Origin of the sequence: Chryseobacterium lathyri, assembly GCF_019970085.1 — a bacterium.
Classification (GTDB): domain Bacteria; phylum Bacteroidota; class Bacteroidia; order Flavobacteriales; family Weeksellaceae; genus Chryseobacterium; species Chryseobacterium lathyri.
This window is the reverse complement of sequence record NZ_JAHXYG010000005.1, coordinates 1-57671: the sequence shown is the minus strand read 5'-3', so window position 1 is coordinate 57671 and position 57671 is coordinate 1. Positions and strand designations below refer to the sequence as shown.

Genomic DNA, 57671 nt, shown 5'->3' with positions numbered 1-57671 from the left:
AGTAAGTTCTCTCTGACGGCCGATCTCCCTCATCACAGAAGGAATTTCCTCGTAAGTCGTGAAATAGATCTCGTAATTTCCGTTACTGAACAGCATTTTTTCTGTCCCTTTCAGGCGGTTGATATCTTTCAGGATATCTTCCTTAGGAGTTTCATCAATGATATTCTGGACAATATTCTCTTCCCTTAACAGCGGGAATTTTAACGTTAGGTTTTTAAGATTGATGCTTTGGGCCAATGATTTTCTCTTTTCGTAGTAAGATTTCATCATATATACCTTACGCTTCAGGAATTCACCCAGCTCTTCAATGGTTTCCATTTCATCCATTGCCTTTACAGTGATGGGCTTTCCTATCCTGATTCTGATCGGTTTTTCCCTGTCGTTCATCATCTCCGCAGGAAGCATCAGCGTCTGTAAACTTGGATGAAGCTTTGCAACCTGATAAAAAAGGCGGCTGTTTTTAGCGTGGAAATACAAGGGAACTACCGGTACTTTAGCCATTCTGATCAGCTTAAGGGCAGGCTTTTCCCAGTCTCTGTCAAGAATTTCTCCATAAGGATTGTTCTTATTAGATACTTCTCCTGCCGGAAAGATCCCCACGCAGCCTCCATTCTGAAGATGTTTCAAGGTTTCACGCATTCCCGAAGTGCTGCTGTAAGCTTCCTTTCTGTTTTCAAAAGGATTTACAGAAATCACATACGGTTCCATGGGTTTAATTTTTTCCAGAAGGAAATTCCCCATTACTTTGAAATCAGGACGCACTTCTGAAAGGATTTTACACATTAAAATTCCGTCAATAGCACCCAGAGGATGGTTTGAGACCAGAATAAACGGTCCGGTTTTCGGAACTTTTGCCAGATCTTCTTCAAAAGCCACATAGCTTAAGTTCCTTTCTCTTACAAATGAGTCGAAAAAATCTTTGCCTTCCTTATCTTTTAATTTGTCGTATAATCTATTAACTTCATTTATTTTGGCAATACTCATCACGGCCGATGCGACCGGGTTTTTAAGGAACCCAATTTTGCTTAAGCCGGAAGCTGTGATAAGATCGTTTTTCGAAATTAAACTCATATGTGTTTAGTCGCAGTTAAAATTATTGTGTTACCATTTGAACCGTATTTTTGGAAATCTGCTCCAATAATACATTTTTTTCCTGGTAAAATTTGTCAATATGATCCATCTTCGCATTTCTTACTGTGAATAAAGATACATTTTTAACCGCTTTGGTTTTAAATATTTTTTGAAGTTCTTCATTAAGCTCATCCACCTGATTGAATTTGTCTTCCAGGCACAAAGCCAATGAAATAGCAGAATTCTGCATAAGGGATACCTTGATTTTATATTTAGAGAGATATCCGAAAATAAGACTCATATGGTCTTCCGCAATGAATGAGAAATCTCTTGTTGAGATCTTTAACAGAATCTGATTCTCTTTTAAGATATAAGATTCTTCATGTTGGTTTTTATCCGAAGCTCCAACTTTAGTTCCTCCTTTGGTAGGATCTACGAAAGATTTTACATAAAAAGGAATGTTTTTTTGCTGCAGAGGCTGCAGTGTTTTCGGGTGAATGACACTTGCTCCGTAATAAGCCATTTCAATGGCCTCCTCGTAAGAAATATTGGAAAGAAGAGAAACATCGCTGAATTTCCTTGGATCCCCTGTCATTACTCCCGGAACATCTTTCCAGATCGTCATGGCATCAGCATTCAGGCAATACGCAAAAATAGCAGCAGAGTAGTCAGAGCCCTCCCTTCCTAAAGTTACCGTAAAATTATTGTCGTCAGAACCAATGAATCCCTGCGTTACATAGCAGATATCCGTATTTAAAGTTGAAATAAATTCTTCGGTTTTTGCCCAGTCTACCATACCTTCCCTGTAGGAACTGTCTGTTTTAATATAATCTCTGGCATCCAGCCATTGATTCGTAAACTGAATTTCATTCAGGTATTCACTCAGAATTTTTGTAGAGATCATTTCCCCGCAGCTTACGACCTGGTCATAGACAAAGCTGTAATTAGGCGATTTGTTTCGTCTTAAGAAAGAATCAATATCATCAAAAAATATATTGATCTCAGCAAAAACTACATGGTTTTCAGGAAACAGACCTTCCGCAATCTCGATGTGTTTTTGTTTTATCTTTTCAATCTCAGTTTGATAGTTATCCTTCTTGAAATAAAGTTCTACAACCTTTTCCAATTCATTTGTCGTTTTGCCCATTGCTGAAATAACCAGCAGACATTTGGCAAATCCCTGACTTTGTAAAACCATGGATACATTTTTTACACTCTCGGCATCTTTTACAGATGCTCCACCAAACTTGAAAATTTTCATTAATTTGTTAAAAATAAAATTGTTAGATTAAAAATTACATGAGTTTTTTACGGAGGTCAAAATTATAAATTTACAACGAGATATGAAAGTTTCTGGCGGCTGGATAGAATTAAGATTTAATTAAAATTGAGACTTGATGAATATTATCAGAATTTTGTTGATTTATTGTCATCAAATGGGGATTAATTACGCAATGATAATTTTAGGTCTATACCATTGTTGGTTCTGTATGGTGTTGAAAAACAACTGTTAAGGTCTTTTCTAATAAAAGCTTTCTTTCTCCGATAAATTTTCCGAAATTTGGGGAAAACGTAAAAAGAAAAATATGTCAAATCAACCATTACAGACTTTAGGAGAATTTCTTATAGATAAACAGGACGATTTTCAATATTCTACAGGTGAATTTTCCCGTCTACTGAGCGCCATAAGATTGGCTTCAAAAGTGGTAAACAGAGAAGTAAACAAAGCCGGAATCGTAGATATAACAGGAGCTGCCGGTAACCAGAATATTCAGGGCGAAGAACAACAGAAACTTGATGTGATTGCCAATGAAATTTTTATTACGGCTTTGTCTCAGAGAGAGGTTGTTTGTGGTATTGCTTCGGAGGAAAATGATGATTTTATTGACATTAAGTGTGGTGAAAACGGCCACCTGAGTAAATATGTCGTGCTGATTGATCCTTTGGACGGATCATCCAATATTGATGTGAATGTTTCTGTCGGAACTATTTTCTCTATTTACAGAAGAGTAACAGAACCCGGAACTCCGGTCCAGCTGGAAGATTTTCTTCAGAAAGGAATCAACCAGATTGCAGCAGGATATGTAATCTACGGTTCTTCTACCATGATCGTTTATACGACCGGAAATGGTGTAAACGGATTTACTCTGGATCCTTCATTGGGAACCTATTATCTTTCTCATCCTAATATGACATTTCCTACCAATGGAAAGATTTATTCCATCAACGAAGGTAATTATATTAAATTCCCTCAAGGTGTGAAAAACTATCTTAAATATTGTCAGATGGAAGAAGGAGACCGTCCTTATACTTCAAGATATATCGGTTCTTTGGTAGCAGATTTCCACAGAAATATGCTAAAAGGAGGAATCTATATTTATCCTTCCTATTCCCAGGCTCCGAACGGAAAATTAAGATTGCTGTACGAATGTAATCCTATGGCATTCCTTGCTGAACAGGCTGGAGGAAAAGCTACTGACGGATTCAGAAGAATTCTGGAGGTAGAACCTACAGAGCTGCATCAGAGAATTCCGTTTTTCTGCGGAAGTATTCAGATGGTGGAAAAAGCAGAGGAATTCATGCGGATTGACAGTGTAAAATAATGAAAGCAAAATATTTCAGATATTTATTGGAATTTAAACGCCCGAGCGGAACGTCTCGCGGCGTTTTGTATGAAAAAGAGACCTTTATTCTCGAGGTTGGAGACAACGGAAGAAAAGGAACAGGGGAGTGTGCAATATTTCGGGGATTGAGTTTTGATGACAGACCGGATTATGAAGAAAAACTCCAATGGCTTTGTGAAAATATTGATCGTGGCTACCTATACTTAAAAGAAGAACTGAAAGAGTTTCCGTCTATATGGTTCGGATATGAGCAGGCAGTTTTGAATCTGAAATACGGAGAGAATCTGTATTTTCCAAGTGAATTTACCGAAGGGAAATCTGCTATCGTGATCAATGGATTGATCTGGATGGGAAACATTCTGTATATGGAGGAACAAATCCGGGAAAAGCTTGAAAAAGGATTTCATTGTATCAAATTGAAGATTGGTGTTGACTGGGAATCTGAGCACAAAATCCTTCAGAAGTTAAGAGAAAAATTCTCAAAAGGTGCGTTGGAGCTTCGGGTAGATGCTAATGGCGGATTTAGTAGGGAAGAAGCAAAGACTGTTTTACAGCAGCTTTCAGATCTTCATATTCATTCTATTGAGCAGCCAATCAAGGCTGGAAACTGGAGTGATATGGCCTCATTGTGTGCCGGAGCTCCTACGCCGATTGCTTTGGATGAAGAACTGATTGGAATTACTGACCCTGCCGAAAAGAAAAAGCTTTTAGAAAGCATTAAGCCTCAGTATATTATTTTAAAACCTGCTCTGGTCGGAGGTTTTTCAGGCTCAGATGAATGGATCTCTCTTGCAGAAGAGCAGAATATCGGCTGGTGGATCACGTCTGCTCTTGAAAGTAATATAGGACTGAATGCTATTGCCCAGTATACATTCACTAAAAAAAATCCGATGCCGCAAGGTTTGGGCACCGGATCTCTATTTGTAAATAATTTTGAATCTAGTTTAGAACTGAACAATGAACTATTGTGGTTTAAAACGCCAAGAAATTAAACTAAATTCATGCAAATGCAAATTTTCCGTAAATAGTACATATTACGGATAGGAAATACCTTCAAATATCACTAAAGAAGATACAGACGTGAAAATGAGGCAAAAGTAGTGTTAGGGTCGATAAACTTTATTTTATGATCAGTACTCTTATTAAATCACGTCTTTTACAAAAATTGCTTCCTTTATATATCTTACTATATAAGAAAACTTGTTTTTAATTCTTTTCATGATAAAATATTTTTATTTCTCTTTGTAATGAAATTTACAATCTTTATGCCAATGTCGGTATTGGAACGAAGTTTAACATATAGTTCATTTTATGGGATTTTTTTAATTAATCATTAAGGAATAATTGTGAAAATATTTTCGTTATTTTTTGATCGCCCTGTGATTAAATTTCTGTCAATTCCATATAAATTCTGAAAAATATCTTTTTGAACCATTGAACTGGAAAGATATCCCCAATGGTTTCCTATTTCATATTTAAAACTTTTCAGGATATCATCCTCTACAAAAGTACAGTCGATGATAGAAACGATATCTTTCAGTTTTTCAATATCGCTGGGGCCATTCTTGCCTAATCTGGGGGTCAGAATATTTTTAGTAAATTGTGAAATCCCCAATACCGTGTCTTTTCTGTTGAGATAAATAGAAATACGGTTGGCCAGCAGCGGAAGTTTGCTATATGAATCTTCAGAGTCTTCGAAGACTTTATAGGATACATCAGCATTTAAAAGCAAAACCTGATCGATAACGCGGAGGATATTTTCTTTTTTAAGGCTGTAAAGCATACTTTGAAGCACCCTGTTTCCAAGAGAATGGGCCATCAGGTGAATTCTTTGATTACACGGAGCCAGGTCACGGGTTGAAAAAATATCTTTTAAAAATTGGGTGTAAAAATAAAACAACCGCATCAGCGATGACCCTGAATTAATACTTGATGCCTTGTCATCAAAATAAGTCAGAGGAATAATACTGCTTGAAGCAGGCCAGCTCACAAAAAGGATATGCTCTACAGGGGATGCCGGATTATCGATAAACAGCTTTTTAAGATCGATAATTGCCTTTAATTCATCATCAAAATCGTATGCATACCCATGAATAAAAATCAGTACATCGCTTCTTTCTTTTGTAGAAGACATATTCTTATATAATTCATAGAACATTCTTTGGGTTCCGCCTAGATTATTGGCTGTCCGTGAGGAACTTTTAATGCCTTTTTCATTCCGTAAAACTTCCAGGACATCTTCATAGCCCTGCTTTTCGGGCTCAGAAAATAATTTGTAATTTAAGATGTTACGGTTGGTATAATCTTTCTTCTTTTTGGGTGCAGTAGGCTCTTTGTAGGTGTCAAAATCACATTTTGCGATCCTGAAATTGGGAATAGAATATTCATCATTGGAAAATGAATCTGCTTTTTCGCCTTTGTGACGGACGATCTTACGATTGCTTAGGATATAAACAGCCATAGTGGGTAAATTTTGTAATTGGTCTTATTTCTATCTAAGTTAGCTATAAATAATGAATTTATTAGTCTTTCAGCATTTAGATTATCATTTCCATAAGCCCTAAATTTTCCGTAACTTTGTCAAACTTTTTTTGCATACAATAAAAGCTAATTTAAATGGAAGAAGAAAAAAAATCACTCAATTTTATTGAGCAAATTATTGAAGATGATATGGCAAACGGTCTGAAAAAAGAACAGATCCGTTTCCGTTTTCCGCCTGAACCTAATGGATACCTGCATATTGGCCATACAAAAGCCATCTGCATCAACTTTGGACTGGGCGAAAAATACAATGCTCCCGTAAACCTTCGTTTCGACGATACGAACCCTGAGAAAGAAGAGCAGGAATTCGTGGATTCTATCAAAAAAGATGTGGAATGGTTAGGTTACAAATGGGATAAAGAACTGTATGCATCCGACTACTTCCAGCAGCTTTACGAATGGGCCGTACAGATGATTAAAGACGGAAAAGCTTATGTAGATGAGCAGCCTTCTGAAGTGATCACGGAGCAGAGAAAGAATCCTGCAGAGCCGGGAATAGAGTCGCCGTACAGAAACCGTCCGGTAGAAGAATCTCTTGACCTGTTCGAAAGAATGAAGAACGGAGAGTTTGAGGAAGGTTCTATGTCTCTTCGTGCGCAGATCGATATGGTGTCCCCAAACATGAATTTACGTGATCCTGTGATGTACAGAATCCTGAAAAGACCTCACCACAGAACAGGTACAGCATGGAAAATCTATCCGATGTACGACTGGGCACACGGAGAATCTGATTATCTGGAACAGGTTTCACACTCATTGTGTTCATTAGAATTTGAAAATCACAGACCGCTTTATAACTGGTATCTTGAGCAGGTATACGACGAATCTAAAATAGCACCTAAGCAAAGAGAATTCGCAAGAATGAATGTCTCTTATATGATCACTTCCAAAAGAAAGCTTCAAAGGCTGGTTGCTGAAAAAGCAGTGACAGGTTGGGATGATCCGAGAATGCCTACTATTTCCGGAATGAGAAGAAAAGGTTTCACGCCGGCATCAATCAAAAATTTCATTGAAAAAGTAGGGGTGGCCAAAAGAGAAAACCTGATCGAAATTCAGTTGCTTGATTTCTGTGTACGTGAAGACCTGAACAAGGTGGCAAAACGTGTGATGGCAGTTGTAGATCCGGTTAAGCTAGTTATTGAAAATTATCCTGAAGGTAAGGAAGAATGGCTTGAAACTGAAAATAATCCTGAACAGGAAAATGCAGGGACAAGAGAAGTTCCTTTCTCCAGAGAATTATATATCGAAAGAGAAGATTTTAAAGAAGAGGCTAATAATAAGTTTTTCAGACTAAAATTGGGCGGGGAAGTTCGTCTGAAATCAGCCTATATCATCAAAGCGGAAAGAGTAGAGAAGGATGAAAACGGAGAGATCACTACGATCTATGCAAGCTATGATGAAAAGAGCAAATCCGGAAGCGGTACCGAAGAAAGCTTGAGAAAAGTAAAAGGGACACTTCACTGGGTATCTGCTACTCATGCAATCCCGGTAGATGTAAGAATTTACGAAAAACTATTTACCGTAGAGCAACCTGATGCAGAGAAGGATGTAGATTTCCTGAACTTCATCAATCCTGAATCGGTAACAACCATTAAAGGATTTGCTGAGCCAAGTTTAAAGGATGTTGCTGTGGGAGAGCCACTTCAGTTCCAGAGAATCGGGTATTTTACAAAAGACCGTGATTCTACGGATTCTAATTTAGTATTTAACCGTACGGTAACATTGAAGGATTCATTCAAACCGGAATAATCTTACAATGATTAATATAAAAGCAGGACCTTCAACAAGTCCTGCTTTTTTGTTTTAAACATTCTCTGGAATTTCAGTCTTCCAGTTCTTTTATTTCTACTCCACCAACTTTAGAAATTAGCTTCGCTGCGTACCAAAAATCCTTTCGACGATTATTATATTTATCCATTTTTGATAGACAATCAAGGGAATAAGAGCCCTTTTTACTATTTTTAAAGACTGTAATAGATGTATTAAAACCATCTAAACAATTAGTTTGTATAGTATCTTTGCCATTATTGGAAATATTATATAAATTTTTCGGATTAATTTTCAAAACAGCATTATCTATAGCTGCATATTCTTTCTTTGAAAGTTTTTTAGTGAAGTAATTATTTTTACTTTCTACGATTATTCTCATTTTGTGTTTTCCAACCTTAGTAGGTTTAATGATAATTTTTATACCACTTCCAACTACCATAGCATTTGAATGGCTGAGTTCAATTTCTTCAAACCGATTTTGAGAGAAGCAATAAGTACTATAAATGAAACAGATGAAGAATGCAATTTTTCTATACATTTTATTGTTTTGTTAGAATAATATCTTTTGGAAGAGGTTCTGGGTGCTGGTCAGTAGGCTTATTATAATAAAAACACTTAGAATCTAAGTTTTGTGGATAATCCTTATACTTCAATTTTAATTCTGCTTTTGAAGGACCCGTAAAACCAATTGTTATAAGTCCAACTTTATTACACAAATCAGGATCTATATAGATAAGCTGATAATTTCCACTTGGAGTAATATAAAATCCTTTTACTTTTGAATTAACATCTTGGTTCGAAAGATTATCAAAAAGAATTTTGCCATTTACTTCTCTTACTTGAAATCTACCATACAATAGATCTGTATAATAAGGATTTTTTTGTGAAAGAGTATCATAATATTTTGCTTTCTTAAAAATAATTGTCAATGTTTTATTATTCCAATCACCCTTCCATATCCCTTCAAAACCACCCAGTTGATTATCTATATCCTTTATATAAGAATTTAGTGGAATGTCACTACTTTTAGTTGATAAAGGAAGTATTTGCTGAGATTTACAAAGAAACATTCCTCCTAATGATAATGCTATATATGCTTTTTTCATCATTTTGTAATTTAAAATAAAAGCCTCTCTTCAGAGGCCTTGCTTACTGTTTTGTTAAAACAATCTCTTTAGGAAGTATTTCAGGAATTCCCGTATTATAATACTGGCAATCTGTTGTAATCATATTGCTCCTAAAGTTAAGTTTCCAATTAAGCTGTGTTTTTGTATTATCTGTAAAACTAATAGATATATTACCCGAAGTATTACATAAATTAGTATCAATGTAATTTAGAATATATCTAGTATTTGGAATTGAAAGAAATCTAGCTCCTTTAATTTTAACGTTTTCATCAGCAAGATTGGAACTATCAAAAAGGATAGTTCCATTTGCATCTAGAATTTTATATTTACCTATTAAAATATCATTATAATAAGGTTTATTTTCTAAATGTGTAAAATATTTTTTTATCTTTTTTAAGTAAATAAAAACAGTTTTTCCATTCCAGGTTCCTTTCCAGGTTCCTTCATATGGAATCAATTCATTGTTTATATCCTGTATATATGCATTCGCTGGTACTTCAGTGTAGGTTCTTAAGGGATATGTTTGTGCATTGCAAGAAATTGACACACAAAAAAGTATAAATAAAAATAGATTTTTCATAATTCTTAAAAATTAAATTGTTATTAAGGGCAGGTTGTTGTTTGTACAGCCATATTAGTTGCATTATATTCTAATCTCTCTGTATTGCCTGTAGTTTTATCACTTTTATATAGCTCTAAGCCATCAATCTTAACTTTCTCAACCAAAAACCTAGTAAATAGCTTTTCTACCTTGTTTTGAGAAAAGGTTCCATCTTCATTCATTATTTTAACATACTCGTCTTCATACCAAGATTGCCAATTATCCTTTGTATTAGTACCAATTCCATAATTACCATCTCCGGAATATTTTAAAATATAATTTCCTTGTGATGTAATAACCATACCATAAGCATCTGCCATTGTTCCATTGGTCTCAGCATTTCGTACACATCCTGTAAGAAATGTAAAAACATCGGCAGGCGAGAATATTTTGATTACTCCTTCCTTACTATCAAGATGGGTATGAATATAGCCAAAATATTTATTTCCCGGAGGAAATTTCAGGTTATCATTTGCCGTATTTGCTAGTGGCTCAAAGGGATGGGTTCCGTATGCAGCAGCAAACCCGGTTTCTTCATCTTTATCAAATACGTCTTTTTTATCCATTTCTGCAACTTTATCTTTAAAAGCTTGATTAGAATTCTGCTCTTTCATTTTTTCACACGGATCCGTTTGGGTTTCTGTATAGGGATATCCACCACCTCCTGTACCACCACCTGTACAGTCTTCCTCTAAACAGTCACTAGGCGTTGTAGGCTCAGTCAAAACAGGATCGGTAGATGTACACCTGGTTTTAGTAAATACATAAGAATCTATTACCTCTCCTGTAGTTTCACTGGTCCATGTCCAGGTAACTGTTACGGTGTAGCAAGTCGTTTTTGAGGAAATACCATCTCCGTTTCCACTTATGATGTTTCCTTTAAGCTGGCTTCGGTCTTTAGAAACCAATACATCAAAAAAGTCATTAGAGCTTTTCTCATTTCTTATTTTGAAAAATACCCTGTCCCCTCTGCGTTCTGCAGTAAGGACGGAATTTATCTTTCCGTTTCTGGAAATAGGAACTTCAAGGAAGCTTTCATCAAATGTACCCATAGTGAGGGCATAGTCCCACAGCACATTCCCATATTTGCCGGAGAAATAATTTTTGTCGGCATACTGATCAAAAACTTTCCTGACATTGCGGATGTATTTTTCATCTTCTTTCCACAGAGATTTATTTGTATACTCTTTAGAAACGGGGTCAGCTGCTGAAGACATGTCATCATGAATACAGGAGTACAGCGAAATGCTGAGGGCTATTAATAGAAACAGCCGGAGAAATAAATTTTTTCTCATAGATTGGTTGTGTTTTTAAGTTATTAAATATATAATAATTTTCTTGTCACCGCGAAGTGATCTTTAGCAAAACTAAAATAAATTATCTCTCAACATTATAAGAATTTTTATATTTTTGATAAAAATTCTTATAATATGAGTATAGGTACTAAAGTTAGGCAGTATAGAGAAGCTAAAAACTGGTCTCAGGAGGATCTGGCAATACGCTTGGATACCACACAGACTACTATTTCTAATATAGAGTCTGACAAAAATATTCCTAATTCTCTATTATTAAGTAAGATGGCAAAAGAATTAGAAGTAGATATTAATGATCTTTTAAATGATTCTTCCAACAATATTATGTCAAATAACGAATTTAGTGATCATGCTGTTGCAGCTGTAAATCAATATAATCCTATATTTAATATACAATCCCCTGAAATTACTGAGAGTATACTAAAGAATCAGGAACAAATTACAAAACTGATAGAATTACAAAGCAAGCTAATAGAAAGCCTACTTAAAAAATAAAAGCATCTATACAGCAAAACAAGCTGAAGCAGGTTTCCGGAAAATCTGACCAAACGGGTGAAGACCTCCCGAATGAAGCAAAATAATACCACATATAAGGCCCAGAACCTAGGTTCCGGGCTTATTTGTACGCCTATATTTTACGTACTAGAATCTTCCTTTGGGGTTCCGGAGTTTCCGGAAGAGTCTGAAGCCTGTGCGTCGCTGTTATGCAACCGAAACCTAAGGATTTGGAACCTAGACAAACCATTAAAAACTTTGCAGTATCATTCTGTAATGATAGGAGTGGGATTCTCTAATCCTGCTTTTTTGTTTTTAATTGGTTAAATCAAACTGAACCTTAAAGATCATTTCTATTAATTCCTGTCAGTGTATTTTCTTGTCTCTATCAATATGATTGATAAAAAAAGTGCCTTTTAAAAGGCTTTCTTGGCCAATTTGCCTATTTTTGCATCTCACTCGAATTTCTCCCTATAAATAATAATATTGTGAAATTAATTAGCATATATACGGGTTCTTTTAAAGGACTCTCAGAAGAAAGCTGGATGCTGGCGCTGGTCATGCTCATCAATCGTGCAGGTTCTATGGTGCTTCCGTTTTTGGGAGTGTATATGACGGGGCATCTTCATTTCAGCATTGAAAATTCAGGGATTATTTTGAGCTTCTTCGGATTGGGTTCCGTATTGGGCTCATGGCTGGGAGGATTAATTACCGATAAAATCGGAGAATACCGTGTCCAGAGTCTGAGCCTTCTTTTGAGTGTCCCGTTATTCTGCCTGATTCCGCTGTTTAAAACGGAAGTCGGCTTGGCTGCCATTATTCTGATCCAGAGTATCGTAAGCGAGACTTTCCGTCCTGCCAACTCGGTAGCTATTACTAAATATGCTAAACCTCAAAATATCACGAGAGCTTTCTCACTGAATCGGATGGCTGTTAACCTCGGGTTTTCTATAGGGCCCGCATTAGGTGGAATACTATCTGCCATATCTTATGAATTTTTATTTTTCAGTAATGCCCTGGCCGCACTGCTGGCCGGTTTGATGTATATCCGGTTCTTCGGAAAACGTAATAAGCTGGCCTCATTGAAGCCGAAAAAAGTAAAAGAAGCCATCGCCGTTAAAAAAGAAAATTCTCCATACCGCGACGGAAAATTTCTGCTTTACAGTTTCTTCTGTATGTTGTTCGCCATTTGTTTTTTTCAGTTATTCAGTACACTGACTATTTTTTATAAGGATACCGCGCATTTAAGCCAGCAGAGTATCGGTTATATTCTAGGCTATAGCGGTTTCCTGATTGTACTTCTGGAGATGGGCTTTGTACAGATCGCAGAAAAATATTTCAACCTTGCCTTTACTTTGTTCATAGGAACTGTATTATGTGGGGTTTCTTATGCAATGTTAGCCTTTGACCATTCCATTCTTACCCTTGTTGTTTCCATGACCTTGCTGTGTATTGGCGAGATTTGGACGCTTCCGTTTATATCTACCATAACCGCACTGCGTTCCGGCGAAAACAACAAAGGGGCTTATATGGGAATGAACGGAATATCTGTGGCCTTAGCCTTTATCATTACTCCTTACGTGGGGACCATGACTGCAGATAAATTGGGCTTCAATACCTTGTGGATAGGAACCGGAGTATTGACTGTGGGTATTGCTGCCGGGTTTTATTTTGTGATTCCCTGGATGCTTAAGAAAAGAGAGATTAAAAGCTAAATATCATTGGATTTTACATTACACATAAAATTACAATAAAAACTTTGCTAGCTTTGTGCTGATGACGAGATTATTAGCATTCTTTTTTATTCTCACTGTGTCGTTTTTCTTTTCGCAGAAAAAGGATACTGCCGTTCTGATATCCGAGGTGAAAATTGATGCTTATAAGAAACCGGTTCTCTTTATGACTTCTACGAAATCTGTTGCCGTTGTTTCTGAAAATCTTCTGGAGCAGAATCCTCCGGAAAGACTTCTGGAAGCAGTCAATCAAATTGCGGGAGCCAGAATGGAAGAGCGCTCACCAGCCAGCTACAGGATATCAATCCGTGGAAGCACCCTGAGATCTCCTTTTGGCGTACGGAATATCAAAGTCTATCTGGACGATTTCATTTTATCTGATGCTTCCGGGAATACTTATTTTAATATCATATCCCCGAAGCTTATTAACAGGATGGAGATCTATAAAGGTCCGGAAAGTGGAGATTACGGTGCTGTAACCGGTGGAACGGTGCTTTTGCAAACCAGGAAATCAGATCATTTATCTACCGGCATTTCTATAGGAAGTTACGGAACTTTTGAACAGAATTTTAATGTTGCCCGTCAGAAAGGAAAACATTTCTTTGAAATTTTTCAGGATTATTACCAGGCAGACTCTTACCGTGAGCAATCGGCTGTAAAGAGGCAGCAGATCTATCTTAAAGATCATTTTAAATATGCTCCCAGGGCCTCACTGAATGCTGTATTATTGCTTGCTGATCTGGATTATGAAACCCCGGGCGGACTTACCCTGCAACAAATGGAATCTGGCAGGAAACAAGCAAGGCCAGCTGCCGGCGGGCTTTTAAGCGCAAAGGAACAGAATGCAGGAATCCGTAATAAAATGGTTTTGGCAGGAATTTCACATGAGACTGCCATTAACCCAAATTTTTCACACTTTATTTTAGTACAGGGTTCCTATGTGGATTTCAAAAATCCTTTCATCACGAATTTTGAAAACAGATTTGAAAGTAATTTTGCCTTGAGGACCCATTTAAATTATGAGAAAAACTGGAACAATATATCCCTGGCGTTGAGGTTAGGGTTTGAAGGAGGAAATCAAAATATTCTGGTTAAAAATTACAGCAATAATAAAGGAATATCGGGTAATCCTCAGAATTTTGATCAGTTGAAAAATAATTCCGGCTTTTATTTTCTGTCACAAAAACTGAATTTTAATGAAAAGCTTTTTACCGATATTTCGATAAGCTTAAATTCAAATTCCTACGAATGGGAGAGGATGTATCCGGTTTCAAATATAGGTCGTGTGAAATTTAAAGAACAGTGGCTTCCAAACCTGGGAATTACTTATCTGCTGGGAAAAGGTTTTTCGATAAGAGGAAAAATAGGAAAAGGAAATTCAGCTCCTACAAGCGAAGAAATCCGGTCTTCCAATCAGGAGTTTAATTTTAATCTTGTTCCTGAATACGGCTGGAATAAAGAGGTTGGTATAAGAAAGCAGTTTGGAAATATTATTTTTATTGAAGGAAGCTATTTTAATTTCAGGATGCAAGATGCCATTGTACGAAGACAAAATGAAAGCGGGCAGGAATATTTTGCCAATCAGGGGAGTATCACGCAGAAAGGGGTAGAAGTTCTTTTAGAGTCTAAAAGTTTTCATCTTAAAAATGAAATATTCAACAGCTTTAAGTTTCGGTTTTCCGGAAGCTTCTATGATTTTAAATTCAGAAATTACAAACAGCTGAATAATGATTTTTCAGGAAATAAGGTTACAGGAGTACCGGACACAACAGTAAACAGCTTATTCAACTTTGTTTTTTTTAAAAATCTTACTGTAGACTATTCTCATTATTATATTTCAAAAACACCTCTGAATGACGTCAATTCTGTCTGGTCAAAATCAAGTCTGGTAGGAAATATCCGGTTAGGATTTCCAATACGGATTGATAGGACGAAACTGAATCTACATCTACAGATTCAGAACCTTTACAATACAGATTATGTTGCCGGTTTTGATATCAATGCTTTTGGAAGCCGTTTCTATAATCCTGCTGCAAAAAGGAATTTTATCTTCGGAGCCTATGTTGAATTTTAGCAGATTGTAATCACATCAGAATTCTCAAAATTCAATTCAAAATCTATAAAAAGCACAATTAATATTACTTAGAAAGTATATTTCCAACAATCATCTGCGCATGAACGCGTGAGTTCTCAATAAACCAGAGATGGGTATCTTTTCCTCCGCATACAACGCCGGCCAGATACAAATTCGGAACATTGGTCTCCATGGTTTCAGGATGGTACAGCGGATTCAGACAGTCACCCTCCAATTCTATTCCTGAATTTCTTAAAAACTCAAAATCGGGAAGATATCCGGTCAGCGCCAGGACAAAATCATTTTCAATCTCGCAGTTCTGTCCGTTTTCATCTTTAAAAATGACAGAATTCTCGGTAATTTCTACTATTTCTGAGTTAAAATGAGCCTTGATGCTTCCTTCTGTAATTCTGTTTTCAATGTCGGGTTTTACCCAATATTTTACACTTTTAGAAATTTCGGAATGACGGATGATCATAGTTACATCGGCTCCTTTCCGGTAAGTTTCCAATGCCGCATCCACTGCAGAATTACTTGATCCTATTACAACTACTTTCTGCTTTGCATATGGATAAGGCTCCGTATAATAATGCTTCACTTTCGGAAGACTTTCACCCGGAATATTCATCAGATTCGGAATATCGTAGAATCCTGTGGAAATCACTACATTTTTGGCTCTATAAGCTGATTTTGAGGTTTCAATATCAAAGATATCTCCGGTTTTGGAAACCTTCAGGACTTTTTCATAGAGGTTAATATTGATTTCTTTTTGTCTTGCGATTCCCTGATAATACTCTAAGGCTTCCTGTCTGCCGGGTTTGGGAGCAGTGGAAATGAACGGAATACCATCGATCTCCAGTTTTTCTGCCGTGGAGAAGAAGCGCATATATAAAGGATAATGATATAAGGAATTGACAATAGTTCCTTTTTCTATGATCAGGTAAGTCAGATTATTTTTTTTGGCTTCAAGGGCACAATTGAGACCGATGGGCCCTCCTCCGATAATAAGGATGTCTAAAATTTCCATACAACAAATTTACTTAAAACCATGATATTAAGTGGAAAATTGACAACAGAACTTATCTATCGGGGATATTGTATTGGCATCAGTTTTGGTGTTTTTTATGAATTAAAAAATTGAAAAGATGAAAAACTTCATTATTCCAGTATTGGCATTAACCCTGTTAGTGGCCTGTAAGAAAAATCCTGAAAAACCTGTTCCGAATGTGATAGATTCTATGGCTCAGGCTAAGGAGAAAAATATTGAAATGGCAGCTCAGAAGAAAAAAACGGATGTGGCAGCTGTAAAGACTGCTAATGACGAAATCCTACAGGCTTTAAAAAGTAAAGATTATAAGACTTTCACATCATTTATTCATCCGGAAAAAGGAATCAGTTTTTCAATGTATGGATTTGTAGACCCGAAAGAGGATATGCATTTTTCCAAAGCTGATTTTGAAAAATACCTGCCGACAAAAACTTTATATACATGGGGAGCACAGGACGGTTCAGGAGATCCGTATAAAGCAACCATCAAGGATTACTTAGCGAAATGGGTTTTCTCCACGGACTTCACGGCATCACAATATTCATTCAATAAATTTCTTGCAGGAGGAAATTCACTTAATAATTTAAAGAAAATATATCCCGGCCAGGACTTCACTGAAAACTATATAAAAGGTTCTGAAAAGAATGGCGGAATGGATTGGAAAACTATCCGCTTCGTTTTTGAAGAATTTCAGGGTAAGCAGTATCTGGTGGCCGTTGTCAACGACCAATGGACGATTTAATCTAACCTGTGCTTAAAGGCTTGAAGCTGGAAGAGAGAAGCCGGAAGTTACTAATCTTTGTAAATGAATGATGCTTCGACTCCGCTCAGCATGACTCTCTAATAAATAACTATAAAGTTTAGAAAGTGTCATGCTGAGCGGAGTCGAAGCATTTATGGCATTGTATAATGATCCTGAGAATTGACAGGTTTCTTTCCTATCAGAAAATTTCCAAATTTAAGGTAAAATTTCAGCCAGTTTTTTAGTGAGATTTCTCCTAGAAAATTGTTCAATATTCTGAGTGTTTTCAAGAAGATCTCCTTTTTTCCAGAGTTCATATTTCTCTATGATAAAATCTTTGACTGCTTTAGAATCTTCGTAACCGAAATGTTTTCCCGCACCTGTTTCCGCAAGTATTCTTGAAACATCTGCTTCATCCGGACCAAAAGAAATGATCTGTTTTCCGGTCGCCAGGTATTCAAAGATTTTCCCTGGAATAATTCCTTGAGAAGACTCGTTCGGGAAATTGGTGATCAGTAACAGATTTGAGTTTGCCATCTCTTCAACAGCTTTGTCATGAGAAATATACCCCAGGTTCAGGATATGATTTTTCAGGCTCGAATTTTCTATAGATTGCAGGATCTTATCGTCAACTCTTCCTGCAAACTTCAAAATAAAATGGTCTGCAAACTCTTTATTTTCCTTGACTAACTCATCAAGGACCTTCCAGAGGTTCTCAGGATTTCTCAACTGTTCAAGAACTCCGATATAGCTTAAAGTAAAGGTTGTTTCTTTCTTTTCACCCACCACATTGATTGGAGCTGAATCGCTTTCATCAAATCCATTCGTGATACAAACAGCATTTGCTCCTGCTTTTCTGAAATTTTCAGCATCCGTATAGCTTGTTGCCAATGTTATATCTGCGTTTTTAAAGACGGCACTTTCAAGCTGACGGTGTTTTCTGTCGGAACTTTTGGTGAGTTTTAAATGTTTATAATAAGAAATTTCTGTCCATGGATCACGGAAATCGGCGATCCATTTTAGAGCAGGGAATTTCTTTTTCAATCCCAGGCCGATCATATGAAGAGAGTGGGGCGGTCCGGAAGTTACTACGACATCTATTTTATTTTCTTTTAAATACTGTTCTAAAAATTTTATGGAAGGTTTTACCCAGAATACCCTGGCATCCGGAATGAAGAAATTTCCCCTTACCCAAATGGAAAGTCTGGATTTCCAGCTTTGGTTTTTACCAACATCAAATTGTCCGGCTTTGAACTTTTTATTGCTTTTATTCAGTTTTTCAGCCAGCTGATAAGGTTCCCATATTTTGGTTTTTACAATCTCCAGGTTTTGCGGAACATCTTTTAAAAGACTTTCATCGAGTAAGGGATAACTCGGGTTTTCGGGAGTGTAGATCACGGGATTCCAGCCAAATTCCGGCAGATATTTGGCAAACTTCAGCCATCTTTGAACACCAGGACCTCCCGCAGGAGGCCAGTAATAGGTGATGATCAGTATTTTTTTTTGTTCCATTAATTGAAGATTTGAATATAAGTCTTAATATTCTTAACCACTTAAAAGATTCTTAATGTTTTAAAATTTAACCATTAAGGTTTGAGTTAAGAATTAAGAGTATTAAGTATAACTTCGTTTAGGCTTTTTCTTCAGTTAAAGTTAGCTTTTTCTTATTCTTATTCATCCAGAAGATCCCGAATGCACTCAGTGCGATAAACAATCCAAAGCATAAAAGCGATAGCCATTTACCTTTTTGTATCACTTCTGGTTCAAAGACCATTCTGATGTTGTGAGTTCCTGCGGGAACGTGTACAGCACGTAAAAGATAATCTGCTTTGATGTAAGGAACTTCTTTTTCGTCTACAAACATTTTCCATCCATGAGGATAATAGATTTCAGAAAATACAGCCAGCTGTGGGGTTTTCGACTGAGATTTAAATTCCAGTTCATTCGGCTGATATTTCGTCAGATTGATAAATGCCGTAGAATCTGCCTGAACAGGTTTACTGCTGAAATAAGATTTGTCTGAGGATGCAATGACAGCCGTTTTCTTACTGTCGATCACGCCAATAGATTTGATTTCTTCGTCTGGTGTATTCACGAATTTCAGATCGCTTACAAACCATGCATTTCCGTTGGCCTTAGGATTCGGCATGGCCTGAGGCTTTTCCGGACCTCCCATTACCCAGTATTTTGCGTTCAGAAGATTAAGGATATTTGGTACTTTCACAGAGTCCATGATCTGGAAATACTCGTTGATTACGTCGTCATATCTTCTCAGTTTCACAGCGTGGTATCCTCCGATTGAAGATTTGAAATAAGACGTATTGGTTTCGCTGAATGTCCCTAAGATATTATTGAAAACTCTGTAATGTGTTTTGTCTCTTTCCGCAATAGTTTCAAGCGTTTTATTAACGTTGACGTTCGCCAGAATAGATTCTAAGTTCGGATTTCCCTGAACTTTTTCAGCCAGCAGGTCTGAACTCTCTGTTTGAAATGGATTTTCAGCAAAAACCTTATCTACATAATTCTCATCATTCAGATAACGTTTGTTTACCGTCCAGAGATCAAATAAACTCACGGCTCCAATAATAATCAAAGCGATATTCTGGCTCAGTTTTTTCTTCATGGTCATGAAAAGAGCTGTTGCCGTTATAGCGACATAGATCAATGCTTTTATGGCATCGATTCTGAATAATTTAAATCTCTCATCAGCAAGGTAATCCAATAGGAAAGGCGGGAAATATGTTTTTTCTCCATCCGTATAAAAACCAAGCAGTGATTTTCCGAAAAGAAGAAGGATCAATAAAATTCCTAAAGTTCCTCCGCTTACATATATAAGGATTTTCTTTTTGTATTCCTCTGTCAGTTTTTCGTCTGTAAAGAACCTGTAGATTCCGATAATGGCAATCAAAGGGAATAATAATTCCACAACCACCAATATGGAAGAGGGTGCTCTGAATTTGCTGTAAAAAGGAACATAGTCGATAAAGAAGTCGGACAAGGGCATAAAGTTGCTTCCCCAAGCCAACAAAACGGTCAGAATGGAAGCTCCAAGGATCCAGTAACGGTATTTTTTCCAGGCGAAGAAGAATCCTAATAAAGCAAGGAAACATACGACGGCGCCCTGATAGGCAGGACCTGAAGTTCCCGGCTGGTCTCCCCAATAGGTTACCCCATTGAATCCTTTTGAAATTCGGTCCATTTCAGCCTGTGACCCTACATTTTCCTGGATAAGCTCCTGAACCCTGTTCATCATTTCTTTAGCTTCCGGTTCCTGGCTTCCGCCACCCATTAGCCTTGGAATGAAAAGATTCAGTGTTTCCAGCTTTCCGTAGCTCCACATCAGGATGCTGGTTTTATCCAGTCCTGATTGTCCTGAAGTATGGCTTTCATTCGTCAGAATCTGTTTTCCACGTACCGTTTCTTTGATGTACTCGGAATTGGCCATGATTCTTTGAGAGTTCATCCCGACACCAATTGCGCATGAAGCAGCAATGATTCCTGATGAGATCAAAAAATGCTTCATCGGAGTTTTTTTCTGGATGGCTCTTATCAGTTCGGACAGGAATAAAAATCCTAAGGCCAAAAACAGGTAATACGTCATCTGGGGGTGGTTGGCTGCAATCTGAAGTCCCATAAAAAGGGTCGTTGCAATGAATCCCCAGATGTACTGTTTCCTAATATAAACTAATATAATTCCGGCAAAGAGCGGTGCAAAATACTCGATGGTATTTACTTTACCGTTGTGTCCTGCTGCTATAATAATGTAAAAATAGGTAGATAAGCCGAAGAAAGTGGCACCCAATAAGGCGTATTTCCAGTTTCTGACGGCCACCATTCCAAGGAAGAAGAACCCTGCAAAAAGCAGGAAAAGATAATTAACCGGTCTTGGCAGGAAGTTCAGGTTGCTGTCGATCTTTTTGATGATGTCACCTTTGAACTGGCTCCCCATCTGATAGGTCGGCATCCCTCCAAACATGGAGTCGCTCCAGTAGGTTTCGTTTCCGGTATCGGCTCTGTAGTCCAGGAGCTCTTTCGCGCCTCCTCTGTACTGTACGATATCATGCTGAAAAAGCTGCTTTCCGGAAAAAACAGGGGTGGAGTATAAAAATGCTAAAACTATAAATACAACTAATGAAATTGCAATATAAATTAAGTTTTTATTTTTAGCCATACGGGTTATTATCTTTTATTTCTTTGGATTTTACCTTTTGTCTTTAGTTTCTTTTACCTCTTCATAGTCAACTGTTTCTGCATCCCAGTTGAGGTTCTGTTTATTCTTATTCGAGTTGTGTAGATCCTGCCGTCTGTTATTATCTTTATTGTTATCAAATCTATAGCTGTAAAAGGTCTTGAAGAAAAGCCTTTTCAGGATATTCCAGACAAAGAAAATAATGATGGCAGAGAGAACTAACTCAAGAATGTACTTCATAATTTCTAATTTAAATTCAAGTTTATGGTTTAAAGCCTGAAGTTTAAAATTCAAGGGTATACAATAATCATGAAAGCAATTATCAATAATAAAAACCTCCTCTCAAACTCTAACACCCTTTCACTCTCAAACCCTCTGACCCTAAAACGTCTTTAATTCAATTATTTTGCAGAAGGATTGACCATTACAGAAGATTTGGAAGTACTTTTCATAGACTGTGACTGTTTTCCGTCTGAAATAGTCTCAACCTGTGTTGTTTTTACATCAATGTTCTGGTTGGTAATCCATCCTGTACTTTGGTCAAACTTAATGGTTCCGTTCTGGGAAAGCTCACTGCTAAGACTGTGTGTGATAGGTCCCTGCGTCTTCTTTTCTGTCTTTTTAGGAATTCCTCCTGTTACAGAAATTTCTGCCGCTCCGTTTCCTACACTTTTCAGTACATAGTTTGAAGTTACTTTAACGCTTCCGCTTGGATCTGCGTTTTCAGAAGTAGTCCATTTTTCACCGATTTTCACTCCTTTTTTAGGAATAATCGTTAAGTTTTTATTCAGCTGGTCTTTCAAGACTTTTTCATTGAAAGTTTCTTTAAGACTGGCTACCACGCTTGCTTTCTGATTGGCATCTTTGATCAGGGTTCCTACAGCAGCGGCAACTTTGGTATAAACAGCATCGAAACCTGTGATAGAAACTACATTTCCTTTAGTATCCATTTTCATGTTAAGCTTATTTCCGGTCAAGGCTTTGTTGATATTCCAGATCATTTTCAGGTCATCTTCTTTCGGGATAGCCAGTTTGGTGTCAACGATTACTGTTTTACCCTGTGCACTCTGCGAATTTCTTTTTGCTACAAGATTAAGGGTCATATCATACACATTCCCTTTGATGTCATTAACGGTGAAGCTCATTTCATCCGTAGATTCGCTGGTTGCTGTAATCGTTTTTCCCTGAGGATCTTCCATTGTTTTCACATCTCTCTGGTAGGTGGTAAGAGGATAGGTTTTTCCTTTTTCCAGTTTAAATGTCTGGGTGAAAACTCCCGCAGAATCTTTAATGGCAGGATTTTCCGCCACTTTAGCTACGGAATCGGCAGGAACCTCTACCGTAACTGTTTTTCCTGTTTTAGGATCTACTTTAGTGATGGTTGCTGTTTCTTTTTTACAAGATACAAGAGCTATAGATGAGATAAGCATTAATGCTGCTACGTTTTTCATTTAATTTTTTTTAAGTTTAAATTTTACTGATATTTCCGTTCTGTGCATCAATAACGATACCACAAAACATTACGATAAAATACTTATTCGTTACCGATTAAAGATTTGGAGCCGCTACGATTTTCTGTCTTACCGCTTCATACAAAATGGCCCCACATGCTACAGAAACATTCAGAGACTGTGTTTTTCCTTCGATAGGAAGTTTTATTTTTTCGTCTGAATGATGCATGACTTCTTTAGAAATTCCGGTTTCCTCATTACCCATTACAATAGCGCAAGGTTCTGTGAAATTCACATCATAGATCAGTTTCTGAGCCTTCTCAGTAGCTGCAAATACAGAAATACCGCTCTGCTGAAGGAAATCTACGGCATGCGCAAGATTAGGTTCCTTACAGATCTTGATATTGTAAAGTGCTCCCGCAGACGTTTTAATGGCATCTGAATTGATAGGTGCTCCTCCTTTTTCAGGAATAATAATGGCATCTATCCCTACACATTCTGCTGTTCTGCAGATCGCTCCGAAGTTTCTCACATCTGTAAGTCTGTCAAGGATTAAAAGGAAAGGTGTTTTTCCTTCCTCGAACAGTTGTGGAACAATATCTTCCACTCTGTGAAACGGAACATCTGAAATAAAAGCAACCACCCCCTGGTGGTTTTTTCTTGTAAAACGGTTCAGCTTTTCAATTGGAACATAGTTGGGACGAATTTTATTTTTGGCTAAAATCGTTTTCAGCTCAGCATAAATAGGACCTTGAAGTGCATTCTGCACAAAGATCTTGTCAATCGTTTTTCCCGCTTCAATAGCTTCAATTACGGGACGCAGCCCGAAAATAAAATCGTCTTTCATTGAAATTTATTATAAATTATATGGTGAATAGTCAATAGTGAATTTTACTTTGTAAGTCAATTTTGGTATGTATAAAATTCACATCTGACCATTGACTCGTGAAGGTCACTATCTTCCGTTCTCTCCAAGTATTGCTCTTTTTTGTGCCATGATATAGCCGTAATGTAGGCTTTCATGCATATTGTTGAAGATAATGGCATCCTGGATGCTTTTCAGATCCATTCCAAAACTGGTTGTGTAAGGTGTATAGTCTGAAAAGAAGTCGCTGTCATAATCTTTCATTAAAATCTTTGAAGTTTCAGTGAGTAAAAACTCAAGGTCTTCCACTTCAGATTTTTGTACATTCAGGTTAGGAAGAGTTCCTTTTTTGTAGGTTTCGATCCAATATTTATCTATTCTGAAGGGATTTCCGCTAAGATAATAATGCAGGAGCTGTTGAGTAGCAACCGTATGCGCAATATTCCAGTACATATTGTTATTGAAACCGTCAGGAATCAGCAGAAGATCTTCATGGGAATTGTTCTGCAGAATACTTAAAAGGTTCTTTCTCACTTGTCTGTGTGCTTGAAAATGATAATTCATTTTGCAAAAATTTTTAATCACCAAAAATAGTTTAATAAACTGGAAGTGACAATTTTTTGGATAAGGGATTGAATTAAATGTTCTTAAATGCTGAAAAAAGATGTTAATTGCTGTGTTCTTTTTATCGATCGTAAAAAAACTCCTCTGAAAAGTATTCAAAAGAGCTCTTTACTTTTTTCAAATTCGAACGATCTGAGTATGGTTTTAATATGATAGTAATTCCGGAAATGTCACACTGAATTAGAATTTTTTTATTTTTTGATGATTTTATGTTTGAATGTTATTCCATCCTTCATAACAATATTCAGAAAATAGACTCCTGCGGTATACGTTGAAATGTCTATTCTGTTTTCCCCGCGAGTTTCAGCTAATTTTTTCCCGTCAATACTGAAAAGGCTTATCGAAGCTACATCTGTTTTGGATCTTATATTGACGAAATCAGCCGTAGGATTGGGATATATGCTGACATCTACGGTCTTAATGTCCTTCACGTCCAAAGCGGCATTGCTTTTCCCCTGCATGTAGACGGATAAATAGACATCTCCCTGCTGTTGATTAAAAACAGCAGTTGGGATTGTATGTTTAAGGGTGTGATTTCCAGCGGTTATAGTGGGCATTGTAAAGCCTCTGACAGGAACTGAGTTACCCGGACACCAGTTATTCCATGAAGTCCATTCTGTAAGTGATTTTGGGACTGCTCCATAAATTCCATTGCCTTGTGTATTGTACACCCTGAACGGTTCGCAGGAAATTCCTCCGGGAGTATAGGTAAGCATTTGTACATCATCTATATAGGTGTAATTCTGCCTTCTAACATATTCTTCACCACCACTGTTGGCACCGTGAGGAGTGGATATCACATAGAAGCGGGCATTGGTGACTGCATTAGGAAGATTGAAACTGACGATTCTAACGGTTTCACCAGGAACATCGGTGCTGTTATAATTATTTAATCTGCTATAAGTTAATACAGGGACAAGAGCATTGTAATCTGTGGGTGTGGCTCCTGCATCTGTCGAAAAGAAGGTAAGCGTTCCTGAAAAGACATCGATCCTGCCGGCACATCCTGCAACCTGTGTTTGGGCTGCATAAGGAACACCAAAAACGTCCAGTTCCATATACATATCATAAGAAGCACGTAATGTGGTATCATGAAATATACTGTATAAATTACTTAAGTCATATGTATAAGGAACCTCAGTAGGGCTTCGGTTTTTGCTCATAAATGGGGTAATGTACCTGCCAACCTCAATTCTTTTCACATTCGCATCGTTAATGGTGTAGGTAGGCTGGTTTTTAGGTATCATGGCTAAATATACGCTTCCCAGACGGTCATAGTTATCACACAAAGCACCTATAGTCACTCTCATGGCAATTTTTGCCTTAAAGGAGTTCAGTTCAGCATCTGTAAGTTTTCTGGCGTATCTGGTATTTGATAATCTGATGAGGCCGGCAGGTACCGGATCGGATACTGTGGCTGCGTAACCGTCATAATACACTGCATCTGAAATCAAATTCATTCTGCTTGTTGTTTGCGATTGAAAAAGCCCTGCAAAAAGAATACTTGTAAAAAATAGCTTTTGATACATATTGTTGGTGTTTACCACAAATATATTAAATATTCGTTTAAAATATTATTATATTGTATTTATAATTCATGTTTTGTTGAAAAATTGAAATTTTATAATTAAATTAGCGCAATGTTCAATATTAATTAATCAATAATGAAAAAAATTTTACTTTTATCTTTGTTATCGATAGCTTTAATGCTTAATGCCCAAATCAATTTAAACATTGGAAGCTCAAATGTCGGAACGGCCCCTATAAGTAGTTTTTTTTCATATTCATATGTTCAGCAGATCTATCCCAAACAGGAATTAAATGCAGCTGCAGCGGGAAATATTACGGGCCTTACCTTTTATGTAGACCCTTCGGCCAGCATTAATGATTCTTCGGATTGGACGGTTTATGTCGGGCATACCACTAAAACATCCTTTATATCCGGAACAGACTGGATTCCAGCTTCACAGCTGACTCAGGTATTTGCAGGTACCGTAACCAAAACTAATAATAAGGTTGAAGTTACTTTTACAACACCATTTGCCTATAATAACAGTGATAATTTAGTGATCGCTGCAAAGGAAAATTCTCAAAGTATTGATATTAATAATTTTGATGAAGCCTTTCGTGTTTATCCGCATATCCAGAATTCAACTCTTTATTATAAAGGAGACCGTATGATCGTTGACCCTGCGACTCCACCCGGAGGAATAAGAGCGGATTATAAAGCTGCAGTGACAATTTCAGGATTAACACCTGGCTCTACACCGGCATGTCCTTTTGTTAATTATCCGATCAATAATGCTCAATTTGTTTCTTTAACTCCAAATTTTAAATGGCTTCCTGTTTCCGGAGCCGATTCATATAAAATTTCATTAGGAACAAGTGCAGGAGGTACAGATGTTATTAATCAGCAGGTAGTAACTGCTACAGATTTTTCTCCTTCAGCTCCTCTTAATCCGAATACTACTTATTATCTGAAGGTCACTTCCGTTACTGGGAATCTTACATCTTCCGGCTGTGCGGATGTTATTTTTACTACAGTTCCTCCCGTACCTGTTAATGATGCGTGTTCCGGAGCTTTGGCAGCAGCTGCTTTTCCTTACACCTATACTCAGAGTGATGCTGTATCTGCCACTAACAATGGCGGATTTATAACCACGTGTCCCGATGCAATGAACGACGGGACCTGGTTCAGATTTACCGGGGATGGTGGTCAGTTTACTGTTAAAATAACCATGCCTGCAGGCAGTGCTTATGATCCTCAGATGGATATCTACAGCGGTGCATGTGGAAATCTGGCCTGTGTAAATGCAGTAGACAACGGCGGAGGCGGAGCTGCAGAAACCTATACATTTACAACAACCGCAGGAACCGAATATTTTATCAATGTCGGAGCCTATGAAGAAACGGTTGATATGCCGGAAAATGTTTTTACCATTAGCATTACTAAACTTTAGTCTGCAAACACTTATTACAATGCTTTCAATGATAACATGAGTTGTCATTGAAAAGCAATATGTTTTCAGAGAAGCAAACTGTTTTAAAAAGAAACAGCACCACAAATTCCTGCCTGTTATTTGGATACATTATTAATAAAGGAATATTTAACAAACTTTAACTCTAATATGGCATTCATTATGTTGATTAATGCCAGTATTTATCAGAAATTTACCACCTATTTTTAATTAAAGCTATGTCAGATACATATCAAGCTGAAGATATCCGCCAGTTGACGGAAAAAGTAAAAGAAAAGAATTACTTATTTTCCCTTCTCAGACAGGAAATCAATAAAGTGATTATTGGCCAGGAATATATGATAGACCGCCTTTTGGTAGGTCTTCTAGGTAACGGGCATGTCCTTTTGGAAGGAGTGCCGGGACTGGCAAAAACTTTAGCGATTAAAACCCTGGCAGAAGCTGTTCACGGTGAATTTTCCAGGATACAGTTTACGCCCGATCTGCTTCCGGCAGATGTGGTGGGAACGATGATCTTCAATATCAAAGACAACGATTTTTCAATAAAAAAAGGTCCTGTTTTTGCCAACTTTGTACTGGCGGATGAGATCAACCGTGCGCCGGCAAAAGTACAGTCGGCATTGCTGGAAGTAATGCAGGAAAAACAGGTGACGATTGGTGATGAAACCATGAAACTTCCGAAACCGTTTCTTGTGCTGGCCACCCAAAACCCGATCGATCAGGAAGGAACTTATCTTTTACCTGAAGCACAGAGCGACCGTTTTATGCTGAAGTGTAAAATAGATTACCCGAATTTTGAAGACGAAAGAACAGTTATGAGAATGGTTTCTACCTCTCATCAGCCTGTTATTAAACCTGTAATATCACTGCAGGATATCGTAGATGCCAAAGAACTGATCAACCAGATCTATCTGGATGAAAAGATCGAAAAATATATTCTGGATATGGTTTTTGCAACACGTTATCCGGAAAATTACGGACTTTCTGAGCTTAAAAACTATATCGGGTTCGGAGCTTCTCCAAGAGCATCCATCAACCTTGCCATTGCATCCAGAACCTACGCATTCCTAAAGGGAAGAGCTTTTGTTATTCCTGAAGATGTAAAAGCGTTGGCTCAGGATGTACTAAGACATAGAATTGGTCTTACCTTTGAAGCAGAAGCAGAAGAAATTTCATCAGAAGAGATTGTCAACAGGATTTTGGCAAAAATACAGGCACCATAATGAGTGAAGTGATTATCAGGAAAGCTGTCCGGGAAGATTGCGCTCCCATGCTGGAGCTGATCCAGGAACTTGCAGAATATGAAAAGGCACTTCATGAGGTGACTATAACACTGGATGAATTTACAGAGGACGGCTTCGGAAAATCTCCGGTTTGGGGAGCTTTCGTTGCTGAGCTGAACAATGAAATTGTAGGAATTTCCCTATATTATGACCGGTTTTCAACCTGGAAAGGAAGAAGGCTGTATCTTGAAGATCTGGTAGTGACCGAAAAAATGAGAGGAAAACAGATCGGAAAACTTTTGTTTGATGCCACTTTGGAATATGGAAAAGCAAACCAATACAGCGGAATGGTTTTCCAGGTATTGAACTGGAATGAACCCGCTATTAATTTTTATAAGAAATACAGCCCAAAATTTGATAATGAATGGCTGAATGTTTCGATTGAACTGAAGGATTAAAGTTAGAAGTAAGGAAGATGGGAGATGGAAGATGGAAGTGTGTCGCACAAGCCCCTGCAATCCTAAATCAGCAACGAATGTATGGAAATAAAAGATATTGTAAAAAAAGTAAAGCAGATAGAGATCCGTACCCGAAAGAAGACGGAAGCTTCGCTTATGGGACAGTATCACAGTGCTTTTAAAGGACAGGGGATGACTTTCTCGGAAGTCCGTCCGTATCAGTTCGGAGACGAGATCAGAAGAATCGACTGGAATAAAACAGCCCGTTTCCGGGAACCGTTCGTAAAGGTAATGGAAGAGGAAAGAGAGCTGACCATGATGATTTTGGTAGATATTTCCGCCTCTATGGATTACGGAACCAAAAACCAGCTGAAAAGGGAATATGTAGCAGAAATTGCTGCCAGCCTCGGGTTTTCAGCGGCAGGAAATAATGACAAAGTAGGGCTGATCCTGTTTGCAGATAAAGTATATAAAGTAATTCCGCCCCAAAAAGGCAGAAAACATATTCTTTCCATCATCAGCAATATTCTGACAGCAGATTATGTTCCGGCTGTATCAAAGATCGATAAGGCAATGGAATATATGATGGGGATATTCAAAAGAAAGTCTCTGGTTTTTCTGTTTTCAGATTTCGAAGATACTTATGATTCCAAAATGCTTAGAGTGGCTTCAAAAAAGCATCAGTTGCTGGGCATGAGGATCTATGACGAAAAAGATAATGAAATTCCTGATGTAGGCTATGCTCTTCTGTATGATGCTGAAACAGGAAAAGAAGTCTGGGCCAATACTTCCAGTGCAAGATGGAGGTATACGTTTGCAGAAGCCCAGAAGCAGAAAGTCCGGGCGCTGGAAGAAGATTTTGCCAACAGCTCAGCCAGTTTTATGAATATGAACACGGGTGCCGATTATTCTAAAATGCTGTATAATTATTTCCAGAAGAAGTAAATATCAATAACAAAGGCTCCGGCCTCAACTATTATTATTTGAAATTGAAAAAAATATTATTCATACTTTCTTTTTTAATCTGTGGAAATGCTTTTTCGCAGATATTATCTTCCAATTTGGAAAAGAAAACCCTTGCCTTAGGTGAGGTTAACCGTCTGGTTATTAAAATAGACAATGTTCATGAGCTGCAGGTAATTTCCGCTCCTAAAAATGAACTCTTGCCTTTCCATTTTGAAGAAATTAAAGACAGTATCGGACAAAACCAGAATTCCTACGAAAGAAAAATTGAATTTTCAGTGTATGAAGAAGGAAAATTTACTATTCCTGAGCTGGAATTTAACGTAGGAGGTAAAGTTCTAAAAACCATTCCTTATGAGATTGATGTGGTGAATACAGCCCAAAAGGCAGACCAGATCAATGATATCATGAACAATAAGGAAGTAAAGCTTGAAGCAAAAGATTACTGGGAGCTCTATAAATTTTATATTCTCGCTGCTTTAGCCGTGATTGCTCTGATTATTGCCATTATCATGTTTATTAAATGGGGCAGAAAATCTAAAAGTTCACCGGCTGTTGCCACTAACCAGACTTTAAAAGAACTGGACTCCCTAAAAAAGAAAAAGTATATTGAAGGAGGTGATTTCCGGTCATTCTATGTTGAACTGATAGACATATCCAGAAAATTTATTGCCAAACAATATCATCTTCCGGCGGATGTTCTTCTTACAGATGATCTTATTGACGTCATGAAGAAAAACAATACCATTTCACAGGAAAACGAAAGAATAGTGGAAGATGTATTTTTAAGAGGAGATCTGGTGAAATTTGCCAAGACTTTCCCTGATCAGACTACTATGGAAAAAGATTTTGCAGATATCCGCGATTTTGTGAAGAGATCATCGAAAGATTTAGAATTTGAAAACTTAAGAAAGGATGCCTGATTTTGAATTTTACAGTCCGTGGTTCCTGCTGCTTTTTCTGCTGTTTATTCCCCTTTTTATTAAAGATACGGGAGGGAAGAAAAAGAAAGGGATAAAAGTCCCTACTGTCCAAAATATGGAAGGCAGCGGGGGAATCCGTGCTGTGCTTGTTCTGCTTAAGTTTTCGAAATATATTATCCTTTCTGCATTGATTATTGCGATGGCCAGACCGAGAACTTTTACAGTTTCTCAGGACAGAGACGATACCAAAGGTGTAGATATTATGCTTTCCATAGACGTTTCTCTGAGTATGCTAGCCAAAGACCTTACACCGGACCGTATTACTGCGTTAAAAGATATTGCCGTAAAATTTGTCCAGAAGCGCCCGAATGACAGGATAGGAGTAGTAGCTTATGCTGCAGAAGCTTTTACCAAAGTACCGGTAACTTCTGATCATCAGGTGGTTATTGATGAAATTAAAAATCTTAATTCTGCAGGTCTTGAACCGGGAACAGCTATCGGAGAAGGACTTTCTGTAGCGGTAAATCATCTTATCAAAAGCAAAGCTAAAAGTAAGGTGGTTATTCTTATGACAGACGGAGTAAGCAATATTCAGAATGCAATTCCTCCACAGCTTGCTGCAGAACTTGCCAAAAATAATAATATAAAAGTATATGCCATTGGGATAGGAACCAACGGTTTTGCGCTGATGCCTACCTCACAGGATATTTTCGGAGACCTGATCTTTACAGAAACAGAAGTTACGATTGATGAAAACACCTTGAGAGAAGTAGCACAGACGACGGGAGGAAGATATTTCAGAGCCACTTCCAACAGCAGCCTGGAAGAAGTATACGATGAGATCAACCAATTGGAAAAGACTGATATCAAGGTTGCCAAGCTGTATAACTATGATGAATATTTTAAAATTTTCCTTTGGATCGCATTGGGAATGCTGTTTTTTGATGCACTGCTGCGATGGGTATTATATAAATTTTTAAGCTGATGAATTGGTCGTTAGGAAATTACTGGTATTTACTTTTGCTGTTGCTGCTGCCGCTGCTGTCTTTCTTTCTGATCCGTTTTTTAAGATGGAAGAAGAAAAAGAGAGAGACCTTTGCAGACAGCCGCTTTCATGACAGCCTGTTCGAAAAAAAATCCGGGTTTACAAAATTCTTTCCGGCTTTATATCTTTTGGGAACGCTTTTTCTAATATTTTCGATCATAGATTTGCTGAACGGTTCCGAAGAAGTAAAAACCAATCAACGGCTTAATAATGTGATATTTATGCTGGATGTCTCCAATTCTATGAATGCGGAAGATATTGATCCCAGCCGTCTTACAGAGGCGAAAAACCTGATGCTGAGTACCATGCAGAAGATGAAGAATGATAAGATAGGTATTGTGATCTTTGCGGGTGAAGCAGTCTCTATTATGCCACTTACCACTGATTATGGAACCGCAGAAACCTACATAAGTGCAGTAGAAACAAATTCTATGAAGATCCAGGGAACTGATTTCCTGAAAGGAATGCAGGCTGCAGCAGAAAAATTTAAAAATGTAAGCAAAGGTTCAAGAAAAGTCATTCTGTTAAGTGACGGAGAAGATAATGAAGGCAATGATAATGCTGCGATAAGACTGGCCAATAAAGAAGGGATCTCCATAACATCGGTAGGAATAGGGACGGATGAAGGGGCGCCGGTTCCGGAATATGTCTTCGGACAGCTGATGGGCTATAAGACCGATATGGATGGCGGAACAGTGATCTCCAAGAGACAGACACAGGCCCTTAAAAAGATGGCAGAATCTACAGGAGGAGATTATGTGGACGGAAATAACATCAATGAAGCTCCCGATAAGATCATTGATGCCGTGAGTAAAAAATCCTCATCTGCGCAGACTTTGGTAAAATCCCAGAATGCCAATCACTATTATCAATACTTTTTAATAGTTTCTATTTTCTTTTTCTTTTTAATTTATATCTTGAATCCGAAAAAAGATTTCAATATTTAATTTTTACACTTTGTTTATCAAGATTTTAAATAAGTACTTTAACCGAACTTTAACAAATAGAAGTCTGTTTATTAACATATAAAGGAATAATTTTGCAAGTAATGAATACTAAAATCATTTTTTTATCGTTTCTTATTGCTTTTTCATTCTCAAACATACTGTTTGGGCAGGAAAACTATAGAACTTTAGTTTATGAAGGTAATCAGAAATTCAACGGTAAGGACTATGATGGTGCTTCTTCCAAGTATATGGAGGCTGTAAAAGAAAATGAAAAAGACTTTACAGCTCATTACAATCTGGGCAATGCATTGTATAAAAGCAAAAAGTATGAGGAGGCTAAAGCAGAATTTGACAAAGCACAGAAGCTTTCGCAGACGCTGCCGGATAAAACGGCCGCTCTTCATAATCTGGGCAATACCTACATGCAGATGAACCAACCGGAAAAAGCGGCAGACTATTATAAGCAGGCTCTGAAACAGAATCCTTATAATGAAGCAACCAGAAAGAATTATGAAATTGCCAAGCTGAAAGAAAAAGAAAAACAGCAGAAGCAGAAAAACGAACAGAACAATTCGGGAAAAGGCGGAGGAGGAAATGATCAGAATAAAAATGATGATCAGAAAGGTGACCAAAAAGATCAAAAGCAGGATCAGGGTAATGGCCAGCAGAACGAAGGGGAAAGCGAGCAGGGAAATACCCCTAAGCAGAACCAGGATAATGAAGGAAAAATGCCTAAGAATCTTGAAAATGCTATATTAGATAAAGTCAACGAAAAAGAAAAAGAAACCGCCAGAAGAATCTTAAACAAGAATTCTTATTCGATGCCTCAGAGCAACGAAAAAGATTGGTGATGCAACAGAAACTGATTTACATATTATTCCTTTTAGCATCCGTAATTTCTTACGGACAGGTGAACCTGTTCATGGAACCTGATAAATTAGAATATAATGGAAAGGATATTGTAAATCTTACGATCGTTCTTGAGCTTAATGGGGTGGATCTTGAGCCTCAAACTCGTTTTCAGCTGCCTGACCTTTCGAAATTCAATATTATAGGAAGCGGATCAATGACCAATACATTAATTGATCCTGCCACCAATACGCTTGTTACTCAAAAAATATCCAGAATTGCTCTTGAACCTAAAAAGAAAGGTAAAATCAAGATTGGTTCCGTACTCGTAACAGTTAATAATAAGATCTATAAAACAGAACCTTTTGATATCAATATAAAAGATATTATTGAAAGAAGGTCTCTTGCCGGTAATACCTCCAGCGAAGTCTATCTGAATATGGAGATCGAAGACCGTGAAGTTTACCAAGACCAGCCCACAGTAGCCGTATTGAAGGTTTACTCTAAAAACGTAGACAATTTGAGAAAGGTGAAAGATGTTCGCCTTCCACGTCAGAATAACCTTAATGTACATCCTATAAGCTTCAACAAGTCTGAGATAGATCCTTCAGGTACCGGAAATATGGCTTCCCAGGTTGTGGCAGTATTTATGGTTTTTCCTAATGAATCAGGGTATGTAGATGTGCCGGCGGTGTCGGCATCGGTAAGCTCTTATTCGAATAAAAATAAAATTGTTTCCAATAAAGTAAAACTTAATGTAAAAAAGCTTCCGGAGGGATCACCTGAATATTTTAAAAATGCAGTGGGTAACTTCAACGTGAATGTATATAATGCATCAAAGGAAAAAATAGAGGTCGACAAACCAATCAACGTTATTGTTAAGGTTTCAGGAGAAGGAAATCTTCCGGATATGCATCTTCCTAAAATCATAGCATCCCCGGATTATGAAGTCTTTACGCCTAAAATCACATCCAAAGTGGCTCCCGGAACTACAGGAATGAAAGGAGAGATCCTGGCTAATTATGTTATTATTCCTAAAAAAGCAGGTGCCATTTCGGTACAGACCGAGCAGTTCGCATTTTTTAATCCGGCCAGTCATGAATATGTGGACCTTGGAAACAAAACGCTTGCCCTGAACGCATTTTCCCATGACCAGATCCTGGAATCACGTACCACAGTTGAAAAGGTAAACGAATATACCAACACGCTTTTGGAAACGGTAGATACTCCTGTTCTGAAGACAACAACATTTAAAGTAAAGGAAAAGACTAAATTCCACTGGAACATCCTTTTAACCAATATTTCTATTCTTATCGGGTTATTTATTATGTACCTGTTATTTAAGACATGGCAAAAAAAACGAACGTTAGTTAAAGAAACAGCATCTCCGAAACCTCTTGGTTCTGTGGCTGAAACAGAAAAACAGATCAGAGAAACGCTGAAAACGGATATTAACGATTATTTCAGTTATCTTGAGAATCTTAAGGATACCGGAGATTATGAAAAGTTTTTTGACACTATGGAGGAAATGGATATGGAGGTCAGAAAGCAGTATTTTCAGAGTTCTTCACAGGATTTCAGGGTATTCCTGGAAAGGCATAAAGGACTTTCTGTTGCTGAAGAATACAGAAATTTGCTGCAAAGAATTCAAATGGAGAAATACTCCCCTCTGAAATCACCAGAAGGTATGGAAGAGCTTCTAAAAGCAGTTGTTAATTTGTATTCACGAATTAGCAAATAATCAATCTTTTTTCATATTTTTGCGAAATTATTAATTACAAAGAGATGGAAATATTTAATGATTTCTCTATTAAAGAGATCGTTACCTGCTTTATGGTTCTTTTTGCCGTAATCGATATTATTGGCTCTGTTCCTATTGTCGTAAGCCTTCAGCAGAAGTTTGGTCAGATAGAAGCTGGAAAAGCATCCATTACTGCCGGTGCAATTATGATTGTTTTTCTTTTTGTAGGAAACAAAATTCTTAAGCTGATTGGGGTAGATGTGAATTCCTTTGCCATTGCAGGAGCTTTTGTGATTTTTATCATAGCCCTTGAAATGATTTTAGGTATTGAGATCAACAAGACCACCGAAGCAAAGGCTGCATCCATTGTTCCCATTGCGTTTCCGTTGGTTGCAGGAGCAGGAACACTAACAACTACCTTATCTCTCAGAGCTGAATTTCATGATATTAATATTATTTTGGGAATCATTCTCAATACAATTTTCGTATATTTGGTGCTGAAATCAGCGAAATGGCTGGAAAACAAAATGGGGGAAGCTACCCTGTCTATTCTTCAGAAGGTTTTCGGGATCATCCTTTTAGCTATTTCAATAAAATTATTTACCGCAAACTTTGCCCAATTGGTGCTGAACTATATTAATTTTTAAGAATCATGCAGAAGTTTTATAAAGTATTTCTAGTTGTGTTTATCGTTTTTATTGCCATCAATCTTTATGCATTGGACTGGCAGACGGATCTTTTATCAGAAGATAACCTGAAGTTTGTATTTTCAATTGCTTCAGCAGTTCTAGGTCTGATTTTGCTTTTTGTACTGGATACATGGAGTAGGATTGGAGCTAAGAAATAATTCGGAATTACATTATTCTATATAATAAAACCTCTTTCGTTGGAAGGAGGTTTTTTGTTTTGTTTCGAGAGAGGTACTTCGAGGTCTTCAGCTACCTACAATACTCTTCTTTATTTTAAATCCATTATAGAAAATTTGGGTCTGTTACTGGTGACTGATGTTCCAGAAGTCCACTATTATCTGTATTTTAAGAAACCACCAGGTTCTTTAAAATGGCCTCCGATTTCAGTTCTGTTTCCCACCATTCTTTTTCCGGACTGCTCTGAGCCGTGATGCCGCCGCCTACAAATACGTGTACAGAATCTTTGTAAAGTCTTGCACATCGCAGGTTGACAAAATACATGATACTCTCCTCTGTTTCCACTTTAATGAAGCCGGAATACAGCTCGCGGGGAAATTTTTCAAGCTCCTGAATACTTTTTTTACAGAAATCCTTTGGAATTCCGCAGACTGCCGGAGTAGGATGGAGCTCATTGATGAGGCTGTCCAGATCTTCAGGCTTAATATGAGCTTTAAAATCTGTCCTTAGGTGTTTTATATTTCCCGAAATATGGTCGTAGGTCTCTGATATCTCAATATTGCCGGAATAGTTTTTAAGGGTATCCTGAATATAGGAAGTTACAGGTTTTTGCTCTTCAATTTCTTTTTCTGTCCATTCTTCGGATATAGGAAGAGTTCCCGCCAGGCTCATGGTTTCAAACTCATGGGTTGTTTTGTTAAATTTCCCCAGAGTCTCTGAAAAAGCCCCCATCCAGGCATGCTGCCCATTATTGAAGATATATCTGAATGCGTTTGGGTAGGATGTGCATAGTTTTTTAAAACTTTCTTTGAAATCTATCCCGCTAAAGTCTTTGAAAATCTTCCTTCTTGAATACACCAGTTTTGGAAGCTGATGATCTTTAATAACGCTAATGACCTGATGAAGTTTGCTAATATACTCCTCTTTGGTTTCTGCATTGAAAAAGCTTTCGTCTTTCAACAGGGTTTCATTGGTGATGTCGGACTGATCAAACTGTTCGGAAGCATGAGTAATATTGCCTTCAAAACTGATCTGCCTCAACAGGTCAAAGGAATGAAAACTCACAGATTCACCGTTTTGTTTCTGATCAGTTGAATATAATGTTTCGTTGAAAGGAAGTTTGAAATAAATCATGGGTTATGAATAGGTTTTGAAAATCACCACCCGGAAATACAGTAGGAAATTCCCAAGTTGATTTTCCTTTCAGCAAAGGTATTATTAGTCTTAAAACTGTCAAAATTAAAAGAGCTGTTTTTATGAAATATTTGTCATAAACGCATTAAAAAAGACCCAAATTTTTTGAGTCTTTTATTTTTTGTTGATATTTTGAATTATCTCAGAAGAATATTGTTCGTCATCGTAGTATGATTGATCAGTACACCTTTTTCATCTCTGATCTCAATTTCAGAAACATGCATGGTTTTTCCCTTTCTGATGAAACGTGCTGTAGCTGTTACGACTCCATCTTTTTTACTTTTTAGGTGGTTGGAATTGATATTGGTTCCCACCCCGTAATATTTGCTGCCGTCGATAAACATATTGGACAGGCTTGAACCTAAGGTTTCAGCAAGTACGCAGCTTGCCCCTCCGTGCAGGATTCCGAAAGGTTGGTGTACCTTTGGCTGTACCGGCATTGTGGCAGTTAAAGTTTCATTTTCAACGTCAATATCGATGAACTGTATTTCAAGTGTTTTTGCTAATGTTATATTTTCTCCCCAGTTGTTTAAGAACGTAAGGAGCTCTTCTTTAGTCTGACCTTTCATTGTATAAGTGATGAATGATGATTGATAAATAATAAATAATGATTAAGAGAGTAAAGAGTAATTTCGTTAACTTCTAACTTCTAACTTCTAACTTCTAACTTCTAACTTCTAACTTCTAACTTCTTCTTCGTTGCCAGCTCCCATAATATTCGGGTTCCAGTTCGCAGGGATTTTAGGAACAATATCATATTTTACATAGTAATCCTGAATTTCTTCCATGATCTCGGAAAAAGGAACTGAAGCGATCCTTTCATAAGGTATGGTATAGCCTAAATACACGATATTTCTTTTGAAATCACCTGCCGCCAGAACAATCGGTACTTTTGCGGCCAATGCCATATGATAAAAACCTTTTCTCCATTTCGGAACCCAGCTTCTGGTTCCTTCAGGAGTAATAACAAGGCTGAAATCTTCTTTTTCGAACTGTCTGGCAACAAAATTCACCAGGTCATTTTTCTGGCTTCTGTCGATACCAATACCGCCAAGTCCTTTTACAAGACTTCCGTACCATGCTTTGGTGTGGGCATCTTTGATAATGATTTTTAAAGGTTTTTCTAAAGACCAATAGGCAAGATTTCCTAACAGATATTCCATGTTGTGGGTATGGGGTGCTACCACAAGGATACATCGGTTCAGACTATTCACATCGCCCTGCAGAACGACTTTCCAGCCCAGCATCTTTAACATCAGTTTACCTATCAGTTTTTTCATATATCTTTAGATTAAAAACAAAAAAGTATAACCAAACTGGTTATACTTTACAAATATATTGAAATATTATCGCTCTTAAAACAAACCGCTGATTAAATCTACGATTTTCATAACAATTTCTAGTGCAACTTGTACCATGGTTAAGGTGTTTTTTAATGATTTGGTTAATTATTTTTAACTATACGAATGTATAACATTTTTTTAACATAGCGAACTAAATAATAATATTTTTTCTGATTTCTGAGAGAAGAAGAGTGTGAATTTCAAACGGTTGCCTTCCATTCACACCTTCTGCACTCTCTGAAGTTAATTATTTAGTTTGTATGGAAATTTCGTCTTTTCCGTCTTTGATTTTGATGTCCACGTTTTTGTTCATCTTTTTGATGCTGGACTTCATAGAATCAATTACCTGGTCTGCCTGGTTATTCGGAACTTTTTTCCCGTTGATGATAATGCTGTCTTTATCATTAGAGTTATATTCTATGGTAGAACCATTTACAGAAATCTTATTCTTTTCAATTCTGATATTACCGTTTTCGTCCTGATCCTGGTCGTCATCATTGATGCCGTCTCCGTTCAGATCTCCGTCAAAATCCATTTTATCTTTTTTCAATGGAATTACTACTGCATTTTGAGGAACTACTAGCTCATAATCTACTCTGTAATGTCTGAATCTGTGTTCATACGGATATTTAATGTAGTTAGGAAGCATTACCTTGTTACCCACTATTTCTACAGGAACATTAATCTGAACCGGAACATTATAGCCATTTCCTTCTTTTTTGATGATCAGGTAAGGTGTTTTTACCTCAGGCTTTCTTGTTACTTCTACATATACATAATCTTCTTTGTAAACTGTTTTTTTATCAGAATAAATATCATCGTCATAGGCTGTGAAGTTCTGAGGAATATTCACCTGTTTCAAATCTACATAAAGCGTATCCGATGTAGTATTGATGGCAATATTCTCGGTATCTTCCTTACTTCCTTTATAGATCAGGTTTTTCTTAGCCATGCTTACTCCAAAATAAGTTCCAAGACCTATCAGTAAAAGAAACAGTCCTCCGATTACCCATCCGATATTTCTAAGTTTAGTCTTCGGTGAGAATATTTTGATGCTTAACAAGCTGAAAAGGATAGTAGGAATTAAACATCCGATGATCATGATAGCGACCAATACTTTATCCAGACCGTTGTCATCCATATAGAATCTCATCTCATTAGCTCCTGGGAAATCTGCATCCATACCAAATAATCCAAAGATTACAAATATACCGATGATGCTTCCAATAGCCATCAATACAAAGATTGCTCCTACAAAGTATTTCAGAATATTCCAGATACCGCTGCCTGCATTGTCAATATAAGGTTTGGATTCGTTGTACATTTCCCCGACTCTCTGAGTAGATTCATTGGCAAACTGAACCAATTTATTAGACTCATTTTTAAGATTGTCGAAGTTCATAGGCTTTCCCTTCATTTTCAGGAAATCTGCTGCTGTTTCTGCTTTTGGAAGTACGATCCAGAGAATTACATACAGAAGTCCAATCAGCGAAGAGGAGATAGCTGCTGTGAAGATCCCCAGTACAAAAATCCCCAGCCAGATGGCTCTCATTGCTGTAATGTCCATTCCTACATAGTGAGCAAGTCCAGCACATACCCCAGCGATCTTTTGTCTTTCAGGATCACGGAACAGCTGTTTTTTGTCTGTATATTCCGTTCCTGACTGAGTTGTTTTTTTAGTATTTTTCTCAGAAAAATAAGCCTCTTCCTGCTCTTCAATTTTTTCCGGAGTTCCGATCTGAGCAATTACTTTTTCTACATCAGAATCATTTACAACTTCACGTTTTCCTAAAGAATCTCTGAAGATTTCTACCATTCTTATTTCTATATCATGCATTACCTCCTCCTCTTCTGAAGCATCCAGTGAGCTTCTCAGTGCATTCAGGTAATCGCTGAGCTTTATATATGCGTGTTCTTCTATAGTGAAAGAAAAACCTGCGAGTCCTATTGAGAGTGTCTTGTTCATAGCTTTGTTTTTTAAATTTTTTGAGTAATTTGGTTTACTGATGTTGTCAGCTCTGCCCAGGTATTTTGAAGTTCGTCCAAGAAAAGCTTGCCTTTTTCTGTAATCTGGTAGTATTTTCTTGGTGGTCCTCCTGTAGATTCTTCCCATCTGTAGGAAAGGAACTCGCCATTTTTCAGTCTTGTAAGGAGAGGATAGAGGGTTCCTTCCACTACATCCAGTTTTCCTTTTTTAAGTTCATCGATAAGGTCGGAAACATACATTTCACGATGGTTGATGAGACTTAAAATACAGAATTCCAGAATTCCTTTGCGCATTTGCGCTTTGGTATTTTCAGTATTCATCTTTAATAAGTTTTGTTAATTAGTTATAGTTTCAGAATAATGTTCCTAGCTAGATGAACCTATTCCGATTTTACATTACAAAGATATGTAATTAAAATGGTAATATGCAATACAAAGTAGTGAAAAAACATAAATAAATTATGTAACTAATTGAAAATCAAACAAATTATTTTTATTGATGATTTTTAGATATGAGAATTTTAAAGACAACCAGATCAACTTTTACTAATTTTTCCTTTTAAGCTGGTAGGCCTTAAAGTAACAAGAGCTTTTTTCTTCAATGCTTTCTGATAGGATATAAAACTGAATTTTTTGTAGAATTTACGGATGATAAGAGCCATTTCCATAATGGCAAAGTGTTCACCAATACAAAGCCTGGGCCCGGAACCAAAAGGGTAGTAAGCGAAATTTTTGGCATTTTCATCATCAAAACGCTCCGGAATGAAAGAGTTTGGGTCTGTCCAATATTTAGGATTTCTGTGAAGACCGGTGATATATAGTATGATTAAAGTATCTTTCGGCCAGGAATATTCATTAAAATGATCATTTTCCAAAGCCTGACGATCAATAGCCCAGGCTGGAGAATGCAGCCGCATAGCTTCTTTGATGATATTTAAAGTAAAAGACTTTTTCATTAAACTTTCAGACGTAAAAACCATTTCCCCCTCGTCTGCAATCTCTTTTTTTAATTTTTCCTCAGCTTCAGGACTTTGACTGATTTCAAAAAAGATAAAGCTTAACGCATTAGCGGTTGTTTCGTGACCGGCGATGAAAAGGATAAGCATTTCATCGACCAATTGCTCATCAGACATCGGAAGTTGCGTATCTTCATATCGTGTTTGGATAAGCATGTTCAGCAAATCATCTTTCTCTTCTCCTGAACTTTTCCGTTTATCCAAAACCCCTTGAATAATAGCTTTTGACCTTTCGCTTTTTTCAATAGTTTTGTCTATAATGCCCAAAACTTTTAAAATTTTAGAATAAAAAGGCAGGCGAACCTCTTTGGCGAAAACTTCCTGAACTTCTGTAATGATTTTACCCAGTTCTTTCACCTGGGTTTCACCAATATCAGAGCTGAAAAGAGTTTTTGCGACAATATTAAAAGCGAGCTTATGAAAGAAATCATAAAGATCTATATCCTGCCCAGGCTGGAATGAATGAAAAGCTTTATCAATTTCCTCTTCCATAATTGAAACCAGGTTGGTGATTTTCGTTTTGCTGAAACCAGGTTGGATCAGCCTTCTCTGTTTCAGCCAGTCTTTTCCGTTATTCGTGAGCAAACCGTTTCCCAGGTACTTTCCTAAAGTAATGGATTGAATCTCAGATTTGTAATAGTTTTTATGATTTTGCTTTAAAATATATTCTGTGAATTCTTTATCCTGAGAAAAAATAAAGTTCTTATTGGTGAAATTGGTTTTGATATAGTAGTTATCTCCTGCAATTTTGTGGTTTCCGGTAATAACCTCTAACGGATTTTTTATTCCTTTAAATAAAGAATACAGCTTTCTTGTTCCTTTAATTTCCGTTGGATAATTGAATTCTGGAGACATATTACAGATATTTCCATTAAAAATACAACTAATCTCTTATATAAAATAGCTTTCAGCCAAAACCCCTATTTTTGCATAGAATTTGTTGAAAAACTAATGCATAAAAATCACCCATGATCAATACAACCACATTATACAGGTCGCTGTCAGCATTGATACTGCTTGGACCTCTTTGTTTCGGGCAATATCGTTTTGCCATCGAAGATGCATCCAGGAAATATAACGCAGAGGTTACAGTTGAAGAATGTCAGGCTGATGCCTGTAGAAATAACGCTGCTATCATACTGTTCAGTAAAAGCGGAGAGAAGCTACAGACTCTTGCTTCCGGAGATTTTGTCATGTATTTTGAAAAAGAGGCGAAACCGTCAAGCACCAGTGTAACAACACTAACCCACGGAATGGTCCATGATAATCCTGTGGTTTTTGGAGATTTCAATTTTGACGGGACGGAAGATGTAGCCATAAGAAACGGCAGTGGCGGAAACTATGGCAGTGCTTCTTTTGATGTGTATGTATTTAATTCCACAAAGAAAAAATTTGTTCTGAGTAAAGAACTTACTGAAATTGCCAGCTCCTATCAGGGAATGTTTGACGTAGATTCCAAACGAAAACGATTGACCACTTATGCCAGATCCGGTGCATCTCTACATTACACCTACGAATATCAGGTGATTCCCAACAAAGGATTGGATCTGGTTTACGAAAAAATCAGTGATTTCAGTGATGAAAAAACGAAAGTGACTGTTAGAGAAAAGATTAATAATAAATGGATCGTTAGAAAATCATCCAAATAATAAAAAAGAAATGAAAATACAAAAGGAGATCGATTTTATCCTGGCAGTTGATGCCCTGAAAAACGTACAGAGAAGAAATTACAATGCCGATGATTCCAGAAGGGAAAATACGGCCGAACACTCATGGCAGATCATTATTTTGGCGCAGATCCTTTATCCGTATGCTAAAAACCGTGCAGATATTGATCTTTTAAGGGTCATAAGAATGCTTTCCATTCATGATTTAGTGGAAATAGAAGCAGGAGATACTTTCCTTTTTGATGAACAGGCGATGGTAGGAAAATTCGAAAGGGAAAAGATTTCAGCGCAGAAAATCTTTGGAATCCTTGATGAACCTTTGCGTGCCGAGTTCTTTGAATTATGGCTTGAATTTGAGGAAGAAAAAACGCCGGACGCTATTTTTGCCTGCGCCATTGACCGTATCATGCCGTTTATCTTAAATTCACACACTTCAGGAAGAAGCTGGACGGAAGCCGGTGTGACTGAAAAGCAGATTAGAAACATGCTGGAAAATGCTATTAGAAGGGCATCGGATGAGATGGGAGAGGCCTTTGAGACATTACTGATCAGAAGCTTGGATACTGACAAGGTTGTTCGGTAGATTTATCGCAAAAAAAATTAAAATTAAAACTGCTGTTTTTTAAGATAAACAAGAGCGTTTCACTTATCAGAATAATACAATTTTACAAATACAATTTTTTTTTACCTTATAAAGGGTTTCGGGCGGCCAAAGGCCGCCCGAAACTTATTCTCTACATTATTCTTATCGGTTTTTTAAACTCATCAATCGCTACAAAAGTGAAATCACCCACAATGGCTCTTTCTCTTTCATACGAGTACATTTGCTCCGTATAGATTTCTACATTCACTTTCATACTGGTTTTTCCGACATAGTCAACTTTTCCGATCAGCTCTACAATGGTTCCTGCAGGGATAGGCTTTTTAAAATCGATCTTATCGCTGCTTACAGTTACCACTCTTTTTCTTGCAAAACGGGTTGCAGTGATAAAAGCTACTTCATCCATCAGCTGCATGGCAGTACCTCCGAAAAGAGTGTCATAGTGATTGGTAGTGTTGGGAAAAACCGCTTTAAAAATTCTGGTCTCGGATGCTGCAATTCTTTCTTCTGTAGTCATATTTCATTATTAATTAATGCGAAATGAAATAATATCAAAATAACAGAACAGTGACAGGAATCATGGAGAATCCCTGAAGCAGTCCATCAGATCAATAAACTTCAAATCGCGAAAGTTTCTTGTTTAAAGAAATAGGCAGGTCTCCTGACTTGTAACATCTTTTATCTCCTTCCCGTGCCCTGCACAGTGGATCCTTGATAAAGACTTCAGTTACTTACAGTTGCGCGACAGTCCGTGATTTTCACACGGTTCCCTTTTAATCTGCGTTAAGCAGAACCAATTTCTGTGATGAATTAGCGTTAAACTTTTTCAGGGCAAAAATAAGAATATTACTGCGAAAAACGACAATTATTCCGGACTATTGTAAATAATCTGGCTCATTACCTTTCCTTCCTTGATGGTCCAAAGTGTGACATATCTGTTTTCACCAGAGCTATTGATCATATAAAGATAGATGTGATCATTGTCAAGAGCCGTTACTCCGACATTATTGAAATCCATGGTAGGCTGGAACATATTTTTAATAGCTTCCCTTACAAAAACAGAACCTCTTCCCGGCTGTTGTACTCTGATGGACTTAATCTCAGTCATCCCTTCCGGAAGCCCGTCTTTAATTCCCCATGGTTTTACTTTATCAATCGTAAGGATCTTTCCATCCGTATCTTTTTCCTGCTTTCTGTAACCGGCATTGGACGGATAAACGTCAATAACCACCTTGGTTCTTTGTGAAGTCGGTATTTTTGGATTGCTGTTGTCTGTGAAGATTAGTGATTTCCCGTTCTTGGATTTAGAAGGTGTAAACTGAGGAAGCTGGTCTATAAAGGCAATACGCCCTTTATTTACCATCCCTTCCTTCTCAAGATTCTCATATCTTACAAAAGGTTTTTCCTCATCCTGCTTTTCAGGATATTTAATCCATACCCATTCCGTTTCTCCGGGTGCAGGTTTTACATAAACAAATACATCCCCTTTACGCATCCGGATCTTGTCTACGATTTTTCTGTAGTCATCCTTATGGACGCGCACGTTGGCGTAGCCTTCTTCAGCTTTTACAACACCAAAAGGAACCTTATTCTGTCCCTTGACAAATGCCAAAGAAAAAAGGCTGAAAGCGGAGAGGTACAATGCTTTGTTTATGGAAATCATTTGATGAAAATTTTTGATCCCTCAAATATATAAATTAAATGTTTTTTTGATCAGTAAAATATAACAGTATTTGATTAAAATGATCAATATGTTCTAAAAAAGTTATTATCTGATCAGAAAATAATAAATTTTTTTGTGTAAAACGTTTCAAATGGAGTATTTATTAATTAAAATTTAATAATATGTAAATAATTTAAACTATTTTTCAAACGAAAATCCATACACAAATAAATATGATCAAAAACCTACTTTTTATGCTTCTGCTTTTTTCAGGTGCAGTACAATTTCAGGCAGCCAGTAGAATAGACAATATGTGCGCAGAATCTGCCTTTACTGTTCCGATGAATTTAGCAGCTTCCAATATCAGTTTTACTTCTGCACATATCACCTGGGATCCTATACCGGGAGCTACAGGCTATACCGTGAAATGGAGGGCCTCAACATCTGCGGTATGGCTCTCGATGAATATTCCTGCCGGGGCCACTTCTGCTGATCTGGATAATCTCACACCCTGTCTGGGGCATATGGTTCAGGTGATTGATAATGCGTCCGGAGATATATCCTTTCCGTTAACCTTTTATACCCATCTTAATTACTGCAGATCCACTTCTACTAATTTGGGAACATTGTATTTATCGAACGTTACGATAACTCCTTCCGGGGGACTTCCGGCAATGGTAAGTGCTTCATCGATGTCAAACCATACGGATTTTCGTATGGACTTACCCCGCCGCATACAGCTTGGGGTGGGTAGTGTAAATAATGTTTTATCGGTAACACCCAGTTGGGCAGCAGTACCGGGGACATCTTATGTAAAAGCGTGGATAGATTTTAATGCGAACGCCATTTTTGAAGCTTCGGAAATGATCGTTTCTACTATGGTAGATTCTACAAATCCTAAAGCTTTTATATTTAATGTTCCTTCTTTTGCCGGTATAACCCAGTGCGGAACAGCAATGAGGGTAATCATCAGCCAAACACAGCCTGCTGGTCCATGCGAAATATTTACGTATGGAGAAGTGGAAGACTATGGAGTAACTTTTGTGAACATGAATCTTGCTGTAGATGAAACTGGGAAATCCAAAGAAATAAGTATCTATCCGAATCCTGCTTCAGACGTTTTATATATTTCAGGACTTTCCTCACAAGCTGAGTATGAAATTTTCTCAGTCTCAGGGCAGAAAGTGGGAGAGGGAAGAACCTCTGAAAATACAGTAGATATTCGTTATCTCGCTAAAGGAATTTACTTTATTCAGCTTAAAAGTAAAGAAAATACAACCCGGTTGAAATTTATCAGGAAATAAATAAAGATAAAATAGCGCTGATTTTTCAGCGCTATTTTTTTATAAGTTTTAAGCTATAAATCCTAAATCATCAGATTCTTTCCAGCTCATCTGCATTAATTGTTGTTTTGAAAGTTCCGTAGTTGACGATCACTTTATTTTTGGAAATTTTCTCAATAGTTCCTACGCTGGTACTTCCCGGAATACGGACACGCTGTCCTTCTTTCATCCAGACGGCACGGTCGGTTTTACGTTTTTCTTCCAGCTTTTCATTGGTTTCAGCAATCTTTTCAATTACATCTTCCTTTTTAAGCTGTTGCGTGATCTTTCTTTTCACCACCTGAAGACGTTTCGATTCATCTTTATCAGCACCTATTTTTCTGAATTTTTCCTGTTCAAGCAGTTTCACAAAATCCTTGACAACGTCTTTTCTGGATTTTCCTTTTACATAGCTGTCGATAAACGTTTCAATCTTATTTCCAAACTGAAGCTTTCGGTGTTCTTCTTCATATAGTTTTTGAAAGTTGAAAAGCTTTTGCTGCAGCTGCTCGTTCAGCTTCTGAAGATTGTCGCGTTTGTCTTCCACAGATTCCTTTCTTTCCGCAAGATCGGTTTTCAGTTTTTCAACTTCAAATTTTTCCTGCTGAAGCTTTACAATCGTTTTATCAAGATTGACAATATCATGTTCTACTTTCTTTTTGGCAGCATGAATAATAAACCTTGGGATCCTGTTCTTTTCGGCTACTTCAAAGGTAAACGAGCTTCCTGCCTGTCCCACTTCCAGCTTATACATCGGCTCAAGGGTTTCCTCATCAAAAAGCATTGCTGCATTTTCAGCATTCGGAAGCTGTTCTATCACCAGTTTGATATTTGTATAGTGCGTGGTAATGATGGCGAAACTCTTTTTATCATAGAAATACTCCATGAAGCTTTCCGCAAGGGCACCGCCAAGTTCAGGATCAGATCCGGTTCCAAATTCATCAATAAGCAAAAGCGTATTGGCATCAGCTTCACGGATGATCCCTGCCATTTTTTTAAGCCTTGACGAATAAGTAGACAGATGATTCTCGATCGATTGGTTGTCTCCGATATCGGTCATGATCTTTTCGAAGAAGAACATTTCAGACCTCGGATGTACCGGTACCAGAATTCCACTCTGGATCATCAGCTGAAGCAACCCAACGGTTTTCAGTGTGATAGATTTTCCTCCTGCATTCGGTCCGGAAATACAGATAATTCTGTTATGGTCTGTCAATGACAGGCTTTGTGGGAAAATAGTTTTGTTCTCTACTTTATTTCTCAGCCATAACAGCGGATGGTATGCGTCTTTTAGCTTTAACGTCCTGTGACGGTTAATCTTCGGAAGAATTCCGTTAACAAGCTCAGCAAATTTTGCTTTTGCTCTTGTAAAGTCAAGATCAAAAATATAAATCTGGTATCTCCAAAGCTGAGGTTGGAATTCTGCCAGTTCCGCAGTCAGTTTTCTGAGGATCTTATCGATCTCTTTCTTCTCTTCCTCTTCACTTTCGCGCAGCTTAAAGTAATGTTTTACAACGCTATCCGGCTGAATATATGTGATAGAGCCTGTTTTTGAAATTCCTAAAACTCTTCCTGCCACCCTTTTCTTAAACCCGGATTTTACTGCTAAAACCCTTTGATCTTCAATAATAGTTTCGCGGATATCATCCAGAAAGTCGCTTTGTCCGTAATTGAACAGCGCACGGTTGAAATTCTCCTGAATGGCTTTTTTAGCCTGTTGAATTTCAGCTCTGAGCTCCTTTAGCACAGGAGAAGCATCACTTTTTACTTCCCCAAAACGGTTAAAGACCTTATCTATCTTATCAATAATCTCTTTTTTGAATTCCAGCTCAGAAACATCTCCTATCAGGTTAGGAAAGGTGTCGGGCATGGTCGGGAAAAACTTCTGAAGTTTTCCTATCTGTTCAGTTAAGGTTTTTATTTTAATGAAAGCACTGTTTTCCAGACGGTAATTCTCGATCAGCATTAATTTCAGCTCACTTTCGATATCTTCATATTCATCGAACGGAATTGCATTTGAACTCTCAAAACTCGAAAGGTACTCCGACGTTTTTTTCAATGAAAGTTCCGCCTCGTCAATTTCCATGGGACGAAGTTGAAGAATTTTTTCTCTCGTTTTCGGAGAATACGCAAATGGAGAGATTTCCGCGAGCAATTGCGGAAACTCTAATTCGTTTAAATCTTCTTTATTTATATACACATTGCAAATTTAGTGAGAAAATGTGATTATTATGTATATTTGAGATATTTACCAAATTAATGATTGAAACAGACCGGCTAATATTAAAGGAAATTAACGAAAGCCACGTAGAAGATATCCTGAAGATTAGAAGCAACGAAACTATTAATCAGTTTGTGAAAAGGAATTCTCCGAAAACGAACTATGATGCTCTGCAATTTATTTTAACGATTAAAGAACGAACTCAGAACGGGCAAACCCTTTATCTGGGAATTACCTATAAAAATCAGCCGAATCTTATCGGAACCATCTGTCTGTGGAATTTTTCTGAAGACAGAAAAACGGCTGAAGTCGGCTATGAATTATTACCGGACTATCACAGAAAAGGAATTATGTCTGAAGCCTTAACAGCTGTTTTAGATTATGGATTTAATAAATTACATCTACAGGAAATCTTAGCGATTACCCACAAGCTTAATGAAAACTCGAAAGGTCTTCTTTTGAAGCATAATTTTGTTTTGGAAGAGAACAGAGAAGATGAGGATTTTCCCGACAATATTATTTTTAGTTTAAAGAAAATAATGAATTGATTTCCCCACAGACTGCATTGTTTAGCATATGAAAAATGAAATAAAATCATTAACAGGGTTTAGAGGTATTGTTGCGCTATGGGTAACATTTTTCCATTTCAGTTACTTTAGAAATTTTTGGATCCAGTCCGTGAATGGGAAGGGATATGTAGCGGTAGATATCTTTTTTGTACTGAGTGCTTTTCTGCTGGCGGTATCTTATTCGGGAAAATTTCAGCACCTGACTTTTGACGGTGTGCAGAGGTTTTATAAGAAAAGAGTCAACAGGATCTATCCCGTATATTTTTTGTCTGTTGTTTTTATCATCCTTTTTATAGCAAAAAATCCTACCTGGGCTCAATTTTTAGTCAATGCAGCACTTATACAGTGTTTTTTTAATCCTAATTATTCATTAAATGAAGTGTACTGGTCATTGAGCACAGAATGGATTTGTTATCTGATATTTCCCTTTTTGCTATGGGGCATACTTAAATATAAACTAAACAGTTGGTTCCTGATCATATTAGGTTTAGCTTTAAGAGGTATTGTTTCTTATCTGCCGGACATATATTTTGATGATGCACCGCTTGAGATAGACAGATCTTCTCAATACCTTGATATCGTTTTTGGAGTAAGTTCTTTATTGCGAACGGTATCCTGCTATTTTATAGGAATTGGCATTGCATTTTTACAGGGAATAAAAATAAAGAAAAGTAACCTTTTTATTTATGGTGTAGTTATTCTATCCTTTTTACTTCTGTACACTGCAAGAGGATTATTTTTTATTCCGTTACTGTCAGCAATTATTATAAAGCATCTGTATTCAGAAAAAAAGAGTCTGGTCAAAAGTTTTTTAGAAACAAAAGCAGTTTACTTTCTAGGAAATATTTCATATTCATTATATATTATCCATTATATCGTAAGGCGACAGAAAATAGTCATTGTAGATTCCTACCATCTCAATAATTTTCTTCTGATTGGATTTTCTATTCTGTTGTCTTATTTTTCTTACATACTTATTGAAAAAAGAGTGAAAATATTTCAAACGTAACTCACCCAGTCATTTCAATAACTATATCATACAATCATTATATTACCAGATTTGGCTATCCAGGAATTAAAGAATATTTTTGTAATATAATTTCGGTAAAGGAAGAATTATATCACATTAATACATTTACAAATTATCATACCAATCCCATGACCTGGACAGAAGTTTTAGCCCCGATAAAGAAAACAGAATATTTTACCAACCTTTGGGAAAAAGTAAAGCAGGAATACGCAACAACTAAAGTATTTCCACCTAAAAAACAGATATTCAGAGCACTGGAGATTACTCCTTTTGAAGATGTTGAGGTGGTGATCCTGGGGCAGGATCCTTATCATAATGACTATCAGGCCAATGGTTTGTGTTTTTCCGTTTCAGAGCAGGTAGCAGCACCGCCTTCACTTAAAAATATCTTTACAGAATTAAAAGACGACCTGGGAATTGAAAGAACCTCCAAAGAATTGGATGACTGGGGAAAGCAGGGCGTATTATTACTCAATGCTACTTTAACGGTTCGTGCCCATTCACCTAACTCTCACAAAGATTTAGGCTGGGAAAAATTTACAGATTTTATCATTAAAGAAATTTCGGATAAAAAAGAGAATGTAGTATTTGTTCTTTGGGGGGCTTTCGCACAAAAAAAAGCCGAACTCATAGATCCGGCTAAGCATTTTATTTTAAAATCGGCGCATCCGTCACCGTTTTCTGTACATAGAGGTTTTTATGGAAGCAAACCCTTCTCAAAGATCAATGAATATCTGGTCTCAAAAGGGAAGAAACCTATTTCTTGGTAGAATTTGATTTCCCGTCAGCTTTTGTAATTTTGATCCCGATTCTGTACTGTCCATCCAAATCTTTTCCTCCTGGTTCAGCTTTCCGGGAAGGAGTTAATTCTTCCAGTGAAATGGTATATCCGTTGAATTCTGCAGACTTGTGGTAATTTCGCCCCGTGTTATCCATGGTGGCAAGTGTTAAAACCATAGGGCGGGAGTAAGTCCCCATAACTTCTACCTGTGCTACGGCAACTCCTGCCCAAATACATGCAACTCCTTCAGGACAGCGGCTGTCTTCAGAAATACCTTTGAAGGTCACATTCATTTCGTATTCTTTAAGGAATTTATTTTCTCCCTGATTAAAATAAATGACGCCTCCTTTTTGTGCTGAATTTTTGGTTTCATTCATAGGAGAAGGGGTTCCGGCGGTTGATCCCGGGGCTTTTGTTTTCTTTTGGGCATTGCATCCTGCTAAAGTGAGCAGTCCCAGACTAAGTATGATGGCTTTATGGAACATATTTTTATTTTTTAAATAATATCAAGCATATCTAAAACTACTACCAAAAACATTGCCACACCTACCACAAGACTAAAACCGGTTCCGTAAATGAAGCCGATAAATGCACCTTTAGTAGATTGTAAGGCCTTATTCATATCCTTACTGTCATGAAGAAGTTCCCCGATAAATACCCCGGCAAACATTCCGATCAGAAACCCTAAAGGAATAGGAATGAAAATTCCTACGATGGTCCCAATAACTGATCCGATACTTCCCCAACGCGTTCCACCGTATTTCCTGTTGGTTTTTGCTGGAATTACATAGCTTAAAACTACAGAAATTGCTGTGAGGATCCCAAATGCCCAGATATAAATCATCGGCAAATCTGCATTTGTCCCGAATTTATAAATTAAAAGTCCGCAGATGCTTAGCAAAAGCCCAGGAAGTACAGGCAGGAAAGTTCCCAGCATCCCGAGAACCAATAAAATGAGACAGAGAATATTAATTAAGGTGGTATCCATTCTTTTAAATTATCAATGCAAGATAGGAAAAAAGAAAATTCGCAGAAGCCTTTTTAATATTTGGGATGAAAATTGATTGTCAATAGTAAGATCATCATTCTTAATTTTATAAATTTGCCGTAATGAAAGACGAAATACAAGACACTAAGAATTTTTTGCAGGAAATAAGTGATCAGCTATACATCTATATCAGCCAGGTAACACCCGGCGGGATGGATTGGGTTGTTCATATTATTATCAAGCTGGCACTTTTGTGTGCTGTATTTTTAGTAGTAGATTTTGTTTTTAAATTTGCGATCAATTTTATTTTCAGGTTTTTCCGGAATGACGAAAAATATCCGATCATCCGGTCAATTTATCAGTCTAAGATTTCCAATTCTGTGGCTCATTTTGCCGCTCTTTTGGTGGTCGCAGGAATACATCCTTCTATATTTCCGGCAACGGCACTCCCTAAAACAAATATTTTTATTAACAGATCTATCAATTTGGGGCTTGTACTTATTCTTGCCGGAATGCTTTACAGGTCATTAACGGGTTTTAGAAATTATTTTACCATAAAGCAGGACTTTTATAAGATCATGGCGCTGAATGCTATTTCAGAAACCGTAAAGATCTTAGGAATCTTCATATTTTCCGTATTGGGAATATGCGTCATATTTGGAATTAAAGGAACCACTATTGTCGGGAGTTTAGGAGCTATTACAGCTGTACTGGTACTGGTTTTCAGAGATACCATTTTAGGTTTTGTAACCGGGATACACGTTGCTACTTCCAAAAATCTTAAGGTAGGGGACTGGGTAAGCATTCCCAAATACAGTATGGAAGGAAATATTATAGATATCAGCCTTCTGACAACGAAAGTCATGAATTTTGATAAAACAGTTTCTACAATTCCTACCTATGACCTTTTGACGACAGAGATCAGAAACCTTCAGGTCATGTCCGAATCCAATACGAGAAGGATCAAAAAATCTATTTACTTTAATATCAATTCTTTTAAATTTTTGAATGAAGAAGATATTGAACGTTTAAAAGAAATCAACCTGATCTCAGATTACCTTCAAGAGAAAACACTGGAGATAGAAAAAGAAAAACAGGACCTGAAGCATAATGATAAGACCATTAACGGAAGGCAGCTTACCAATATCGGGGTTTTTAGGTATTACGCCCAAAAATATATAGAGAATGATCCGGATATAGATCAAAAAGGAGCTAAAATGGTTCGTCAGCTGGATATTACACCACAGGGACTTCCCCTTGAAGTGTATTGTTTTGCAAATGATTCTAAATGGGAACATTTTGAGCAGATCCAGGCTGATATTTTCGACCATCTCCTGGTAGCTTCCAAAGAATTTGATCTTCAGGTGATGCAAATAAGCATTAAGGCATAAATAAAGAAGTCAGAAACTAGAGATTATTATAATTTGACCATTACTTTTATCTAACTAGAGAAGTAATTCCAAGAGCTAATTTCTAATCTCTTAAAAATAACATCTAAATAAAGAAATGACAAAACTAAGTGTAAACATTAATAAAATTGCAACATTAAGAAATGCCAGGGGAGGTGATACGCCAAGCGTAACAGAAGCAGCAATAAAAATCCAGGAATTTGGAGGACAGGGGATTACCATTCACCCGAGACCTGATGAGAGGCACATTACAAGAAAAGACGTATATGATCTGAAACCGCTGGTTACAACAGAATTCAACATTGAAGGAAATCCGCACCGCTCTTTTATTGATATGGTTCTGGAAGTAAAGCCTGAACAGGTAACCCTGGTTCCTGATGCAGATGATGCCATTACATCCAATGCAGGGTGGGACACTAAAAAACATCTGGACTTTCTGACCGAGATTATTACAGAATTTAAAAAAGCAGGAATCCGTACCTCTGTTTTTCTTGATCCTTTACCGGAATTGGTAGAGCACGCTGCAAAAACAGGAGCTGACAGAATTGAGCTCTACACTGAAGCTTACGCGAAAAACTATCTGACGAACAAAGAACAGGCTATAAAACCTTATTATGATACAGCGGTTGCTGCTACGGAATTCGGTTTGGGAATCAATGCGGGGCATGATCTGAGCCTGGAAAATTTAAAATACTTTGCGGACCAGATTCCAAATCTTCTTGAAGTTTCAATCGGGCATGCCTTGGTTTCCGAAGCCCTTTATATGGGACTTGAAAACACCGTTCAGGCTTATTTGAAGAGACTGGCAAAATGGTAATTGATTAATAAGATGAACGAATTTTGTACCCCTTTACCTGAAGACAGGAAAAAATATATTAAAGATCTAGGAAGCATCCTTGTAGATGATTACGGTAAGAAGAAATTTTATAAACCTGAAGAAATAAAAAAAGCCAATCAAAAAACTTCATGGAGTAATATAAGCGGTGCAATTGATTATTCCTGTTGGGGAATGGCTGTTTTTTCCTCGCATGAGGATTTTGATTCATATCATAAAGTTTCGGGAGAAATCTGCGATTATGCCGAAATGAAGCAGGCCATGCTGGAGGGAATTTCTTCAGGAGGATTCAATTTCGTTATTCCTGAGCTTTCCGACACAGAAATCGATTTATCCTGGCTGGATATTGGGGATATCTTTCAGGCAGTTGGAGAATTTTTTTCATCATTTTTAGACTAATACATAATGGATAATAATATACTTAATTCAAAAATATTCGGCGAGAACCTTACGGTTACGCCACTTCTTGTATTTCACGGACTGTTTGGAATGCTCGACAACTGGGGAAGTTTTGGAAAAGACTTAGGAGAGTATCTTCCGGTACATTTGATCGATCTTAGAAATCACGGGAGAAGCTTTCATTCCGAAAGTATGTCACATGACGATCTGGCAGACGATATTGCCCATTATATGGATCATTATGGTATTCAGAAAGCCCATGTTTTGGGTCATTCCTTAGGGGGGAAAGCCGTGATGCAGTTTGCTTTAAAATACCCTGAAAGAGTAGAAAAGCTGATTGTAGTGGATATTTCCCCAAAAGCCTATCCTCCGCATCATCAGGGGATTATTAAAGCCCTTGAAACGGTAGATTTCAATACGGCAGACTCACGTGGTGATGTAGAAGCCATATTAAGCCAATACATTCCTGAAAAATCTACGATCCAGTTTCTGGCAAAAAATCTGTACTGGGACGACAATAAAAAGCTGAACTGGAGATTCAATCTTAAAACCTTATCTGAAAAATATAACGAATTTGTTTCTAATGCGGTAAAATTTGGGGTTTTTGAAGGCGATTCTTTATTTATTGCAGGCGAAAAATCAAATTATATCCTTCCTCAGGATGAATACGGAATCAAACAGCAGTTTCCAAAAGCTAAAATTGTTACGGTAAAAAACGCCGGACATTGGGTTCAGGCTGAAAATCCAGTTGATTTCGCGAAAGTTGTTAAAGTTTTTTTGGGTTTAAATTAATTTAATTCTTTCTTTTTACTGATTTAGTTAAAATTTTCTTAAAATAAAACAATATATCCCCGTGTATTGAAATTTTTTGTATTTTAGTTTGCATAAAACTAAATATAATAACTTATGGAAAAGAAAAACTCAAAAAAGCCATTCTTTGCTTCGTTTTTAGAGAAACAAATTCAGGATCCTGAAGCTATTCAAGGAGGTGGAATTACAACACCTACTACTGATGTACTTACTGTACCAACGAGAGACACTATAACGACTTCACCGTTCCTAGATAATGCAACATCGCAGTTAAAAGATCAGGTAGTGACACTGAAATACCCTTCCGATAGTGATGAGAGTGGAGAACTGGATGCTCTATAATCAGCATACAAGACAATATAATCTAACTCAATTACCATAAAAGACGAGAATTTAAAAAAGAAGCTTTTTCTGCTTCATTCCTGGAAAAGCAGATCAAAGATCCGGATACCATCCAGGGAGGCGGAATTATTAACAACACTGATAACGATATCGTTACGGCACCTTCAGTTGAATGTAACAGCACAGGTTTTTGATCACGTGACATTTCCAAGCAAGGATCTTTTGGTTACGATGAAATATCCTTCTGACGGTGATGATGATGTTGTTTAAATTTCTCTAGAAAAATTTAAAACATATTTTAACCAAAACTAAATTATTATGAAAGACAAGAATTCACAAAAGAAGCCGTTTTTTGCTTCGTTTTTAGAAAAGCAGCTTAAAGATCCGGAAACAGTGAAAGGAGGTGGTGAGATTACTATTCCTGAAAGAGATGTGATCACAAAACCGTCAGTTGATACGGTGACTTCACCTCAAGATGATCTGATGCATACAATGAAGTATCCATCTGACGGAGATGATGATGCCCCAACAGTACCATTAGACTAATACTTTAAAGAAATAATCGTATTATACAATCTTTCAAAGGAAACTTACCACTAAGTTTCCTTTTTTAATAAAATCCGGCCAATGATTCTCTGCATTACCCACTCGAATGATTTTTACAATATTGATATTTTTTTTGAATATCTTTCTTCTAAGAATATTTCCTGTTTCAGGCTCAACTCTGACCGGATGAACCATCTCCAGAAGATCAGTGTGAATGAAGATTCATTTGAACTCACTGATGAGTCTGGAAATACCGTTCATTCCAAAGATATCAAGGCAGTGTGGCACAGAAAGGCCTGGGGAATAAGCGTTCCTGAGGAACTGGATGAAGACTACAAAAAAATATTCCTGAGCGCGTACGCAAATCTCCGTTATAACCTGATCACTGTTTTGGAAGATATTCCATGGATCAATCCCTATGAAAATGAAAGGAAGATCGATGGAAACAAAATGCTTCAGCTGAAAATAGCTAAAGACAATCATTTGACTATTCCTGAAACCATTTTTTCCAACGATGAACACCAGATCACTGCCTTTTTTCATGAATTCTGTAATGGTAAGGCGGTTGCAAAACTTCATAGCCTGACCGCAAAATCAATGAGCGGTGAGAACCTTATTTCAACGATGATCATTGAAGAAGATACCCTGGAACATATTGCAGACATTGCTTACTGCCCGATGATCTTCC

The 57671-nt window shown here is 37.3% G+C and carries 58 protein-coding genes and 1 riboswitch (1 of these 59 running past the window's edge); of the genes, 32 read left to right on the top strand and 26 right to left on the bottom strand.

The annotated features are described in order from the left end of the window. A protein-coding gene (locus tag LC418_RS16140) for a lysophospholipid acyltransferase family protein (protein WP_111960686.1) crosses the window boundary here: on the bottom strand, positions 1 to 1071 show its 5' portion. 771 nt of this gene lie to the left of the window's left edge; the window shows 1071 of its 1842 coding nt (coding positions 1-1071); its start codon is at positions 1069 to 1071; the stop codon falls past the left edge of the window. A 22-nt stretch (positions 1072 to 1093) separates the two neighbouring features. Continuing rightward, entirely contained in the window at positions 1094 to 2332 is a 1239-nt protein-coding gene (locus LC418_RS16135; protein ID WP_223559902.1) for an aspartate kinase, read from the bottom strand. 325 nt (positions 2333 to 2657) lie between these two features. Here LC418_RS16135 and fbp point away from each other — a divergent pair, with 325 nt between their 5' ends. Together fbp and LC418_RS16125 are read left to right on the top strand one after the other, a co-directional pair. Further along, positions 2658 to 3674, top strand: a complete 1017-nt coding sequence (gene fbp / locus LC418_RS16130) for a class 1 fructose-bisphosphatase (protein ID WP_040998657.1) — start codon at positions 2658 to 2660, stop codon at positions 3672 to 3674. Next, on the top strand, positions 3674 to 4687 hold the full coding sequence (locus tag LC418_RS16125; RefSeq protein ID WP_223559901.1) for an o-succinylbenzoate synthase: 1014 nt from the start codon (positions 3674 to 3676) through the stop codon (positions 4685 to 4687). Before fbp ends, LC418_RS16125 begins: the two co-directional genes overlap by 1 nt. Positions 4688 to 5028: 341 nt before the next feature. Here the strand turns inward: LC418_RS16125 and LC418_RS16120 are convergent, their stop codons facing one another. Continuing rightward, positions 5029 to 6156 carry an alpha/beta hydrolase gene (locus LC418_RS16120; RefSeq protein WP_223559900.1) on the bottom strand — a complete coding sequence of 376 codons (1128 nt, stop codon included), beginning with the start codon at positions 6154 to 6156 and terminating at the stop codon, positions 5029 to 5031. Between the two features lie 155 nt (positions 6157 to 6311). On the opposite strand from LC418_RS16120, the gene LC418_RS16115 reads away from it, so the two are divergent. Then, on the top strand, positions 6312 to 7985 hold the full coding sequence (locus LC418_RS16115) for a glutamine--tRNA ligase/YqeY domain fusion protein (RefSeq protein ID WP_111960694.1): 1674 nt from the start codon (positions 6312 to 6314) through the stop codon (positions 7983 to 7985). A 73-nt stretch (positions 7986 to 8058) separates the two neighbouring features. On the opposite strand, the gene LC418_RS16110 is transcribed toward LC418_RS16115, so the two are convergent. Genes LC418_RS16110 through LC418_RS16095 form a run of 4 tightly spaced genes read right to left on the bottom strand, consistent with a single transcriptional unit; the run spans position 8059 to position 11029 of the window. After that, positions 8059 to 8544: a hypothetical protein gene (locus LC418_RS16110; RefSeq protein WP_223559899.1), complete on the bottom strand. Its 486-nt coding sequence runs from the start codon at positions 8542 to 8544 to the stop codon at positions 8059 to 8061. 1 nt (position 8545) lies between these two features. Next, the gene (locus LC418_RS16105) at positions 8546 to 9115 is read right to left on the bottom strand and encodes a DUF6705 family protein (RefSeq protein ID WP_223559898.1); all 570 of its coding nucleotides are present in this window, start codon (positions 9113 to 9115) and stop codon (positions 8546 to 8548) included. A gap of 40 nt (positions 9116 to 9155) precedes the next feature. Continuing rightward, positions 9156 to 9713 carry a DUF6705 family protein gene (locus LC418_RS16100; protein WP_223559897.1) on the bottom strand — a complete coding sequence of 186 codons (558 nt, stop codon included), beginning with the start codon at positions 9711 to 9713 and terminating at the stop codon, positions 9156 to 9158. Positions 9714 to 9736: 23 nt separating this feature from the next. Then, positions 9737 to 11029 (bottom strand): hypothetical protein, encoded by a 1293-nt coding sequence (locus tag LC418_RS16095; protein WP_223559896.1) that lies wholly within the window; start codon positions 11027 to 11029, stop codon positions 9737 to 9739. Between the two features lie 135 nt (positions 11030 to 11164). On the opposite strand from LC418_RS16095, the gene LC418_RS16090 reads away from it, so the two are divergent. The 3 genes from LC418_RS16090 to LC418_RS16080 all read left to right on the top strand — a co-directional run bounded on the left by LC418_RS16090 (position 11165) and on the right by LC418_RS16080 (position 15349). Beyond that, positions 11165 to 11542 (top strand): helix-turn-helix domain-containing protein, encoded by a 378-nt coding sequence (locus LC418_RS16090; protein WP_223559895.1) that lies wholly within the window; start codon positions 11165 to 11167, stop codon positions 11540 to 11542. Between the two features lie 545 nt (positions 11543 to 12087). Beyond that, positions 12088 to 13257 (top strand): MFS transporter, encoded by a 1170-nt coding sequence (locus tag LC418_RS16085; protein WP_262901818.1) that lies wholly within the window; start codon positions 12088 to 12090, stop codon positions 13255 to 13257. A gap of 61 nt (positions 13258 to 13318) precedes the next feature. Continuing rightward, positions 13319 to 15349, top strand: a complete 2031-nt coding sequence (locus LC418_RS16080; protein WP_223559893.1) for a TonB-dependent receptor — start codon at positions 13319 to 13321, stop codon at positions 15347 to 15349. Positions 15350 to 15413: 64 nt separating this feature from the next. Here the strand turns inward: LC418_RS16080 and LC418_RS16075 are convergent, their stop codons facing one another. After that, complete coding sequence (locus tag LC418_RS16075) at positions 15414 to 16376, bottom strand: YpdA family putative bacillithiol disulfide reductase (RefSeq protein ID WP_223559892.1); 963 nt, start codon at positions 16374 to 16376, stop codon at positions 15414 to 15416. Between the two features lie 118 nt (positions 16377 to 16494). On the opposite strand from LC418_RS16075, the gene LC418_RS16070 reads away from it, so the two are divergent. Beyond that, positions 16495 to 17139: a hypothetical protein gene (locus tag LC418_RS16070; RefSeq protein ID WP_223559891.1), complete on the top strand. Its 645-nt coding sequence runs from the start codon at positions 16495 to 16497 to the stop codon at positions 17137 to 17139. A 216-nt stretch (positions 17140 to 17355) separates the two neighbouring features. Here the strand turns inward: LC418_RS16070 and LC418_RS16065 are convergent, their stop codons facing one another. The 7 genes from LC418_RS16065 to LC418_RS16035 all read right to left on the bottom strand — a co-directional run bounded on the left by LC418_RS16065 (position 17356) and on the right by LC418_RS16035 (position 25728). Further along, positions 17356 to 18651 (bottom strand): glycosyltransferase family 4 protein, encoded by a 1296-nt coding sequence (locus tag LC418_RS16065; protein WP_223559890.1) that lies wholly within the window; start codon positions 18649 to 18651, stop codon positions 17356 to 17358. 118 nt (positions 18652 to 18769) lie between these two features. After that, positions 18770 to 21310, bottom strand: a complete 2541-nt coding sequence (locus LC418_RS16060; RefSeq protein WP_223559889.1) for a YfhO family protein — start codon at positions 21308 to 21310, stop codon at positions 18770 to 18772. 30 nt (positions 21311 to 21340) lie between these two features. Then, positions 21341 to 21568, bottom strand: a complete 228-nt coding sequence (locus LC418_RS16055) for a hypothetical protein (protein ID WP_223559888.1) — start codon at positions 21566 to 21568, stop codon at positions 21341 to 21343. Between the two features lie 161 nt (positions 21569 to 21729). Further along, positions 21730 to 22779 carry a DUF6263 family protein gene (locus tag LC418_RS16050; RefSeq protein WP_223559887.1) on the bottom strand — a complete coding sequence of 350 codons (1050 nt, stop codon included), beginning with the start codon at positions 22777 to 22779 and terminating at the stop codon, positions 21730 to 21732. 97 nt (positions 22780 to 22876) lie between these two features. Then, complete coding sequence (gene rlmB / locus LC418_RS16045) at positions 22877 to 23626, bottom strand: 23S rRNA (guanosine(2251)-2'-O)-methyltransferase RlmB (protein ID WP_111960710.1); 750 nt, start codon at positions 23624 to 23626, stop codon at positions 22877 to 22879. Between the two features lie 108 nt (positions 23627 to 23734). Next, positions 23735 to 24208 (bottom strand): DinB family protein, encoded by a 474-nt coding sequence (locus LC418_RS16040; protein WP_111960714.1) that lies wholly within the window; start codon positions 24206 to 24208, stop codon positions 23735 to 23737. Positions 24209 to 24459: 251 nt separating this feature from the next. Continuing rightward, the gene (locus LC418_RS16035; RefSeq protein WP_223559886.1) at positions 24460 to 25728 is read right to left on the bottom strand and encodes a peptide-N-glycosidase F-related protein; all 1269 of its coding nucleotides are present in this window, start codon (positions 25726 to 25728) and stop codon (positions 24460 to 24462) included. Positions 25729 to 25932: 204 nt separating this feature from the next. On the opposite strand from LC418_RS16035, the gene LC418_RS16030 reads away from it, so the two are divergent. The 11 genes from LC418_RS16030 (at position 25933) to LC418_RS15980 (ending at position 36242) form a co-directional block, all read left to right on the top strand. Then, positions 25933 to 27228 carry a hypothetical protein gene (locus LC418_RS16030; protein WP_223559885.1) on the top strand — a complete coding sequence of 432 codons (1296 nt, stop codon included), beginning with the start codon at positions 25933 to 25935 and terminating at the stop codon, positions 27226 to 27228. 236 nt (positions 27229 to 27464) lie between these two features. Then, a complete protein-coding gene (locus tag LC418_RS16025) occupies positions 27465 to 28469 on the top strand; it encodes an AAA family ATPase (RefSeq protein ID WP_111960720.1) in 1005 nt (334 codons plus the stop codon). Further along, positions 28469 to 28927: a GNAT family N-acetyltransferase gene (locus LC418_RS16020; protein WP_111960722.1), complete on the top strand. Its 459-nt coding sequence runs from the start codon at positions 28469 to 28471 to the stop codon at positions 28925 to 28927. Before LC418_RS16025 ends, LC418_RS16020 begins: the two co-directional genes overlap by 1 nt. Before the next feature lie 81 nt (positions 28928 to 29008). Continuing rightward, the gene (locus LC418_RS16015; protein ID WP_223559884.1) at positions 29009 to 29872 is read left to right on the top strand and encodes a DUF58 domain-containing protein; all 864 of its coding nucleotides are present in this window, start codon (positions 29009 to 29011) and stop codon (positions 29870 to 29872) included. A 44-nt stretch (positions 29873 to 29916) separates the two neighbouring features. Continuing rightward, positions 29917 to 30813 carry a BatD family protein gene (locus tag LC418_RS16010; protein WP_420837289.1) on the top strand — a complete coding sequence of 299 codons (897 nt, stop codon included), beginning with the start codon at positions 29917 to 29919 and terminating at the stop codon, positions 30811 to 30813. After that, complete coding sequence (locus LC418_RS16005) at positions 30806 to 31798, top strand: VWA domain-containing protein (protein WP_111960728.1); 993 nt, start codon at positions 30806 to 30808, stop codon at positions 31796 to 31798. The genes LC418_RS16010 and LC418_RS16005 overlap by 8 nt, the downstream gene beginning before the upstream one ends. After that, positions 31798 to 32805 (top strand): vWA domain-containing protein, encoded by a 1008-nt coding sequence (locus LC418_RS16000; protein WP_111960730.1) that lies wholly within the window; start codon positions 31798 to 31800, stop codon positions 32803 to 32805. Before LC418_RS16005 ends, LC418_RS16000 begins: the two co-directional genes overlap by 1 nt. A 101-nt stretch (positions 32806 to 32906) precedes the next feature. Beyond that, positions 32907 to 33656: a tetratricopeptide repeat protein gene (locus LC418_RS15995; protein WP_111960732.1), complete on the top strand. Its 750-nt coding sequence runs from the start codon at positions 32907 to 32909 to the stop codon at positions 33654 to 33656. Next, the gene (locus tag LC418_RS15990; RefSeq protein ID WP_223559882.1) at positions 33656 to 35395 is read left to right on the top strand and encodes a BatD family protein; all 1740 of its coding nucleotides are present in this window, start codon (positions 33656 to 33658) and stop codon (positions 35393 to 35395) included. Before LC418_RS15995 ends, LC418_RS15990 begins: the two co-directional genes overlap by 1 nt. 44 nt (positions 35396 to 35439) lie before the next feature. Beyond that, positions 35440 to 36042 carry a MarC family protein gene (locus LC418_RS15985; RefSeq protein ID WP_111960736.1) on the top strand — a complete coding sequence of 201 codons (603 nt, stop codon included), beginning with the start codon at positions 35440 to 35442 and terminating at the stop codon, positions 36040 to 36042. A gap of 5 nt (positions 36043 to 36047) precedes the next feature. Further along, the gene (locus tag LC418_RS15980) at positions 36048 to 36242 is read left to right on the top strand and encodes a hypothetical protein (protein WP_111960738.1); all 195 of its coding nucleotides are present in this window, start codon (positions 36048 to 36050) and stop codon (positions 36240 to 36242) included. A gap of 187 nt (positions 36243 to 36429) precedes the next feature. Here LC418_RS15980 and LC418_RS15975 read toward each other — a convergent pair whose 3' ends face one another. The 6 genes from LC418_RS15975 to LC418_RS15950 form a co-directional block, all read right to left on the bottom strand. Next, on the bottom strand, positions 36430 to 37395 hold the full coding sequence (locus tag LC418_RS15975; protein WP_223559881.1) for a chorismate-binding protein: 966 nt from the start codon (positions 37393 to 37395) through the stop codon (positions 36430 to 36432). A gap of 197 nt (positions 37396 to 37592) precedes the next feature. Beyond that, a complete protein-coding gene (locus tag LC418_RS15970; RefSeq protein WP_111960742.1) occupies positions 37593 to 38024 on the bottom strand; it encodes a PaaI family thioesterase in 432 nt (143 codons plus the stop codon). Between the two features lie 108 nt (positions 38025 to 38132). Next, positions 38133 to 38735 carry a 1-acyl-sn-glycerol-3-phosphate acyltransferase gene (locus tag LC418_RS15965; protein ID WP_111960744.1) on the bottom strand — a complete coding sequence of 201 codons (603 nt, stop codon included), beginning with the start codon at positions 38733 to 38735 and terminating at the stop codon, positions 38133 to 38135. A gap of 310 nt (positions 38736 to 39045) precedes the next feature. Next, on the bottom strand, positions 39046 to 40764 hold the full coding sequence (locus LC418_RS15960) for a PspC domain-containing protein (RefSeq protein WP_111960746.1): 1719 nt from the start codon (positions 40762 to 40764) through the stop codon (positions 39046 to 39048). An 11-nt stretch (positions 40765 to 40775) separates the two neighbouring features. Next, entirely contained in the window at positions 40776 to 41105 is a 330-nt protein-coding gene (locus LC418_RS15955) for a PadR family transcriptional regulator (RefSeq protein ID WP_111960748.1), read from the bottom strand. A 215-nt stretch (positions 41106 to 41320) separates the two neighbouring features. Beyond that, positions 41321 to 42655, bottom strand: coding sequence for a cytochrome P450 (locus LC418_RS15950; protein WP_223559880.1), 1335 nt, complete (start codon positions 42653 to 42655; stop codon positions 41321 to 41323). A gap of 113 nt (positions 42656 to 42768) precedes the next feature. Here LC418_RS15950 and LC418_RS15945 point away from each other — a divergent pair, with 113 nt between their 5' ends. Then, a complete protein-coding gene (locus LC418_RS15945; RefSeq protein ID WP_223559879.1) occupies positions 42769 to 43449 on the top strand; it encodes an XAC2610-related protein in 681 nt (226 codons plus the stop codon). A 10-nt stretch (positions 43450 to 43459) separates the two neighbouring features. Further along, on the top strand, positions 43460 to 44050 hold the full coding sequence (locus LC418_RS15940) for an HD domain-containing protein (RefSeq protein ID WP_223559878.1): 591 nt from the start codon (positions 43460 to 43462) through the stop codon (positions 44048 to 44050). Between the two features lie 151 nt (positions 44051 to 44201). Here LC418_RS15940 and LC418_RS15935 read toward each other — a convergent pair whose 3' ends face one another. Further along, on the bottom strand, positions 44202 to 44585 hold the full coding sequence (locus tag LC418_RS15935; RefSeq protein WP_111960756.1) for an acyl-CoA thioesterase: 384 nt from the start codon (positions 44583 to 44585) through the stop codon (positions 44202 to 44204). A 117-nt stretch (positions 44586 to 44702) separates the two neighbouring features. Continuing rightward, positions 44703 to 44881: riboswitch (cobalamin riboswitch) on the bottom strand. Between the two features lie 52 nt (positions 44882 to 44933). Continuing rightward, on the bottom strand, positions 44934 to 45731 hold the full coding sequence (locus LC418_RS15930; RefSeq protein WP_223559877.1) for a hypothetical protein: 798 nt from the start codon (positions 45729 to 45731) through the stop codon (positions 44934 to 44936). 233 nt (positions 45732 to 45964) lie between these two features. On the opposite strand from LC418_RS15930, the gene LC418_RS15925 reads away from it, so the two are divergent. Further along, positions 45965 to 47035, top strand: a complete 1071-nt coding sequence (locus tag LC418_RS15925; protein ID WP_223559876.1) for a GEVED domain-containing protein — start codon at positions 45965 to 45967, stop codon at positions 47033 to 47035. A 70-nt stretch (positions 47036 to 47105) separates the two neighbouring features. Here the strand turns inward: LC418_RS15925 and LC418_RS15920 are convergent, their stop codons facing one another. Then, the gene (locus LC418_RS15920) at positions 47106 to 49253 is read right to left on the bottom strand and encodes an endonuclease MutS2 (RefSeq protein ID WP_223559875.1); all 2148 of its coding nucleotides are present in this window, start codon (positions 49251 to 49253) and stop codon (positions 47106 to 47108) included. A 59-nt stretch (positions 49254 to 49312) separates the two neighbouring features. Here LC418_RS15920 and LC418_RS15915 point away from each other — a divergent pair, with 59 nt between their 5' ends. The 3 genes from LC418_RS15915 to LC418_RS15905 all read left to right on the top strand — a co-directional run bounded on the left by LC418_RS15915 (position 49313) and on the right by LC418_RS15905 (position 51643). After that, entirely contained in the window at positions 49313 to 49822 is a 510-nt protein-coding gene (locus LC418_RS15915) for a GNAT family N-acetyltransferase (RefSeq protein WP_223559874.1), read from the top strand. Between the two features lie 28 nt (positions 49823 to 49850). Then, positions 49851 to 50852, top strand: a complete 1002-nt coding sequence (locus LC418_RS15910) for an acyltransferase family protein (RefSeq protein ID WP_223559873.1) — start codon at positions 49851 to 49853, stop codon at positions 50850 to 50852. A gap of 149 nt (positions 50853 to 51001) precedes the next feature. Beyond that, positions 51002 to 51643, top strand: a complete 642-nt coding sequence (locus LC418_RS15905; RefSeq protein ID WP_223559872.1) for a uracil-DNA glycosylase — start codon at positions 51002 to 51004, stop codon at positions 51641 to 51643. Here the strand turns inward: LC418_RS15905 and LC418_RS15900 are convergent. Continuing rightward, positions 51630 to 52139 carry a hypothetical protein gene (locus tag LC418_RS15900; RefSeq protein ID WP_223559871.1) on the bottom strand — a complete coding sequence of 170 codons (510 nt, stop codon included), beginning with the start codon at positions 52137 to 52139 and terminating at the stop codon, positions 51630 to 51632. The genes LC418_RS15905 and LC418_RS15900 overlap by 14 nt on opposite strands. A gap of 11 nt (positions 52140 to 52150) precedes the next feature. Beyond that, positions 52151 to 52642, bottom strand: coding sequence for a DUF456 domain-containing protein (locus tag LC418_RS15895; protein ID WP_223559870.1), 492 nt, complete (start codon positions 52640 to 52642; stop codon positions 52151 to 52153). Between the two features lie 122 nt (positions 52643 to 52764). Between LC418_RS15895 and LC418_RS15890 the strand changes: the two genes are divergently transcribed. From LC418_RS15890 to LC418_RS15855, 8 genes are all read left to right on the top strand, one after another. Further along, positions 52765 to 54033 carry a mechanosensitive ion channel family protein gene (locus LC418_RS15890; protein WP_111960774.1) on the top strand — a complete coding sequence of 423 codons (1269 nt, stop codon included), beginning with the start codon at positions 52765 to 52767 and terminating at the stop codon, positions 54031 to 54033. Between the two features lie 115 nt (positions 54034 to 54148). Beyond that, positions 54149 to 54868 carry a pyridoxine 5'-phosphate synthase gene (locus LC418_RS15885; protein WP_111960776.1) on the top strand — a complete coding sequence of 240 codons (720 nt, stop codon included), beginning with the start codon at positions 54149 to 54151 and terminating at the stop codon, positions 54866 to 54868. 12 nt (positions 54869 to 54880) lie between these two features. Then, positions 54881 to 55285 carry a hypothetical protein gene (locus LC418_RS15880; protein ID WP_223559869.1) on the top strand — a complete coding sequence of 135 codons (405 nt, stop codon included), beginning with the start codon at positions 54881 to 54883 and terminating at the stop codon, positions 55283 to 55285. A gap of 6 nt (positions 55286 to 55291) precedes the next feature. Further along, positions 55292 to 56077 carry an alpha/beta fold hydrolase gene (locus tag LC418_RS15875; protein WP_223559868.1) on the top strand — a complete coding sequence of 262 codons (786 nt, stop codon included), beginning with the start codon at positions 55292 to 55294 and terminating at the stop codon, positions 56075 to 56077. 114 nt (positions 56078 to 56191) lie between these two features. After that, positions 56192 to 56437, top strand: coding sequence for a microviridin/marinostatin family tricyclic proteinase inhibitor (locus LC418_RS15870; RefSeq protein WP_111960782.1), 246 nt, complete (start codon positions 56192 to 56194; stop codon positions 56435 to 56437). A 198-nt stretch (positions 56438 to 56635) separates the two neighbouring features. Next, positions 56636 to 56707: a microviridin/marinostatin family tricyclic proteinase inhibitor gene (locus LC418_RS15865; protein ID WP_223560199.1), complete on the top strand. Its 72-nt coding sequence runs from the start codon at positions 56636 to 56638 to the stop codon at positions 56705 to 56707. Between the two features lie 48 nt (positions 56708 to 56755). Then, positions 56756 to 56983 (top strand): microviridin/marinostatin family tricyclic proteinase inhibitor, encoded by a 228-nt coding sequence (locus LC418_RS15860; RefSeq protein WP_111960784.1) that lies wholly within the window; start codon positions 56756 to 56758, stop codon positions 56981 to 56983. Positions 56984 to 57064: 81 nt separating this feature from the next. Then, a partial coding sequence (locus LC418_RS15855) for an MvdC/MvdD family ATP grasp protein (RefSeq protein WP_338075552.1) occupies positions 57065 to 57671 on the top strand: 607 nt, incomplete at its 3' end.

What these genes read in the sequence shown, in the direction of transcription:
- LC418_RS16135 (WP_223559902.1), bottom strand. Translation starts at nt 2,332, where the DNA reads ATGAAAATTTTCAAGTTTGGTGGAGCATCTGTAAAAGATGCCGAGAGT.
- fbp (WP_040998657.1), top strand. Translation starts at nt 2,658, where the DNA reads ATGTCAAATCAACCATTACAGACTTTAGGAGAATTTCTTATAGATAAA.
- LC418_RS16125 (WP_223559901.1), top strand. Translation starts at nt 3,674, where the DNA reads ATGAAAGCAAAATATTTCAGATATTTATTGGAATTTAAACGCCCGAGC.
- LC418_RS16120 (WP_223559900.1), bottom strand. Translation starts at nt 6,156, where the DNA reads ATGGCTGTTTATATCCTAAGCAATCGTAAGATCGTCCGTCACAAAGGC.
- LC418_RS16115 (WP_111960694.1), top strand. Translation starts at nt 6,312, where the DNA reads ATGGAAGAAGAAAAAAAATCACTCAATTTTATTGAGCAAATTATTGAA.
- LC418_RS16110 (WP_223559899.1), bottom strand. Translation starts at nt 8,544, where the DNA reads ATGTATAGAAAAATTGCATTCTTCATCTGTTTCATTTATAGTACTTAT.
- LC418_RS16105 (WP_223559898.1), bottom strand. Translation starts at nt 9,115, where the DNA reads ATGATGAAAAAAGCATATATAGCATTATCATTAGGAGGAATGTTTCTT.
- LC418_RS16100 (WP_223559897.1), bottom strand. Translation starts at nt 9,713, where the DNA reads ATGAAAAATCTATTTTTATTTATACTTTTTTGTGTGTCAATTTCTTGC.
- LC418_RS16095 (WP_223559896.1), bottom strand. Translation starts at nt 11,029, where the DNA reads ATGAGAAAAAATTTATTTCTCCGGCTGTTTCTATTAATAGCCCTCAGC.
- LC418_RS16090 (WP_223559895.1), top strand. Translation starts at nt 11,165, where the DNA reads ATGAGTATAGGTACTAAAGTTAGGCAGTATAGAGAAGCTAAAAACTGG.
- LC418_RS16085 (WP_262901818.1), top strand. Translation starts at nt 12,088, where the DNA reads ATGCTGGCGCTGGTCATGCTCATCAATCGTGCAGGTTCTATGGTGCTT.
- LC418_RS16080 (WP_223559893.1), top strand. Translation starts at nt 13,319, where the DNA reads ATGACGAGATTATTAGCATTCTTTTTTATTCTCACTGTGTCGTTTTTC.
- LC418_RS16075 (WP_223559892.1), bottom strand. Translation starts at nt 16,376, where the DNA reads ATGGAAATTTTAGACATCCTTATTATCGGAGGAGGGCCCATCGGTCTC.
- LC418_RS16070 (WP_223559891.1), top strand. Translation starts at nt 16,495, where the DNA reads ATGAAAAACTTCATTATTCCAGTATTGGCATTAACCCTGTTAGTGGCC.
- LC418_RS16065 (WP_223559890.1), bottom strand. Translation starts at nt 18,651, where the DNA reads ATGGAACAAAAAAAAATACTGATCATCACCTATTACTGGCCTCCTGCG.
- LC418_RS16060 (WP_223559889.1), bottom strand. Translation starts at nt 21,310, where the DNA reads ATGGCTAAAAATAAAAACTTAATTTATATTGCAATTTCATTAGTTGTA.
- LC418_RS16055 (WP_223559888.1), bottom strand. Translation starts at nt 21,568, where the DNA reads ATGAAGTACATTCTTGAGTTAGTTCTCTCTGCCATCATTATTTTCTTT.
- LC418_RS16050 (WP_223559887.1), bottom strand. Translation starts at nt 22,779, where the DNA reads ATGAAAAACGTAGCAGCATTAATGCTTATCTCATCTATAGCTCTTGTA.
- rlmB (WP_111960710.1), bottom strand. Translation starts at nt 23,626, where the DNA reads ATGAAAGACGATTTTATTTTCGGGCTGCGTCCCGTAATTGAAGCTATT.
- LC418_RS16040 (WP_111960714.1), bottom strand. Translation starts at nt 24,208, where the DNA reads ATGAATTATCATTTTCAAGCACACAGACAAGTGAGAAAGAACCTTTTA.
- LC418_RS16035 (WP_223559886.1), bottom strand. Translation starts at nt 25,728, where the DNA reads ATGAATTTGATTTCAGATGCAGTGTATTATGACGGTTACGCAGCCACA.
- LC418_RS16030 (WP_223559885.1), top strand. Translation starts at nt 25,933, where the DNA reads ATGAAAAAAATTTTACTTTTATCTTTGTTATCGATAGCTTTAATGCTT.
- LC418_RS16025 (WP_111960720.1), top strand. Translation starts at nt 27,465, where the DNA reads ATGTCAGATACATATCAAGCTGAAGATATCCGCCAGTTGACGGAAAAA.
- LC418_RS16020 (WP_111960722.1), top strand. Translation starts at nt 28,469, where the DNA reads ATGAGTGAAGTGATTATCAGGAAAGCTGTCCGGGAAGATTGCGCTCCC.
- LC418_RS16015 (WP_223559884.1), top strand. Translation starts at nt 29,009, where the DNA reads ATGGAAATAAAAGATATTGTAAAAAAAGTAAAGCAGATAGAGATCCGT.
- LC418_RS16005 (WP_111960728.1), top strand. Translation starts at nt 30,806, where the DNA reads ATGCCTGATTTTGAATTTTACAGTCCGTGGTTCCTGCTGCTTTTTCTG.
- LC418_RS16000 (WP_111960730.1), top strand. Translation starts at nt 31,798, where the DNA reads ATGAATTGGTCGTTAGGAAATTACTGGTATTTACTTTTGCTGTTGCTG.
- LC418_RS15995 (WP_111960732.1), top strand. Translation starts at nt 32,907, where the DNA reads ATGAATACTAAAATCATTTTTTTATCGTTTCTTATTGCTTTTTCATTC.
- LC418_RS15990 (WP_223559882.1), top strand. Translation starts at nt 33,656, where the DNA reads ATGCAACAGAAACTGATTTACATATTATTCCTTTTAGCATCCGTAATT.
- LC418_RS15985 (WP_111960736.1), top strand. Translation starts at nt 35,440, where the DNA reads ATGGAAATATTTAATGATTTCTCTATTAAAGAGATCGTTACCTGCTTT.
- LC418_RS15980 (WP_111960738.1), top strand. Translation starts at nt 36,048, where the DNA reads ATGCAGAAGTTTTATAAAGTATTTCTAGTTGTGTTTATCGTTTTTATT.
- LC418_RS15975 (WP_223559881.1), bottom strand. Translation starts at nt 37,395, where the DNA reads ATGATTTATTTCAAACTTCCTTTCAACGAAACATTATATTCAACTGAT.
- LC418_RS15970 (WP_111960742.1), bottom strand. Translation starts at nt 38,024, where the DNA reads ATGAAAGGTCAGACTAAAGAAGAGCTCCTTACGTTCTTAAACAACTGG.
- LC418_RS15965 (WP_111960744.1), bottom strand. Translation starts at nt 38,735, where the DNA reads ATGAAAAAACTGATAGGTAAACTGATGTTAAAGATGCTGGGCTGGAAA.
- LC418_RS15960 (WP_111960746.1), bottom strand. Translation starts at nt 40,764, where the DNA reads ATGAACAAGACACTCTCAATAGGACTCGCAGGTTTTTCTTTCACTATA.
- LC418_RS15955 (WP_111960748.1), bottom strand. Translation starts at nt 41,105, where the DNA reads ATGAATACTGAAAATACCAAAGCGCAAATGCGCAAAGGAATTCTGGAA.
- LC418_RS15950 (WP_223559880.1), bottom strand. Translation starts at nt 42,655, where the DNA reads ATGTCTCCAGAATTCAATTATCCAACGGAAATTAAAGGAACAAGAAAG.
- LC418_RS15945 (WP_223559879.1), top strand. Translation starts at nt 42,769, where the DNA reads ATGATCAATACAACCACATTATACAGGTCGCTGTCAGCATTGATACTG.
- LC418_RS15940 (WP_223559878.1), top strand. Translation starts at nt 43,460, where the DNA reads ATGAAAATACAAAAGGAGATCGATTTTATCCTGGCAGTTGATGCCCTG.
- LC418_RS15935 (WP_111960756.1), bottom strand. Translation starts at nt 44,585, where the DNA reads ATGACTACAGAAGAAAGAATTGCAGCATCCGAGACCAGAATTTTTAAA.
- LC418_RS15930 (WP_223559877.1), bottom strand. Translation starts at nt 45,731, where the DNA reads ATGATTTCCATAAACAAAGCATTGTACCTCTCCGCTTTCAGCCTTTTT.
- LC418_RS15925 (WP_223559876.1), top strand. Translation starts at nt 45,965, where the DNA reads ATGATCAAAAACCTACTTTTTATGCTTCTGCTTTTTTCAGGTGCAGTA.
- LC418_RS15915 (WP_223559874.1), top strand. Translation starts at nt 49,313, where the DNA reads ATGATTGAAACAGACCGGCTAATATTAAAGGAAATTAACGAAAGCCAC.
- LC418_RS15910 (WP_223559873.1), top strand. Translation starts at nt 49,851, where the DNA reads ATGAAAAATGAAATAAAATCATTAACAGGGTTTAGAGGTATTGTTGCG.
- LC418_RS15905 (WP_223559872.1), top strand. Translation starts at nt 51,002, where the DNA reads ATGACCTGGACAGAAGTTTTAGCCCCGATAAAGAAAACAGAATATTTT.
- LC418_RS15900 (WP_223559871.1), bottom strand. Translation starts at nt 52,139, where the DNA reads ATGTTCCATAAAGCCATCATACTTAGTCTGGGACTGCTCACTTTAGCA.
- LC418_RS15895 (WP_223559870.1), bottom strand. Translation starts at nt 52,642, where the DNA reads ATGGATACCACCTTAATTAATATTCTCTGTCTCATTTTATTGGTTCTC.
- LC418_RS15890 (WP_111960774.1), top strand. Translation starts at nt 52,765, where the DNA reads ATGAAAGACGAAATACAAGACACTAAGAATTTTTTGCAGGAAATAAGT.
- LC418_RS15885 (WP_111960776.1), top strand. Translation starts at nt 54,149, where the DNA reads ATGACAAAACTAAGTGTAAACATTAATAAAATTGCAACATTAAGAAAT.
- LC418_RS15880 (WP_223559869.1), top strand. Translation starts at nt 54,881, where the DNA reads ATGAACGAATTTTGTACCCCTTTACCTGAAGACAGGAAAAAATATATT.
- LC418_RS15875 (WP_223559868.1), top strand. Translation starts at nt 55,292, where the DNA reads ATGGATAATAATATACTTAATTCAAAAATATTCGGCGAGAACCTTACG.
- LC418_RS15870 (WP_111960782.1), top strand. Translation starts at nt 56,192, where the DNA reads ATGGAAAAGAAAAACTCAAAAAAGCCATTCTTTGCTTCGTTTTTAGAG.
- LC418_RS15860 (WP_111960784.1), top strand. Translation starts at nt 56,756, where the DNA reads ATGAAAGACAAGAATTCACAAAAGAAGCCGTTTTTTGCTTCGTTTTTA.